Origin of the sequence: Pseudomonas brassicacearum (assembly GCF_918698105.1) — a bacterium.
GTDB classification, from domain to species: Bacteria; Pseudomonadota; Gammaproteobacteria; order Pseudomonadales; family Pseudomonadaceae; genus Aquipseudomonas; species Aquipseudomonas brassicacearum_F.
Map to the genome: position 1 here is coordinate 1 of NZ_CAKKMI010000045.1, position 54,907 is coordinate 54,907.

At 60.7% G+C, this 54,907-nt stretch carries 44 protein-coding genes, 1 tRNA gene and 1 pseudogene; 30 read left to right on the forward strand and 16 right to left on the reverse strand.

The window, feature by feature from the left end; all coding sequences use genetic code 11:
* Positions 1–21 precede the first annotated feature (21 nt).
* From LQ215_RS18050 to LQ215_RS18060, 3 genes are all read right to left on the reverse strand, one after another.
* Positions 22–630: a LysE family translocator gene (locus LQ215_RS18050; RefSeq protein ID WP_230151830.1), complete on the reverse strand. Its 609-nt coding sequence runs from the start codon at positions 628–630 to the stop codon at positions 22–24.
* An 80-nt stretch (positions 631–710) separates the two neighbouring features.
* Entirely contained in the window at positions 711–1,541 is an 831-nt protein-coding gene (locus tag LQ215_RS18055; protein WP_230151832.1) for an AraC family transcriptional regulator, read from the reverse strand.
* Between the two features lie 141 nt (positions 1,542–1,682).
* On the reverse strand, positions 1,683–2,009 hold the full coding sequence (locus tag LQ215_RS18060; protein WP_003204761.1) for an Arc family DNA-binding protein: 327 nt from the start codon (positions 2,007–2,009) through the stop codon (positions 1,683–1,685).
* A gap of 525 nt (positions 2,010–2,534) precedes the next feature.
* On the opposite strand from LQ215_RS18060, the gene LQ215_RS18065 reads away from it, so the two are divergent.
* The 14 genes and pseudogenes from LQ215_RS18065 (at position 2,535) to LQ215_RS18130 (ending at position 26,091) form a co-directional block, all read left to right on the forward strand.
* Positions 2,535–2,611 (forward strand) — tRNA-Arg (locus LQ215_RS18065).
* Between the two features lie 453 nt (positions 2,612–3,064).
* Positions 3,065–4,726: a ShlB/FhaC/HecB family hemolysin secretion/activation protein gene (locus LQ215_RS18070; protein WP_230151833.1), complete on the forward strand. Its 1,662-nt coding sequence runs from the start codon at positions 3,065–3,067 to the stop codon at positions 4,724–4,726.
* A gap of 9 nt (positions 4,727–4,735) precedes the next feature.
* Entirely contained in the window at positions 4,736–5,254 is a 519-nt protein-coding gene (locus LQ215_RS18075) for a toxin-activating lysine-acyltransferase (protein WP_230151834.1), read from the forward strand.
* A 45-nt stretch (positions 5,255–5,299) separates the two neighbouring features.
* Complete coding sequence (locus LQ215_RS18080; RefSeq protein ID WP_230151835.1) at positions 5,300–14,380, forward strand: two-partner secretion domain-containing protein; 9,081 nt, start codon at positions 5,300–5,302, stop codon at positions 14,378–14,380.
* On the forward strand, positions 14,377–15,276 hold the full coding sequence (locus tag LQ215_RS18085; RefSeq protein WP_230151836.1) for a PoNi-like cognate immunity protein: 900 nt from the start codon (positions 14,377–14,379) through the stop codon (positions 15,274–15,276). The genes LQ215_RS18080 and LQ215_RS18085 overlap by 4 nt, the downstream gene beginning before the upstream one ends.
* Positions 15,277–15,408: 132 nt before the next feature.
* Positions 15,409–17,397 (forward strand): annotated as a pseudogene (locus LQ215_RS18090) (hypothetical protein); the annotation flags it as partial.
* Positions 17,398–17,399: 2 nt separating this feature from the next.
* Complete coding sequence (locus tag LQ215_RS18095) at positions 17,400–18,020, forward strand: hypothetical protein (protein WP_230151837.1); 621 nt, start codon at positions 17,400–17,402, stop codon at positions 18,018–18,020.
* 172 nt (positions 18,021–18,192) lie between these two features.
* Positions 18,193–18,696: a GAD-like domain-containing protein gene (locus tag LQ215_RS18100; protein WP_230151839.1), complete on the forward strand. Its 504-nt coding sequence runs from the start codon at positions 18,193–18,195 to the stop codon at positions 18,694–18,696.
* Between the two features lie 52 nt (positions 18,697–18,748).
* Positions 18,749–19,618 (forward strand): hypothetical protein, encoded by an 870-nt coding sequence (locus tag LQ215_RS18105; RefSeq protein ID WP_230151841.1) that lies wholly within the window; start codon positions 18,749–18,751, stop codon positions 19,616–19,618.
* Positions 19,619–19,669: 51 nt separating this feature from the next.
* A complete protein-coding gene (locus LQ215_RS18110; RefSeq protein WP_230151843.1) occupies positions 19,670–20,266 on the forward strand; it encodes an imm11 family protein in 597 nt (198 codons plus the stop codon).
* A 511-nt stretch (positions 20,267–20,777) separates the two neighbouring features.
* Positions 20,778–22,385: a tetratricopeptide repeat-containing response regulator gene (locus LQ215_RS18115; protein WP_230151846.1), complete on the forward strand. Its 1,608-nt coding sequence runs from the start codon at positions 20,778–20,780 to the stop codon at positions 22,383–22,385.
* Complete coding sequence (locus LQ215_RS18120) at positions 22,378–23,070, forward strand: sensor histidine kinase (protein WP_230151849.1); 693 nt, start codon at positions 22,378–22,380, stop codon at positions 23,068–23,070. Before LQ215_RS18115 ends, LQ215_RS18120 begins: the two co-directional genes overlap by 8 nt.
* A gap of 335 nt (positions 23,071–23,405) precedes the next feature.
* Positions 23,406–24,647 carry a glutamine synthetase family protein gene (locus tag LQ215_RS18125; protein WP_230151897.1) on the forward strand — a complete coding sequence of 414 codons (1,242 nt, stop codon included), beginning with the start codon at positions 23,406–23,408 and terminating at the stop codon, positions 24,645–24,647.
* Between the two features lie 70 nt (positions 24,648–24,717).
* Complete coding sequence (locus LQ215_RS18130; RefSeq protein ID WP_230151851.1) at positions 24,718–26,091, forward strand: MFS transporter; 1,374 nt, start codon at positions 24,718–24,720, stop codon at positions 26,089–26,091.
* A 60-nt stretch (positions 26,092–26,151) separates the two neighbouring features.
* On the opposite strand, the gene LQ215_RS18135 is transcribed toward LQ215_RS18130, so the two are convergent.
* The 4 genes from LQ215_RS18135 to flgA form a co-directional block, all read right to left on the reverse strand.
* On the reverse strand, positions 26,152–26,898 hold the full coding sequence (locus LQ215_RS18135; RefSeq protein WP_058544888.1) for a flagellar brake protein: 747 nt from the start codon (positions 26,896–26,898) through the stop codon (positions 26,152–26,154).
* A gap of 92 nt (positions 26,899–26,990) precedes the next feature.
* Entirely contained in the window at positions 26,991–27,458 is a 468-nt protein-coding gene (locus tag LQ215_RS18140) for a flagella synthesis protein FlgN (RefSeq protein ID WP_230151854.1), read from the reverse strand.
* 47 nt (positions 27,459–27,505) lie between these two features.
* On the reverse strand, positions 27,506–27,823 hold the full coding sequence (gene flgM, locus LQ215_RS18145; RefSeq protein ID WP_230151856.1) for a flagellar biosynthesis anti-sigma factor FlgM: 318 nt from the start codon (positions 27,821–27,823) through the stop codon (positions 27,506–27,508).
* A 172-nt stretch (positions 27,824–27,995) separates the two neighbouring features.
* Positions 27,996–28,760, reverse strand: a complete 765-nt coding sequence (flgA, locus tag LQ215_RS18150; protein WP_063324729.1) for a flagellar basal body P-ring formation chaperone FlgA — start codon at positions 28,758–28,760, stop codon at positions 27,996–27,998.
* Positions 28,761–28,838: 78 nt separating this feature from the next.
* On the opposite strand from flgA, the gene LQ215_RS18155 reads away from it, so the two are divergent.
* From LQ215_RS18155 to flgE, 6 genes are all read left to right on the forward strand, one after another.
* A complete protein-coding gene (locus LQ215_RS18155; RefSeq protein WP_230151859.1) occupies positions 28,839–29,765 on the forward strand; it encodes a chemotaxis protein CheV in 927 nt (308 codons plus the stop codon).
* A gap of 54 nt (positions 29,766–29,819) precedes the next feature.
* Positions 29,820–30,647 (forward strand): CheR family methyltransferase, encoded by an 828-nt coding sequence (cheR, locus tag LQ215_RS18160; RefSeq protein WP_230151862.1) that lies wholly within the window; start codon positions 29,820–29,822, stop codon positions 30,645–30,647.
* 359 nt (positions 30,648–31,006) lie between these two features.
* On the forward strand, positions 31,007–31,414 hold the full coding sequence (flgB, locus tag LQ215_RS18165; protein WP_003204732.1) for a flagellar basal body rod protein FlgB: 408 nt from the start codon (positions 31,007–31,009) through the stop codon (positions 31,412–31,414).
* A gap of 3 nt (positions 31,415–31,417) precedes the next feature.
* A complete protein-coding gene (flgC, locus tag LQ215_RS18170; RefSeq protein WP_003204730.1) occupies positions 31,418–31,861 on the forward strand; it encodes a flagellar basal body rod protein FlgC in 444 nt (147 codons plus the stop codon).
* A gap of 15 nt (positions 31,862–31,876) precedes the next feature.
* Positions 31,877–32,599, forward strand: a complete 723-nt coding sequence (flgD, locus tag LQ215_RS18175) for a flagellar hook assembly protein FlgD (RefSeq protein WP_230151865.1) — start codon at positions 31,877–31,879, stop codon at positions 32,597–32,599.
* Between the two features lie 28 nt (positions 32,600–32,627).
* Positions 32,628–33,926 carry a flagellar hook protein FlgE gene (gene flgE, locus LQ215_RS18180; RefSeq protein WP_230151868.1) on the forward strand — a complete coding sequence of 433 codons (1,299 nt, stop codon included), beginning with the start codon at positions 32,628–32,630 and terminating at the stop codon, positions 33,924–33,926.
* A 265-nt stretch (positions 33,927–34,191) separates the two neighbouring features.
* Here the strand turns inward: flgE and LQ215_RS18185 are convergent, their stop codons facing one another.
* Entirely contained in the window at positions 34,192–37,083 is a 2,892-nt protein-coding gene (locus LQ215_RS18185) for a ribonucleoside-diphosphate reductase subunit alpha (protein ID WP_230151870.1), read from the reverse strand.
* An 861-nt stretch (positions 37,084–37,944) separates the two neighbouring features.
* On the opposite strand from LQ215_RS18185, the gene LQ215_RS18190 reads away from it, so the two are divergent.
* Positions 37,945–38,667, forward strand: a complete 723-nt coding sequence (locus tag LQ215_RS18190) for a response regulator (protein ID WP_230151873.1) — start codon at positions 37,945–37,947, stop codon at positions 38,665–38,667.
* Positions 38,664–40,274, forward strand: a complete 1,611-nt coding sequence (locus tag LQ215_RS18195; protein WP_230151875.1) for an ATP-binding protein — start codon at positions 38,664–38,666, stop codon at positions 40,272–40,274. The genes LQ215_RS18190 and LQ215_RS18195 overlap by 4 nt, the downstream gene beginning before the upstream one ends.
* A gap of 132 nt (positions 40,275–40,406) precedes the next feature.
* Here LQ215_RS18195 and LQ215_RS18200 read toward each other — a convergent pair whose 3' ends face one another.
* Both LQ215_RS18200 and LQ215_RS18205 read right to left on the reverse strand, forming a co-directional pair.
* Positions 40,407–41,132 carry a 4'-phosphopantetheinyl transferase family protein gene (locus LQ215_RS18200; protein ID WP_230151877.1) on the reverse strand — a complete coding sequence of 242 codons (726 nt, stop codon included), beginning with the start codon at positions 41,130–41,132 and terminating at the stop codon, positions 40,407–40,409.
* 199 nt (positions 41,133–41,331) lie between these two features.
* Complete coding sequence (locus tag LQ215_RS18205) at positions 41,332–42,126, reverse strand: dienelactone hydrolase family protein (protein WP_230151879.1); 795 nt, start codon at positions 42,124–42,126, stop codon at positions 41,332–41,334.
* A 144-nt stretch (positions 42,127–42,270) separates the two neighbouring features.
* On the opposite strand from LQ215_RS18205, the gene LQ215_RS18210 reads away from it, so the two are divergent.
* The 3 genes from LQ215_RS18210 to LQ215_RS18220 all read left to right on the forward strand — a co-directional run bounded on the left by LQ215_RS18210 (position 42,271) and on the right by LQ215_RS18220 (position 44,996).
* Positions 42,271–42,870, forward strand: a complete 600-nt coding sequence (locus LQ215_RS18210) for a porin family protein (RefSeq protein WP_230151881.1) — start codon at positions 42,271–42,273, stop codon at positions 42,868–42,870.
* Positions 42,871–42,975: 105 nt separating this feature from the next.
* Positions 42,976–43,653, forward strand: coding sequence for a response regulator (locus LQ215_RS18215; protein WP_058542557.1), 678 nt, complete (start codon positions 42,976–42,978; stop codon positions 43,651–43,653).
* Positions 43,650–44,996, forward strand: a complete 1,347-nt coding sequence (locus tag LQ215_RS18220) for an ATP-binding protein (RefSeq protein ID WP_230151883.1) — start codon at positions 43,650–43,652, stop codon at positions 44,994–44,996. Before LQ215_RS18215 ends, LQ215_RS18220 begins: the two co-directional genes overlap by 4 nt.
* A gap of 164 nt (positions 44,997–45,160) precedes the next feature.
* On the opposite strand, the gene LQ215_RS18225 is transcribed toward LQ215_RS18220, so the two are convergent.
* Positions 45,161–46,159 (reverse strand): AraC family transcriptional regulator, encoded by a 999-nt coding sequence (locus LQ215_RS18225; protein ID WP_230151884.1) that lies wholly within the window; start codon positions 46,157–46,159, stop codon positions 45,161–45,163.
* Between the two features lie 333 nt (positions 46,160–46,492).
* On the opposite strand from LQ215_RS18225, the gene LQ215_RS18230 reads away from it, so the two are divergent.
* The gene (locus tag LQ215_RS18230) at positions 46,493–47,845 is read left to right on the forward strand and encodes a dicarboxylate/amino acid:cation symporter (RefSeq protein WP_230151886.1); all 1,353 of its coding nucleotides are present in this window, start codon (positions 46,493–46,495) and stop codon (positions 47,843–47,845) included.
* Between the two features lie 339 nt (positions 47,846–48,184).
* Complete coding sequence (locus LQ215_RS18235) at positions 48,185–49,366, forward strand: CaiB/BaiF CoA transferase family protein (RefSeq protein WP_230151888.1); 1,182 nt, start codon at positions 48,185–48,187, stop codon at positions 49,364–49,366.
* A 119-nt stretch (positions 49,367–49,485) separates the two neighbouring features.
* Here LQ215_RS18235 and LQ215_RS18240 read toward each other — a convergent pair whose 3' ends face one another.
* Together LQ215_RS18240 and LQ215_RS18245 are read right to left on the reverse strand one after the other, a co-directional pair.
* On the reverse strand, positions 49,486–49,980 hold the full coding sequence (locus tag LQ215_RS18240) for a SprT family zinc-dependent metalloprotease (RefSeq protein ID WP_003204703.1): 495 nt from the start codon (positions 49,978–49,980) through the stop codon (positions 49,486–49,488).
* 172 nt (positions 49,981–50,152) lie between these two features.
* Complete coding sequence (locus LQ215_RS18245) at positions 50,153–50,755, reverse strand: Yip1 family protein (RefSeq protein WP_230151891.1); 603 nt, start codon at positions 50,753–50,755, stop codon at positions 50,153–50,155.
* 403 nt (positions 50,756–51,158) lie between these two features.
* Between LQ215_RS18245 and ttcA the strand changes: the two genes are divergently transcribed.
* Both ttcA and LQ215_RS18255 read left to right on the forward strand, forming a co-directional pair.
* The gene (ttcA, locus tag LQ215_RS18250; RefSeq protein ID WP_003204698.1) at positions 51,159–51,983 is read left to right on the forward strand and encodes a tRNA 2-thiocytidine(32) synthetase TtcA; all 825 of its coding nucleotides are present in this window, start codon (positions 51,159–51,161) and stop codon (positions 51,981–51,983) included.
* Between the two features lie 63 nt (positions 51,984–52,046).
* On the forward strand, positions 52,047–52,721 hold the full coding sequence (locus LQ215_RS18255; protein ID WP_230151892.1) for a DNA-3-methyladenine glycosylase I: 675 nt from the start codon (positions 52,047–52,049) through the stop codon (positions 52,719–52,721).
* 99 nt (positions 52,722–52,820) lie between these two features.
* On the opposite strand, the gene LQ215_RS18260 is transcribed toward LQ215_RS18255, so the two are convergent.
* The 3 genes from LQ215_RS18260 to arsC are packed head-to-tail and all read right to left on the reverse strand — an operon-like array spanning position 52,821 to position 54,194.
* Positions 52,821–53,246, reverse strand: coding sequence for a DUF2069 domain-containing protein (locus tag LQ215_RS18260; RefSeq protein ID WP_230151893.1), 426 nt, complete (start codon positions 53,244–53,246; stop codon positions 52,821–52,823).
* Positions 53,239–53,844 (reverse strand): NAD(P)H:quinone oxidoreductase, encoded by a 606-nt coding sequence (wrbA, locus tag LQ215_RS18265; RefSeq protein ID WP_014339762.1) that lies wholly within the window; start codon positions 53,842–53,844, stop codon positions 53,239–53,241. The genes LQ215_RS18260 and wrbA overlap by 8 nt, the downstream gene beginning before the upstream one ends.
* Positions 53,841–54,194: an arsenate reductase (glutaredoxin) gene (arsC, locus tag LQ215_RS18270; RefSeq protein WP_230151895.1), complete on the reverse strand. Its 354-nt coding sequence runs from the start codon at positions 54,192–54,194 to the stop codon at positions 53,841–53,843. Before arsC ends, wrbA begins: the two co-directional genes overlap by 4 nt.
* Positions 54,195–54,308: 114 nt before the next feature.
* On the opposite strand from arsC, the gene LQ215_RS18275 reads away from it, so the two are divergent.
* The gene (locus LQ215_RS18275) at positions 54,309–54,776 is read left to right on the forward strand and encodes a TlpA family protein disulfide reductase (protein ID WP_018610328.1); all 468 of its coding nucleotides are present in this window, start codon (positions 54,309–54,311) and stop codon (positions 54,774–54,776) included.
* The last annotated feature ends 131 nt before the right edge of the window (positions 54,777–54,907 follow it).

Genomic DNA, 54,907 nt, shown 5'->3' on the forward strand with positions numbered 1-54,907 from the left:
CGCAAAATCCCCCCCCGCGCATCACTGCATCAAAGCCAGTCGTACAGCCAGTAACACAAAGGCTGCCGAGAATAGCCGGCGCAACCACTGCAACACGGATGGACGCTCCAGAACATGGCGGCGCATCGATGCACAGAGCACGCCATAGATGACGAAGACGGCAAAGGTGATCGCCATGAAGACGAAGCTCAGTTGCAGCATGCGCCACATGGCATCCGTTGCTCCTGGCGCGAGAAATTGCGGTAGATAGGCCAGGAAAAAAATCGACAGCTTTGGATTCAGCAGGTTGAGCAAGATGCCCGAAAAAATCACCGCGCTGTTCGAGCGCGGGGTCTTGTGCGGATCAATATGCAATGCCCCGTGGCTCTGGAGCGTGCTCCATGCCATCCACAGCAGGTAAGCGACGCCCAAGTACTTGATGATCTCGAAGGCCAGTGGGCTGGCGTGCAGCAGGGCAGCGAGGCCCGTGATGGCTGCCAGCATGTGCGGCACGATCCCCAGGGTGCAACTTAATGCGGCTACCACGCTCGCGCGCCAACCCCGGGCCAGGCCGGCCGCCACCGTATAGACCACGCCAGTGCCAGGTGAAGCCGCCACGATCAGGGAGGTGACAAAAAATTCGAGGTTCATGCAACGCTGGCCTTAGGAGTTATGAAGTCTCCAGCCTGCCTGCAAATAAGGAAGAGCAGCTTGAACGAAATTGCAGGACGCTACCGATGTCCTTGCCGGGCGTACATGCCGGGTGAAAATCCAAAGCTGCGCACGAAGCATCGGGTCATATGGCTCTGATCGGCGAAACCGCTGGCCAGGGACGCATCGGCCAGCGGCATGCCTGCTGCAATCAGTTGTCGTGCCCGGTGGATACGTCGTTGCAGCAGATAGGCATGGGGTGTCAAACCGGTCAGGCGGGTGAAGGCGCGCACCAGTTGAAAGCGACTTAAATCGGCTTCCCTGGCGAGCAAGGCAAGCGACAGGGGCGACTGTGGATCGTCGTCGATCAAGGCTTTTGCACGGTTTGCCGCGACCTCGGGTAAAAACGATATCGACATGGAGCGATCCAGCAAATGCTCGAGCAAAAGCGTGAGCGTTTCTTCGATCTTCAGCCGATCGCCAAACTCCTCGGCTTGAGCGACGGCTTGGTACAAAGTGCGGAACAATGCTGCCGCGCGCGGGCTTTGCAGCACCGGATAAGCGAATTCCTCGGCGCAAATGCCCCCATCGTTCGCCATATCCTTGAAGGCCTGTTCAATCAGCGGCGGGTCGAAATACAGCATCTGCCAACGACGCGTTCCGTTTCCGATGGGGGCGCCGTCATGCACTTCGGCCGGATTGACCGATATAAGGTCGCCAGCCGTCGCTTCTACCAGGCCTCGGCCGCTGGCTGAACGTTGCGCCCCGCGCACAAGCAAGCCAATGCCAAAGTGTTCGTGCATATGCCGGATAAACGTTCGGTCTGAATCGGCCTCGACGATTTCCACGCCCAACCCTGGGATTCTTTGAATCTTGAATGCGTGACCTGTCATGCAGGCCTCCATGCCCATGCTTTTTCGCGGATCAATTTAGCATTACTGCCATGGGTCAGCAGTGGTGTTGGTTCGCTGATGAGTGCTTGAAAAGCGGGCCTGGGCCAAACGCCAGGCAAAAAAAAGCCAGCGCTTGGCTGGCTTGAGTATTTGGAGCGATCAGGTCGCGTCTGCGGCCATTTCTGCGTCATGGGCAATCAGCGAAACGAGGGCGTTCTGCTGGCGATGGGAGAGTTGTCGGAAGCGTTGAAGCAGTTCGCGCTCATGCAATGACAGCTCCGGGCTGTCCAAGCGCATGCTCAACTCTTCACCCAACGCGCCTTCCTGAATGAGGCTTTGCTCAAGGCGCGCGATGATTTCAGAGTTCATGCTGCGGTGGTGATTGCGAGCCACTTCGGCAATGCGTTCCCGCATTCCGTCTGGCAGACGTACGACGAACTTGTCAGCCGTGCGGCTGGAATAAATTGCCTGTTTCAATGGGCGCATATATTTAACCGGTTAGTTCAGGGGAGCGGTTCTCGGGATTGGCCGCAGGATGTCGATAGGACAAGCTCCATTGCCAAATGTTCAACCTGAATTGTTAAGAGGCCCGCATCATGCCTCAAAATTGCCAGATCATTGGCGCCAATTCTGTGACAAATTCTGATCCGGGTAAAGGCGTTCTGCCAGTACCCTTCATCAAAAAATGCGGACTGGTTGGTAAAAAACAACAGGTTCGCATCTGTGACCGTCGGATTGTGTCTATGTGCCATACCGTCTGGCGGATAACGGAAATGGACAAAAACGTGTGCCGTCCCTGTCTTGTACAGGATAGTGGCAAATGGCCGATTTACTAGGATAAGCGAGCCGGGGCAGATGAATGGCGGCCCGAGCTCGGCGTCCAGGATCTGTCAGCCTTAAAGCGAGTACTATTTGCCTACACTTAAAAAGCCATGGGCGACATGACAAACGCAGGGCAGGTCGTTAACATGCACGCCGTCCTGCGCACCGCGTCTCTCGTGGTCGACTCGTGTCTCAGTAGCTCAATTGGATAGAGCATCCCCCTCCTAAGGGGAAGGTTGGCAGTTCGAACCTGCCCTGGGACACCATTATAAACAATGGGTTAGCGAAATCTCCGCTGACTTTTCCTGCTTACATTCCCATCCCCGAACGATCAACTCCGGTCTGAGCGCGCCGTTCAGGCCTTGCACGGCCATTTCACCCCTCAATGCTGTGACCGGTTCCCCATTTCTAGCCATTTGTATCGAGGATATTTCGGTAATGCGAAACTTTCTTTCCCCTCGGCTATCTGACCGTCTCGGTACGTTGTAGGACTTTTCCTTCGTTTTCGATGGAATTCGTACCTCTTTTATCTATGTCAGCGCCAATGCCGCGTCCGGCGGGCGTGACCGTGTCTTTGATTCAGGCCACAAGGATGTGACATGCACCCAGCCGCACCCTGCCGAACGCGTAAACCGAGCAATACTCGCCGTTGTGTTGACGGAACCCGTTCATCTGCACAAAACGCCAAGTGTCTCGCGCTGCTGTTGATGACAGCGTGGATGACGGGTGCGTGGAGCGCTGCGCAGGCGGCTGGGCCTGAAGAAGAACTGCTGCGCCAGCAAGAGCGCGAACGGGTGTTGAGGGAGCAGTTGGAATCCCGGCCGGATGTGCGCCTGCAGGCGGCCCCTGTGGCTGAGGGTGTCGATCGCTTGCCCGCCAAGGAAAGTCCCTGCTTTGCCATCAATGACATCCGTCTGATTGGCGAGGCGTCGGAGAAATTCCAATGGGCGTTGCGCGCTGCCAACCCCAAGGATGACCCTGCCATCGGTCGTTGCCTCGGCGGTGGCGGGATCAATCTGACGATGAAGCGCATGCAGAACGCGATCATCGAGGCCGGCTACGTCACCACTCGTGTGCTCGCCGAAGCCCAGGACCTGAACAGCGGAGTGCTGGTCTTGACCCTGGTGCCGGGGCGCATTCGCGAGATTCGTTTCGAGGAGGGCACCAGCTCCCGCGCCAACGCCTGGAACGCGATGCCGGCCAATCCTGGCGATCTGCTCAACTTGCGCGACATCGAACAGGCGCTGGAAAACTTCAAGCGTGTGCCGACCGCCGAAGCCGATATCAAGATCGCGCCGGCCCGTGCCGCCGACGCCAAACCCGGTGAGAGCGACGTGGTGATTGCCTGGAGCCAACGGTTCCCCGCTCGGGTGAGCCTGTCGGTGGACAATTCGGGCAGCAAGAGCACCGGTAAATACCAGGGCAACGTGTCGCTGTCCCTGGACAACCTGCTGTCGCTCAACGATTTGTTCTACGCCAGCATCAACCATGACTTGGGCGGTGGCGAGTCCGGGCACCGCGGTTCCGATGGCAGTACGCTGCATTATTCGCTGCCGTTCGGTTACTGGCAGTTGGGGTTCACCAGCAGCGAATACAACTACGAACAGTCCGTCGCCGGCACCAACCAGACCTATCAGTACCGGGGCGAGAGTCGTAACAACGAGTTGCGTCTGTCGCGCCTGCTGTACCGCGACGCCGTTCGCAAGACCACCGCCTGGGGCAGCCTGTGGACGCGTTCGTCGGAGAACTTCATCGATGACACCGAAGTTGGCAACCAGAAACGCCGCATGGCCGGTTGGCAGTTGGGGTTGGACCATCGGGAGTTCATTGGCGCTTCGATTCTTGACCTGGGCGTCGCCTATCGTCGCGGCACCGGTGCCCACGACGCGCTCAGGGCACCCGAGGAAGATTTTGACGCCGGTACGTCACGCTCGCAGATCATCACCGCCGACGCCCAACTGCAGGTGCCATTTCAGCTTGGCGATCAGCGCCTGCGCTACATCGGCGGCTGGCGTGCGCAATGGAACCGGACGCCGCTGGTGCCCCAGGATCGTTTCTCAATTGGCGGGCGCTACAGCGTGCGGGGCTTCGATGGCGAAAACATTCTTTCCGCCGACCGTGGCTGGACCCTGCGCAACGAAATCGGCCTGTCCCTGGGGCAGACCGGCCAGGAGCTCTACACCGGCATCGACTATGGCGAAGTCAGCGGCCAATCCAGTGAGTTCCTGATCGGCCAACGCCTGGCGGGGGCCGTGGTGGGTGTACGCGGCGGGTACAAGGGCCTGTCCTATGACTGGTCGGTGGGCACGCCGTTGAAGAAACCCGATGGTTTCGAGACGGCCAACGTGACCAGCGCCTTCACCGTCATCTGGTCATTCTGAGGTGATCCCATGCTGTTCGAGACGCTAGACATTATCGCCCCCGGCCTCATCGACGAACCTTGGAGCGAAGCCGCGGTGTTCGGCTCCGCCACCTGGTTGTGGATGCATTCCAAGGCCCATCGCGATGCGCCGTTGCACACCTTGCCGACGTTGCTGTTGCCGGCGCTCAAGCATCGCCAGTTCGTGCTCGGCTCCGAGCACGGCAAGCCGGTGTTCTACCTGTCCTGGCTCAACCTCGACGAGGCGGCGGAGCAACGTTACCTGCAACAGTCGCCGCTGGCGTTGACGCAAGACGACTGGAACAGCGGCGAGCGCCTCTGGCTCAACGACTGGGTCGCTCCCTTTGGCCACACGGCGGCATTGAGCCGCTTGTTGCAACGTCATCTTTTCATCGATCGCTGCGCCCGTGCCCTCTATCACCGCGGCGATGAGCGCGGCCTGCGGGTCAAGACATTCCAAGGCATCGGGGTCATTCCCGAACAGGCCCAGGCCTGGTTCGCCGCCCACCCACTGGCAATCGAAGCGTAACTCCAACCACTGGTCGTGCGGGCTGGCTCCGCAAATGGAATTGCTATGAACAAGCATCTGTACCGAATCGTTTTCAACAAGGCCCGCGGACTGTTGATGGTCGTGGCCGAGAACGTCACCAGCCAGGTCAAGGCGCCGGGGACCCGCTCCGGGCCGACGACGAGCGCAGCGGCTTGCACGGCGACACTCGGGGCGTTGCGCTTTGCCGTGATGACAGCGATTGGCCTGGTGTCCTTGAGCGTGGCGCCGGCCTGGGCCGGCACCATTGTCGCCGACCCAGGCGCTCCGGCTGGCCAACGACCGATGGTGATACAAAGCGCCAACGGCACGCCGCAGGTGAATATCCGCGCGCCCAGCGCTGGCGGTGTCTCGCGCAACACCTACAACCAGTTCGACGTCGATAGCCGGGGGGTGATCCTCAACAACGGCACGGGCAACAGCCAGACCAAGCTGGGCGGTTGGATCGAAGGCAACCCGATGTTGGGCAATGGCAGCGCGCGGGTCATCCTCAACGAAGTCAATTCCAGTAATCCCAGCCAATTGCGCGGTTACGTCGAAGTCGCCGGCCAGCGCGCCGAAGTGGTGATCGCCAACCCGTCCGGCATCACCTGCAACGGTTGCGGCTTCATCAACGCCGACCGGGCCACCCTCAGCACCGGTCGGGCGCAGTTGGAGAACGGTCGCATCACGGGCTACACCGTGCAGGGCGGCGCGATCAACATCGAAGGCAAAGGCCTGGATGCCCGCGAGACCGACTACACGGACCTGATTGCCCGCTCGGTGCAGGTCAACGCCGGGGTGTGGGCCAACGACTTGAAGGTCACCGCCGGACGTAATCAGGTCAACGCCGACAACACCCAGGCCACGCCGCTGCCGGGCACCGAGGGAGAGAAACCCACCGTTGCCATCGACGTTGCCAAGCTCGGCGGCATGTATGCCGGGAAGATCATGCTGGTGGGCACCGAATCCGGCGTGGGTGTGCGCAACGCCGGGCAGATCGGCGCCATGGCTGGCGAGGTCGTGATCAGCGCCGACGGCAAATTGCAAAACCAGGGTGCGATCAGCAGCGCTACAGCGACCCGAATCAATGCCGCCAGTGTTGAAAACAGCGGCACACTCTACGCCAAGGGCGACCTGGGCCTCGACAGTACCGGTGACATCGACAACAGCGGCACCGTTGCCAGCCAGAACCACACGACACTGACCGCCAAGAACATTCGCAGCACCACGGCCTCGAGCCTGGCGGCGGGCGTCGGGGCGGACGGCAAGTTGGGCAGCAGCGGCAACCTCGCGTTACGGGCCACCACGGTCAAGGCGCAAGGCCAGAACCTTGCCGGCGGCGATGTCAGCGTCGAGGCCGCTGACCTGGACCTGAGCAGCAGCCAGACCCTGGGTCAAAACGTCACCCTGACGGCCAGCGGCGGCGATGCCAACCTCAGTGGCAGTCAAGTCGATGCGACCCAGGTGCTGACTGCCAAAGCGACCAATACCCTGCGCACCAATGGGGCCAAGGTCACCGCTGGCAACCTGCAATTGGGCGCGCGGGATGTTGCCAATGTCGGCGGTGAGCTGGTGCAGACCGGCACCGCGGACGCGTCGATCAAAGCCACTGCCACGCTCGACAACAGCGGTGGCCGTATTGCCTCCAACGCCAACAACCTGAAACTTGGCGCCAATCGTCTCGACAACAGCAAGGGCAAGGTCGAGCACGCCGGCAAAGGCACCCTGGACATCCAGGCCACCCAGTTGGCCGGCAGCAAAGGCACCCTGGCGAGCAATGGCACATTGAGCGTCAAGGCCAACGAGGTGGTGGTCGATGATGGCCTGACCCAAGGCCAGCAGATCACGCTCGACACCACGACCCTGTCCAACCAGCGCGGACGCATTCTCCAGACCGGCGCGCAACCGCTACAGGTCACCGCCCGTGAACGCTTCGACAATCAGGCCGGGCAAGTCAGCAGTCCCGGCGCGGTGAACGTGAAGGTCGGCACGTTGAACAACCAGGACGGCAAAGTCCTCGCCACCGATAACGGTGCGTTGACCGTCACGGCCGACGAAGAGGTCAACAACGGCGGTGGGACGCTGGCCGCCAGCGGTACGACAAAGGTCAGCGGCAAGGCGCTGGATAACGCCCAAGGCACCGTGAGTGCTGGCGGTGAGCTGTACGCGACGTTCGACCGCTTGAACAATATCGGCGGCACGCTCGCCGCCACCCAGCGCATGGAAATCATCGCCGGGCAGTTGAACAACACCAACGGCGTGCTGGGCTCGGTGAAGTCCGGCTTGCTGGTCAGCGTCTCGGCCGATGCATTGAACAACAGCGGCGGGCGTCTTGAAGCGCTGGGCGATATCGATCTGTCGGCCCAGGGCCTGAATAACCAGGGCGGGGTGATCAGTGGCCAGGCCCTGGACCTGAACAGCCACGGCCTGCTGATGGACAACAGCCAAGGCACGTTGAATGCCGGTGCGACCCTCGATCTGCGAAGCGGTGAACTGCGCAACGCGGCGGGCCTGATCCAGGCCAAGGGCAAGCTGTTCATCGACACCGACAGCCAGGCGCTGAACAACCTTCAGTCCGGCACCACCCAAGGCATCAGCGGCCAGGGTGCGGTGGAAATCCACAGCGCCCATTTCAACAACAGTGGCGGCTTCCTCGGCGCCAAAGGCGCGCTGGTGCTCAAGGCCACCGACCTTACCAACGGCAGTGGTGGCCAGATCATTGGCGAAAAAACCGTACAGGTCGAAGGTGCCCGGGTGGATAACCGCGGCGGTCAATTGCAAGGCCTCGGCGATGTCCAGTTGGTGCTGGGGGATACGCTCAACAACCAGGGCGGACTGGTGCGCAGCGCGGGAACGCTGGGCGTGATTGCCGGCGTGCTCGACAACAGCGCCACCCAAGGTGCCAACCAGGGCCTTGAAGGGCGTGCCATGAGCCTGGCGCTCGACACCTTCGGCAACCAGGCCGGTGCCGTGCGCGTCGACCAAGGATTGTCCATCGGCGTCAGCCAAACGCTGGATAACCAGGGCGGCCTGATTTCCGCGGGAGCCGGCCTGACCATCACTGATCGCGATCCGGCGCAGCGTCGCCAGGCAGTGCACAACCTCGACGGGACCTTGCTCGCTGGCAGCCTGTTGTCCCTTAACGCGGCCTATTACGCAGGCACCGGTCGAGCCCTGAGCCTGGGCGACCTGACGTTCAGCCTGCAAAGTGGCCTGGACCTGAGTGGACAGATCCAGGCCAATAACAAGATCGACCTGAGCACCGAGGGCGCTTTCAACAACAGCGGAAAACTGTTGGCAGGCAATCTCCTGTTGGTGCGCTCGCAGACGCTGGACAACGCCGCCAGCGGGGAGATCAGCGCCGGCCAGGTTCGCCTGAGCATAAACGACAGCCTGACCAACCGTGGCCTGATCGACGGCCAGCAAGTGCGTGTGCAAGCGCTATCGCTCAACAACCTGGGCACCGGACGTCTGTACGGTGATCGACTGGCGATCGCCACTTCGGCGCTGAGCAACCGTGATGAGAACGGCAGCGCCGCGACCATCGCCGCCCGTGAGTCGCTGGACATTGGTACCGGCACCCTGGACAACCGCGAGCAGGCGCTGATCTTCAGTGCCGGGGACCTCGCCATCGGTGGGGCGCTGAGTGCGACTGACAAGGCCCAGGACCGGGCCCAGCTGCTGACCAACGCCAGTGCGACCATCGAAGCCCTCGGCAACCTGTCGCTCGATGTGCAAAGCGTGCGCAACACCAACGAACATTTCAGCACCCAGCAAGTGGAAGTCAGCCGCACCGCCTTGCAGGAATTCCAGCTCAGCGGTTCGCCGAACCGCTACCAGGGCGACCAGATCTCCGTGAGCAACGACGAGGTCCTTCATCTGACCACCCCAGAGGGTCGCAAAGACAACTGGAACCGCTACGACTACACCCGCGTGGTGCAGGAAACCCAGATCGCCACTTCGGCGCCAGCGCAGATCCTGTCTGGTGGGACGATGCAGATCAACGCAGGGGATGTGCTCAACGACAAGAGCCGCATCATTGCCGGTGGGTTGTTGCAGGCCAACATTACCAGCCTGACCAACACCGAACTGACCGGCCAGCGCACCACTACCGACAGCGGCACCGTCAGCAATTTCTATCGCATCCAGCGCAAGGGCCGGGACCGTCAGGGAACGGCCGTCACGGCCTACACGCCAGCCCCCTTGATCCAGGACATCACCCTGCAGCCGACCGTGTTCGCCCAGAACGCCGCCGGCAATGGTACCGGCACCCAGATCAGCGCCCGCGCCACACAGGGCGTCGGCGAGCAGATAGCCGCCACGGGCACGGTCAGCGCCCCGGTCGGCAGAACCTATCAAGTGGCGCCTATCGTTCAGGTCGCGGCCCAGACCACCCTCAACAACAAGGGCGTGGCCGAGCAGATTCGCAGTGGCGGGCCTTCCCTGGCCTTGCCGAACAATAGCCTGTTCAGCACCAATCCGCAGAACACCAGCAGCTACCTGATCGAAACCGACCCGCGTTTTGCCAGTTACCGCACCTGGCTGTCGTCGGACTATATGTTGCAGCGCTTGCAAGTCGACCCGGCCCTGACGCAACAACGTCTGGGCGACGGCTTCTACGAACAGAAATTGATTCGTGAACAGATCGCGCAACTCACCGGCCGACGTTTCCTCAACGGCTACGCCAATGACGAAGCGCAATATCGTGCCCTGATCGACAACGCCGTGACCGTCGCCAGCCAATGGCAACTGGTGCCCGGCGTGGCCCTGACCTCCGAGCAGATGGCCCAGTTGACCAGTGACATCGTCTGGCTGGTGCAGAAGCAAGTCACCCTCGCCAACGGTGACACCCGCAACGTGCTGGTGCCGCAGGTGTACGTACGGGTCCAGGAAGGCGACCTCAACGGCTCCGGTGCCCTGATTGCCGGGCAGCAGTTGAACCTGAACATCGCTGGCGACCTGGTCAACAGTGGCAGCCTGGCCGGGCGCAGTGTCATGGCGATCACCGCGCAGAACATCGAGAACCTCGGTGGGCGCATCCAGGCCGACAAGGTATCGCTCGCCGCGCGGGAAAACCTCAACAACCTCGGCGGCCTGATCGGTGCCGTGGACAGCCTGTCGGTCAAGGCCGGGCAGGACATCAACGTCATCTCCAGCAGCCGGGACAGCAGCAGCGCCCAAGGCACCCGCACCAACCTGTCGCGGGTGGCCGGGCTGTTCGTCAGCGGTGCCCAGGGCACGATGGGGGTGAGCGCCGGCAACGACCTCAACCTCACCGGGGCCCAGGTGGTCAATGCTGGCAAGGGCGGCAGTACGTTGCTGGAGGCGGGCAAGAACATCAACCTGGCCACCGTCGGCGAAGCGCACGAGCAAGCGCTGACCTGGAACAGCAGCAACTGGCGCAAGGACGCCAGCCAGACCGAAGTCGGCTCGCAGGTCCAAGGGCAGGGCGACGTGCGCTTGAGCGCCGGCCAGGACCTCAACGCCCGCGCCGCCCATGTCACCAGCGAGCAAGGCGCGGTATTTGCCGAGGCCAAGCGCGACGTCAACCTGACCGCCGGCCAGAACTACCAGTTCGCCGATGAAGCCCATAAGGTCAAGGGCAGCAACGGGATGTTCTCCAGCAAGACCACCACCACCCGCGACACCATCAGCCAGACCTCGGTCGAAGGCTCCACCCTGAGCGGCGAGCAGACCTATGTGCAGGCCGGTCGCGACATCAACCTCAAGGGCAGCAACGTGGTGTCCACGACCCAGACGGTGCTGGTGGCGGACAACAACGTCAACATCGAAGCCGACACCGCCAGCAGCAGCGAACGCCATGACAAGTCCGTGAAGAAAAGCGGCCTGTTCAGCGGCGGTGGCATCGCCGTCACCCTGGGCAGCCAGCAACAAAGCGTCAAGGACCTCACCACCGAGCACACCGCCGTGGCGAGTACCGTCGGCTCGACCGCTGGCGATGTGCTGATCGAAGCGGGCAAGGGCTACCGTCAGGTGGGCAGCCAGGTGTCGGCGCCACAAGGCAACATCGACGTCACGGCGCAGACCATCGATGTCGTCGAGGCGCGCAACACCCGCGAGCGCGAGCGTGAAACCCTGTTCAAGCAGACCGGGTTCACCCTCACCGTGACCAACCCGGTAATCAGTGCGATCCAGACGTCCCAGCAAATGAAACGGGCGTCGGAGAAAACCGACGACGGGCGCATGAAGGCCCTGGCCGCCGCCACCGCCGTCATGGCCGCCAACAATGCCGCCACTGCCGTGGCGATGGACCCGGGCGCGGCGGGCGGGATCAACATCAGCCTGTCGCTGGGCACCAAGAAGAACGAAAGCACCACCACCTACACCAGCGACAGCGCGGCCGGCTCGACCATGACCGCCGGCAACGACATTCGCCTGCGTGCCACGGGGGCGGGTGCCGCCAGCAACATCACCGTGCAAGGCAGCGATATCAAGGCCGGCCGCAACGCCAGCCTGCTGGCGGACGGTGACATCAACCTGCTCGCCGCCCGCAATATCGACAAGCAGAACACCGACAGCAAAGGCAGCAGCGCGAGCATCGGCATTGGCTTTTCCCTCGGTGCTCGCAACGGCTTCACCCTGGATCTGGGTGCCTCCGGCAGCCGTGGCCAGGCGGATGGCGATGGGCTCACCCACACCAATACCCATGTCCAGGCGGGCAATCAATTGCTGCTGTCCTCCGGCGGTGACACCAACCTCAAGGGCGCGGTGGCCAGCGGCAAGCGGGTCTTGGCCGATGTCGGCGGCGACCTGAACATCGAAAGCCTGCAAGACACCAACACCTACGTGGTCGATGAGAAGAGCCTGGGCGTTGGCATCAGCCTGTGCATTCCGCCGTTCTGCTACGGCATGAGTTCGGTCAACGGCGTCAGCGGCAGCTTCGGTGCCACCGATATCGACTCCAATTACGCCAGCGTGACCGAGCAATCGGGCATCAAGGCTGGGGATGATGGGTTCGACATTCGCGTGGGTGGCAACACCGACCTGGTCGGCGCTGTCATCGCCAGCAGCGACAAGGCCGTGCAGGACGGCAAGAATCGCCTGGTCACCGCCAGCCTCACCAGCCGCGACATCAAGAACAAGGCCGAGTACGACGCCAGCACCGTCAGCGTCGGTGGCGGCTATCGCGAAGTCGGCAAGGACCAGCAGGGCAACGCCACCAGCGGCGGCACGCAAACCCCTGGCACCGACCTGCCGAAGAACGACAACGACCTCAGCGCCACCATGCCGATCGCCATCAGTGCCAGCGACGATGCCAGCAGCGTCACCCGCAGCGGCATCAGTGGCGGCACCATCGTCATCAGCAACGACGCCGAGCAACAGAAGCGCACCGGCAAGAACGGCGAGCAAACTATCGCCAGCCTCAACCGCGATGTCTCCAGCGACCGCGACACCACCAACACGCTCAAGCCGATCTTCGACGAAGACGAAATCCGTGCCGGTTTCGAGATCGTCGGGGCCTTCGCCAACGAAGCCAGCACCTTGCTCGCCAACAAGGCCAAGGAAGTCGACCTCAAGCGCAAACAGGCCGAGAAAGCTCAGGCCGCGGCCCTGGACCCCAACGCCAAACTCACCGACACCGAACGCCTGGCGCTGCTCGGCAGCGCTCAGCGACTCAATGCCGAAGCCAGCGGCATCGCCGACAAGTGGGGCGCGGGCGGCACCTACCGGCAGATCACCACCGCCCTGGTGGGCGCGGCCAGCGGCAACATCAGCGGCGGCAACAGTGCGTTCGTTCAAGGGCTGGTGGTCAATTACGTGCAGCAGCAAGGTGCCGGCTACATCGGCGACCTGGTGGCGGACGGCAAACTCACCGAAGGCTCGCCGCTGCACGCCGCCCTGCACGGCATCGTCGCCTGCGCCGGTGCCGCCGCCAGCAGCCAGAGCTGTGGCAGCGGTGCCGCAGGCGCGGCGGCGTCGAGCCTGCTCACCGGCCTGTTCTCCGAAGCCAGCCCCGATGAAAGCGAATCCCAGCGCGAAGCCAAGCGCAACCTGATCGTCAGCCTCGTCACCGGGCTGGCAGCCACCAGTTCCTCGCTCGACCCGGCCACCGCCACCAGCGCGGCCGGTGCAGCGGTGGACAACAACTGGCTGGCGACTCAGCAACTTGTTCAGGCGGAGAAGGAATACGACGCAGCTGACGGCCTAGGGGCCAAGGCGCAAGTGATCGCCAAGTGGGCGTACATCAATCAGAAACAAGACGTCCTGACCCGCTTCGGCGTGGGCAAAGGCTTGGTGCAGGCGGGTTGGAGCGACGTCGAAGGCTTGGCGCAATTCCTCCTTCACCCGGTTGACGGAATCAACGGCCTCAAGGCCCTGATCAACGACCCCGAGGCTCGCAAGCAGTTTGGCGATGGCGTGGTCAACGAACTCAACGCCAAACTTGACCGCGTTAAAGACGCCCTGGAAAACGGTGGTGATGATCGCGCCGTGCAACTGGGGCAGGACATTGGCGAACTCGTCTGGCAGGTCGGCAGCATCGCCACCGGTGTTGGCGGGGCGGCCAAGGGTGGCGTGGCGTTGGCGAAAGCCGGGATCAAGGTGGGGGCGGAAGGGCTCGAGGCGATGGCCGGCCTGGCCAAGTTCGATAAGCTGGTGGCCCGTGGTGGGCAGTTCAACCCTAACGGCACCCCTCTGATGGATTTCCGGGCGCTGACCAACGCACAAAAGAGCATCGTGGGTGATGTCATGGGCGGTGAGCGGATCAAGTCACTGGTGCCGGGTGCCGAGAAAATTGGCCGGGCGCCGGATATTGGTCAAACCGGTATTGATGACTTATACAAGGTCGACAAGCCAGGTGTTGATTACCTGGTTGTGGAATACAAGTTTGGCTCGTCCAAGCTGAAGCCGACCAAAGACGGTTTGCAGATGAGTGATGATTGGTTGCAGGGAACCAACACTAACTACGACCGCATTCTGGAATCGGTCGGTGGCAACCAAAAAGCGGCTGACAGCATCAATAAAGCAATGGCGGCTGGTCGCGTCGAGAAGTGGTTGGTTCACACAGATCCATTCGGAAACGTTACCGTAGGTGTTCTGGAAAAAGGCGGGAAGTTTGTGGCTGATCCGGTTGCAACATCCAAGTTACTAGGGGGGATTAAATGATTCGGGCACCGCTGGGAGACTCCCGCTATTGGTCGGAATGGGTTGAGTATGGTGATGAGAGCATCGTCGAGGCGCTTGAAACTGCCGCCAAACCTGCCGGCGATCCCGATTATGCGCCGCAGTACGTTTTCATCATTGCGCAGAAACACTGGCACCAGATGCTGCGCCGGTATTCCGCTGGAGAACCGATAGCGGATCTGTCGCGATACTTTCCCGGGCTGCTCGATGCCTGGGAGGAGGCCGAGCGCCTTGGCGCGACGGTCTGGACCCAGGAGCAGCAATTCACTCGCCATAGCTGGCGCGTCAACTACGACCATTACATCACCTGCTTCTGGTTGTTGGGCTTGGGATTGGCGCTGGATATTCCAGATGACCAGTGGAAGCGGTTGTTGGCGTTGATCGGTAACGAGGGCGAGGACGTGCTACTCGATCGAATAATCGCGAGTCGCAGCCCTGAGCGCAAAATAGGTTCTGTGCTTCTTTACCCGAAACCCTACGCTCGGTTGCTGACGGCGGTAGACGCTCCGGCGGATTCGCAAGCATCTCTATTGAGTGCGTTCGTCAAGCATTGGTACGCGGAGGTGCGTACCGGTGCCAAGTCTGGCTCTGATCCTCAGGCTGTCAGTTATAGACATCCCTATTGGTACACCTATGGCGATGAAAACTTCGAGGGCGGCGCCTATTTCGGTCGTTGGTGCGTGGAGGCCGTGGCGGCGGTCAAGGCATTCGGTATGGACGACTCACAGTGCTTGGGTCTTGAGCATTACCCAGGGGACTTATTGAGACCCAATGGGCCGAGTACGCATCCGGCGAGACAGGAAGTTGAACCGCCTGCTGCGGTGGCTGTGGAGAATAAGGGAGGTTTTTGGGCGAGGTTGTTGGGGCGACGTGAGTAAACGCATTTCGTGTTGATCGGTCGAGGAGGGAAAGGGGACAGATTTATTTATTGGAAAGGGCGGGTTGTTTAATTTCTAGGTTTCCAAATAAATCCGTCCCCTTTTCTTCCTTTTCTTCGTCCCCTTTTCTTGATCGCCATCAGTGCCAGCGACGACGCCAGCAGCGTCACCCGCAGCGGCATCAGTGGCGGCACCATTGTCATCAGCAACGACGCCGAGCAACAGAAACGCACCGGCAAGAACGGCGAGCAAACTATCGCCAGCCTCAACCGCGATGTCTCCAGCGACCGCGACACCACCAACACGCTCAAGCCGATCTTCGACGAAGACGAAATCCGTGCCGGTTTCGAGATCGTCGGGGCGTTCGCCAACGAAGCCAGCACCTTGCTCGCCAACAAGGCCAAGGAAGTCGACCTCAAGCGCAAACAGGCCGAGGCGGCTCAGACAGCGGCTCTGGACCCCAACGCCAAACTCACCGACACCGAACGCCTGGCGCTGCTCGGCAGCGCTCAGCGCCTGAACGCCGAAGCCAGCGGCATCGCCGACAAGTGGGGCGCGGGCGGCACCTACCGGCAGATCACCACCGCCCTGGTGGGCGCGGCCAGCGGCAACATCAGCGGCGGCAACAGTGCGTTCGTTCAAGGGCTGGTGGTCAATTACGTGCAGCAGCAAGGTGCCGGCTACATCGGCGACCTGGTGGCGGACGGCAAACTCACCGAAGGCTCGCCGCTGCACGCCGCCCTGCACGGCATCGTCGCCTGCGCGGGCGCGGCGACCAGCAGCCAGAGCTGTGGCAGCGGTGCCGCGGGCGCGGCGGCGTCGAGCCTGCTCACCGGCCTGTTCTCCGAAGCCAGCCCCGATGAAAGCGAATCCCAGCGCGAAGCCAAGCGCAACCTGATCGTCAGCCTCGTCACCGGGCTGGCAGCCACCAGTTCCTCGCTCGACCCGGCCACCGCCACCAGCGCGGCCGGTGCAGCGGTGGACAACAACTGGCTGGCGACTCAGCAACTGGTCCAGGCCGAGAAGGAATACGACGCAGCTGACGGCCTAGGGGCCAAGGCGCAAGTGATCGCCAAGTGGGCGTACATCAATCAGAAACAAGACGTCCTGACCCGCTTCGGCGTGGACAAAGGCTTGGTGCAGGCGGGTTGGAGCGACGTCGAAGGCTTGGCGCAATTCCTCCTCCACCCGGTTGATGGAATCAACGGCCTCAAGGCCCTGATCAACGACCCCGAGGCTCGCAAGCAGTTTGGCGATGGCGTGGTCAACGAACTCAACGCCAAACTTGACCGCGTTAAAGACGCCCTGGAAAACGGTGGTGATGATCGCGCCGTGCAACTGGGCCAAGACATTGGCGAACTCGTCTGGCAGGTTGGCAGTATTGCTACGGGCGTCGGCACGGCGGCCAAGGGCGGCGTGGCGTTGGCGAAAACCGGAATCAAGGTGGGGGCGGAAGGGCTTGAAAAGATGGCCGATATGGCCAAAATTGCGAAAGCTGAAGTGTCGGCTGGTAAGCCGCTGCAGTGGAGCAGCGTGGAGGGGGCGTATAGCAAGAAACTTGAGGGGGGGTATGGCCCTGGCACGACGACGGTTAATGGGAAGGTTGTCGAGAACCCTGGGGAGTACAGTGTTGGAGCAAAAGCAACAGTAGATAAGCCCGTTCGTTCCTTGGAGCAGTTATTGCCTGATGGCAAGGTTCCGAGCGTCCGGGGAGGGGAGTTCAATCGTTGGTTCGATGGATTATCTTCGGCAGAATTGGACGTTTTGTGGCAAAACAAGGCAGCTCGTGACGCGATAGAAGCAAGGATAAGACAACCAGGTGGATTGCATGAGTGGTGTATGGTGTGTCGGGCTCCTGACTTCAAAAAATGGGGAGTGCCGATGGACGAGATCCAGAGGTTCAGAACCAAGACGACTGAATTGAAATGGATCAGTCCTATCGACGGTAAGCCTGGCGGTCATGGCGGTTACGCTTCTGGTACTTTTCATAATGAATTAAAAGCCGTTATCGATAACAGTAAATCTCTTGATGAGTTTAATTTGGGAATTCTTTCCCTTCAAAGTAGGTGGAAAATAGATCCTAATTTATTACCACCTCTACCAAAGGCTGGAGGGAAATAGGTATGAAGTCTTTATTGTCCGACTGGTGCGCCTTCTGTGAAGGCAGGGCAGTCTTCGATAAATCTCACTTTTTGGGATTGTTGAAAGCGCACAGTGGTTCCGAGGAGCTTCGACGTATATTCAGCTATTTTCCGTTTTCGGAAGAGCTGGTTGATAGAGCTGAGCGCGTTCTAGCCTCTGGAGATATGGAGAAGTCTCTGTATCTTTTGCCAAAACTTAAAGTTGGAGAGGGCGAATTAATTCAGCTAGGCCGGGAGTGGTTCAAGGAACAAGAAAGAGTATGCGGGGTGCTCGGTGACTCTGAAATTCTAAAGATTTGTGAGAATGCCCAGGTGCTTTTTGTTGATGGTCACGATATGGATCACTGGCTTCAGCAAGATATTCCTCATTACTGGTTGTTTGATGAGATTGGGGATGCAATCAGGGGGAGCAGAGTTTCTGATACTGAGCAGACTTATGCGCTGTTTGAGGCGCTCTATGGATTGGCTGCGGATTATTATCTTGCTTGGTACGTTGGGCGGCCATTGTTTGAATTTGATATTAATTTGGAGTCTTACTTTAGATTCTGGCGAGCCGGAGGACGGTGTGCTCTCACCGAGAGTGGGTTCTTAGTGGCTCGGTAAAGCAAAGTGGATAAGTCATAAATAATTTTACCATTGAGCTATCAACGGGAGATCACATGGAGGTGAGAGACGAGGATTTTGAGTGTTTCATTCGTGTAATGGGTGAAGCAACATCACATCGGCAGGTGCCTGGCTCCCATACTGCGAAATATCGGGGATACTACCGGACGCGTTGCTCACCTATTGGCAGAAAGAAGGTTGGTGTGGGTATGCCAATGGTCTTTGCTGGACGGTGGATCCAGACGATTACAAGTACCTGCTCGATATATGGTTATCCGGTACTGAATTTTCGCAGATAGATAATTACCACGTTATTGCCCGGAGTGCTTTTGGAACGCTGTATGCTTGGGGCGAGAAATACAATCAGAAAATTGTTGTTTCATGTCCGACGGGATCTATCGTCGCGTTGATGAATAAGCTGAAAGTACTTAATAAAGATCCGGATCTAGCCATCCAGACATTTTTCGCTATGTCTGATAAGGAACGTTATGATCTGGAGGATGGTCGAGGTGGTTTTTTATTTGATCGAGCGCTAGAGAAGTTGGGGGTACTTGACGAGAGTGAGGTCTACAGCTTTGAGCCGGCATTGTTTGTTGGAGGGACGGCTTCGCTGGATCAGTTGGTTAAGTGCAATTTGGAGGTTCACTTAACGAACCTTCGACAGATGCGTTCCTGAGTGAGCACGGTAAGCGGAACGACGTTGTACTGGCGTAAAGGAGCATGTCGAAATGGATGAAATCAACGTCCGGCTCCATCAGCACCGGCGCTGGCTGTCGCAGTCGGAAGGCCTGACGGCTCAAGAGCTTGACTATATCGATGAGGACCTTGCCAGCGACTCATTAAACGGATTGGACAATGTGGCTGACTCGCTGGGGATGCTGGCGACTTATTACGGTATTCGGGGTGAAGTCGCGATCAGTGACGGAGAGGCTTCTGGCTGGGAATACGTCTCGCGCTCGATGATGTACCGTTATTGGGCGCTGATGCTCAAGGCCAAGGCTTTCTCCAAAACGAGTTTTCTTCAAGGCATCCAAACCGTCCCCAACCTGACTAACCAGTTGAGCATTGCTGGGTGCTTGCTGGCCGGGTTGATAGCGGTTGATCGTCGTGATCTGGCTGCATCCGTGGCCGATGTGCTTGCCGGAATGTTGTCCGTCAAAGGCGCCGTCGATTCGAGCTATCTTGAACGGCGTCGATTTGAACCTTTCATGCTCTGGCTTTATTCAGTCTATTCGCAAGGTGCCGTGCTTCCAGGGATCAAGTCGATGGATCTGGGGGTTTATCAAAACGTGATAGACGAATGGACAAATGAGCAAGGGCTCGCTGATGCCCTGGCAGCGCTTTGTCGATATCACTTATCCCACGCTGAAGATAACGGTGGGGCCTGGGATCCTGAGTTCAAGCATGCGCCATTCGATCTGTTGCCTTTAGAGATCCACGCGATTTTCCAGGTCCGACAGCAACTAGGTTTGACTGCTCCATCTGTGTCGAGTCCTTTGTTGTCCGCAAAGACAGCTGCGCTAGAAGACCTGGTCATCATTTCTGATCAGCTTGCTGTTCGGGTGGAGACGGCCTACGAGCGTTTCTTCGGGCTTTAGACGCAGGCGCGACCCTTTTTTCAGTTGAGCAATGACATGCGGTGAGCTGAAATGAAGTATTACTTGTTGCGAGAAGACGTGCAGTTTCCTGAACGCCGGTATCTGGGCGATATCAAACACTGCAACAACTGGCTCTTCATCGATCCCCCTCTTGAGTACATGGAACCGTGTACCTACGCCCTTGAGGTTCGTGAGGTGGGTGTGAGTCTGGATTTTTCCTTGGCTGGATATGCCTCTGTGCCAGTCCTGAGCGAAAAAGCCAGGGAGGCATTGCTGGGCATTCCCGACGTTGATGAACCGTATACGAATGTTGTGCTTGAGCCTGTGACGGTTGCAGGGGAGCAAGCTCTTGATCGTCACTATGTAATGATTGTCGAGACCCAATTGGATTGCGTAGACGAATCACGGTCCGCTTTCAAAAAATATGAGGTCAATGACCCCGTACGACCAGATCGAGCTGGCGAATACAGTGTCTTTCTGAATCTCGTCATTGATCCTGCCAGGCTTCAGGGAAAACATATCTTTCGTGTCAAAAAGCACTTGGGTGCATTGATCGTTAGCGAGGCTGTGAAGCTTCGGCTGGAGCGAGCGGGGCTTACAGGGATGCTATTCGAGGGGGTAAATGGTGAAGGCAAAGTTATTTGCTGATTAGCGGGAGCCAGTCCGAACCCGGCGAGGCAAGAGGCTGAATCGCCTGCTACGGTGGTGAAGAATGAGATGGTTGTTGGTTGAAGTGTTGGAGCATCGTGAGTGAATCCAGCTTCGCACTGATGGGTTGAGGGATAAAGCCTGACATCACCCTTCATGGCGAGGGAGCTTGCTCCCGCTCGGTTGCGCAGCAGCCGCCAAAAAACAGGTCCGCTGCGCGGCCCAGCGGGAGCAAGCTCCCTCGCCACGGGTGTTCAGCCAGTCGTCTGCACTCCGTTTCTCCCACACCTTCCCCTTAACGGAACGCCATCTCCTGCCGATAACCCGATGAGCCCGGTTGTCTCCTGCGTTTCGGCTCGCGATGTGCGTCACGACACAGCCAGGCCAAGCGGTTGCTGAAATCCCTTGAACGTTGCTGGCTGGTGGCTATCATCTGCGCGCCTCGGGGTTGTGACACGGCGTTTCGTTGTTATGCCAATGGGTTATTTTCTTACTTGCCTGGACATCCTCGATGCTGGCGTACCACCAAAAAAGTTTTCTGATCGTCGATGATTTCTCGGATTTCCGCAGTTCGATCCGCTCCATGCTGCGTGAGCTGGGCGTCAAGGACGTGGACACCGCCGACACCGGTGAAGTGGCGCTGCGCATGTGCTCGCAGAAACGCTATGACTTCATCTTGCAGGATTATCACCTGGGCGATGGGCGCAAGAATGGCCAGCAGGTGCTTGAAGACCTGATGGTCGAAAAGCTGATCAGCCATGAAAGTGTCTTCCTCATGGTGACCGCCGAGACCAGCCAGGCCATGGTGCTCAGTGCCTTGGAGCATGAGCCCGATGCGTACCTGACCAAACCGTTCAACCGCTCCGGCCTGGCCCAGCGACTGGAGCGGCTCGAGCAGCGCAAGACCTTGCTCAAGCCGATCCTGCAAGCCCTCGATCGTGGCAAGCCGATGGAAGTGCTCAATGCCTGCATCGCCCTGTGCAAGCAGGACCCGCGCTACGGGCCGTTGTGCCTGCGTTATCGCGCCGATGCGTTGCGCGACCTGAATCAGAACGAAGCCCTTGAGCGGCTGTACAACTCCATCATCGCGGATCGCCCGTTGCCGTGGGCCTACGCGGGGCTGGGCAAGTTGATGTTCAAGCGCGGCCAGGTGGGGCAGGCCAAGGCTGTCTATGAAAAGGCCCTGAAAGTCTTTCCAATGATGCCGGCGTTGTACGACGGCATGGCCGAAGTGTTAATGGCCGAAGGTGACACCAAGCAGGCGCAGCACGTGCTGGAAGAGGCGGTGCGCCTGTCGCCGCTGGCCGTGCGCCGCCAATCGTTGTTGGGCAAGCTGGCGATGACCAACGAAGACTATGACACGGCTTCCCGAGCCTATCGCCAGGCGGTCGGGCAGGGCGCGCAGTCGCGCTTCAAGGACCCGGAAAGCAATCTGGGCCTGGCCCATGCGCTGATCAGCAAGGGCAGCGAAAAAGGCCTCGATACCCGGACCCGGCTGGAGATCAACACCACGCTCAGCGCCGTGGCGAAGGAGAACCTCAACGACCCCGGGCTGCAGGTCCGGGCGCGGCTGATGAAGGCCACCAGCCTGTTGCTAAACGATGCCGAAACCGCCGAAAAGCTCACCGAACAGGCCTTGCAGCGCCTCGATGGCATGGAGCAATTCATGAGCGCCGAGGCCGCGTTGCTGGTGGCCAAGCAGTTGCAAATGCTTGGCCAAACCAGCGCCGGCGAGTCGATGCTCAAGAACTGCGCGGAAATCTACGGTGATGACCCGACGGTGATGCAGGGCATCGCCAAGCTCACCGACGACCCGAACATTCTCAACCAGGGCAATGCCGCCGCCGAGCTGAACCGCGAAGGTGTGCGGGTCTACAAGACCGGCGCGTTGCCGCAGGCGCGGGAGCTGTTCCGCCGCGCCCTGAAGATGCAACCGAAGAACATCAGTATTGCCCTGAACATGGCGCAATCGCTGCTGCATGGCACCGACACCAGCGTGGAGTCGGAACTGCTGCAGGAGTGCCGCGCCTGCCTGAAACTGGTGGGCATGATGCCCGACACCGATGCGCGTTTTGCGCGTTATCAAAAACTGCGAAGCAAGGCATTTGGCGATGAATGACAGCGAACAGGCCCTCGATTTTTCCACGGTGATCGCGTCTACCGTGCACGACATGAAGAACTCCCTGACCTTGCTCATGCAGACGCATACGCAATGGCTCGAGCGCTTGCCCGAATCCGCGCGCCAGACCTCGGAGCAAGGCGTCATCGAGTTCGAATTCGCCCATCTCAATGGTTTGCTGGTGCAACTGCTGGGGCTGTACAAGCTCGGTGTCAACCAGTTGCCGCTGCACCCGGCCTACCATGAGCTGGATGACTTCATCGAGGCGCAACTGGCCGGCCATCAGGACGTGTTCCGCAGTCGCGGGATCATGGTCACCTATGAGGTCGATCCGCTCAGCCCCTTGGGCTTTTTCGACCGTGAACTGATTGCTTCGGTGCTCGACAACTGCATCAACAACGCCATTCGCCATGCGCGCCAGGCGCTGCTGATCAGTGTCAGCGACGAGGCCGGGCAACTGGTGCTGACCATCAACGACGACGGCGACGGTTACCCGCCAGAGATGATCGAGCGTCAGGCCGAGTATGTGCAGGGCATCAACCACAGCAGCGGCAGCACCGGGCTGGGCCTGTACTTCGCCGCGCGGATCGCCGGGCTGCACCAGCGCGGCGGCGTGAGCGGGCGCACCGAGATCGCCAATGGCGGTGTGTTGGGCGGTGGCGTGTTCCGGCTTTACTTGCCCTGAGCGTGCGCTTTATAAAAAACAGCACAAATCCTCTGTGGGAGCGAGCTTGCTCGCGATAGCGGCGTATCAGTCAGCTCAATATTGACTGAGCCGACGCCATCGCGAGCAAGCTCGCTCCCACACTCGTATTGCGTGAGATTTTAAATTGCCTCCGGGTGCTTGATATTCCGAACAGCCGAAGCCTATTTTGTACGGGTTGCCGTTCGCGGCTCGCACATAACAAGGATTGCGTCATGACGACCGATGGCCAGCGTTCACTCGCGCAGCGACTGACGGGCATTGATGAGATTGAATGTGTCACGCCGGATTTGAATGGCGTGCCGCGGGGCAAGGTGATGACCGCTGAGGGTTTCCTCGAAGGCCGGCGGTTGCAGTTGGCGCGGGGCGTGCTGCTGCAATGCATCATGGGCGGTTATCCGCCAGCGCGTTTCTACGGCAGCGATGACGGCGACCTGGCGCTGGTGGCCGATCCAAAACAGATCCATCGCCTGCCCTGGAGCCAACAGCCCCGGGCCCTGGCGATCTGCGATGCCGACGAGTTGACCGGTGAAAGCTCCCGGCTCTCGACGCGCGGCCAGCTCAAGGCCGTTGTCGCTCGCTATGCAGCCCTGGGCCTGGCGCCGGTGGTGGCGACCGAATTGGAATTTTTCGTGTTTGCCCCAAACCCGGACCCGACCCAGCCGTTCCAGCCGCCGATGGGCCTGGATGGGCGTCGCGAAGACGGCCACTCGGCGTTCAGCGTCAGTTCCAACAATGGCCTGCGCCCGTTCTTCAGTGAAGTCTATGAATGCATGGCGGCGCTGGGCCTGCCTCGCGACACCTTCATGCATGAAATGGGCGTGAGCCAGTTCGAGATCAATTTGCTCCACGGCGACCCGCTGTTGCTGGCCGACCAGACGTTCCTGTTCAAGCACCTGCTCAAGGAAGTGGCGCTCAAGCACGGCCTGACTGTGGTCTGCATGGCCAAGCCCCTGGCCCACACGCCGGGCAGTTCGATGCACATCCATCAGAGCGTCGTCGAGGCAGACAGCGGTCGCAACGTTTTCAGTGACGAAGCGGGCGAAGCGACGGCGACTTTCCGGCATTTCATCGGTGGGCAACAGGCGTGCCTGGCGGATTTCACCGCGTTGTTCGCGCCGAACGTGAACTCCTACCAGCGCCTGTGCCACCCGTTCGCCTCGCCGAACAATGCTTGTTGGTCCCACGACAACCGTTCGGCCGGGTTGCGGATTCCCGCCAGTTCGCCAGTGGCCCGGCGGGTCGAGAACCGCTTGCCGGGGGCCGATGCCAACCCCTACCTGGCGATTGCCGCCAGCCTGGCCGCCGGGCTGTATGGGATTGAACATCGGCTGGAGCCGAGCGCGGCGATCCAGGGCGAATTCGAAGTGCCGGATAATCTGTCGTTGCCATGTACCTTGCATGCCGCCCTGGAGCGTCTGAAGCGTAGTCATCTGGCGAAGGAACTGTTCGGTACGGAGTTCATCGAAGGCTACATCGCCTCCAAGACCCTGGAGCTGACCAGCTTCTTCGATGAAATCACGCCCTGGGAGCGGCGTGTCCTCGCGGCCCAGGCCTAACGAACCGTCGCATTCGGGCTATCTTCAACAGGTAGCCCTTACTCACCTCAAGGAGCCGCTCGGAACGCCGATGCGCCAAATCTGGAAACCTTTTCGAGCGCTTTATTTCGCCTCGCTGATGATGTTGATCGGCTCGGGCCTCTTGAGTACTTACCTGGCCTTGCGCCTGGCCGCCGACCATGTGGACAGCCTCTGGGTCGGTGCGCTGATGGCCGCCAACTATTTCGGCCTGGTGCTGGGTGGCAAGATCGGCCACCGGCTGATCGCCCGCGTCGGCCACATCCGCGCCTATTCGGCCTGCGCCGGGATTGTCGGGGCGGCAGTGCTGGGTCATGGCCTGGTGGACTGGCTGCCGGCCTGGATCGTGCTGCGGATGATTGTCGGCCTCGGCATGATGTGCCAGTACATGGTCATCGAGAGCTGGCTCAACGAACAGGCCGACGCCAAGCAGCGCGGGGTGGTGTTCAGCGGCTACATGATCGCCTCGTACCTGGGCCTGGTGCTGGGCCAGTTGATTCTGGTCATGCACCCGGCCCTGGGGCCTGAGCTGTTGATGCTGGTGGCGCTGTGCTTCGCCTTGTGCCTGGTGCCGGTGACACTGACCCGGCGAATTCACCCGGCGGCGCTGCATCCGGCGCCCATGGAGCCGCGCTTCTTCATCAAGCGTGTGCCGCAGTCCTTGAGTACGGTGCTGGGCTCCGGATTGATCGTCGGCTCGTTCTATGGCTTGGCGCCCTTGTATGCCTCTCAGCAGGGCCTGTCGACCGAGCAGGTCGGTCTGTTCATGGGTAGCTGCATCTTCGCCGGACTGCTGGTGCAGTGGCCCCTGGGCTGGCTATCCGATCGATATGACCGGGCGCTGCTGATCCGCTGCTTTGCGCTGGTCCTGACGATCTGTGCGCTGCCGTTGGCGATTCTCCCGACGGTGCCGCTGGAAGTGCTGTTCGTCGCGGGGTTCTTTTGTTCGCTGGTGCAGTTCTGCCTGTATCCGCTGGCGGTAGCGTTCTCCAACGACCACGTCGAAGCTGATCGACGGGTGTCCCTGACCGCGATGCTGCTGGTGACCTACGGCGTGGGGGCCAGTATCGGGCCGCTGGTGGCTGGCGTGCTGATGAAGATGTTCGGCAGCCAGATGCTCTACGGCTTCTTCGCCTTCTTTGCCTTGGTGCTGGTGTGGCGGATCCGGCCGAAAGCGGTGACCAACCTGCATCAGGTCGATGACGCACCGCTGCAGCACGTTGCAATGCCGGACAGCATGTCGAGTTCGCCGTTGGTGGCGTGCCTTGATCCGCGGGTGGATGAGCAGGTGGTGCAGGAGCAAATGCAGGCGCCGGCCAATCCGGACGTGGAGCCTGAGCCGGGCACTGAGACCGCGGCCGAGGCTGAAACCGAAACCGAAACCGAGGATCCTGAGACACCGAGTTTTACCCAGGCCAGGCCTTGAAGCAGGCATAAAAAAACGGGCAGTCGCCGCAAGGGACTGCCCGTTTTTCAGGCTTGAAAATCAAAGGTCGTCTTTATCGAAGCGCCGGGCTTCTCGTTGGAGCTGGTAGACGAACCGCTCGACCTGCCGTTGCACCAGGCCACTGATGTTGTGGAAGCGTACACCGGCGAACGTGGTGTTGATCCTTTCTTCGAAATGCAGGTAACGCAGTTCGACGGGCGCGGTCATGTTGCCAAAAGGCAGGGCCGCGATGAAGCGCTCGTACACCTGGCCCAATTGCAGTCGCTGCGTGATGTCGCCCTCGAAGCGCAACTTGCAACCGGTGGCGGAGATGTCCAGCAGCTTGCCGTCCACCGGGGACTTGAGCTTGTCGCCACCCAGTTCAACGTTCACCAGTTGTGCCAGTTTCAGGGCCGCGCGGAAGGCGTTGCGACGTTGGTGGTAGACCACTTCGTCGGGCAGGGCGCCGCGATAGCAGCGACCGTCGCTGGATTCATCGATAGTCAGTGGGCCCTTGCCATCCCATGCGATACGCACACCGTCATGGAAACCCTCGACACGAAAAGGCTCGCCCGCCAGCAGGAAACGCTCGCCGTCGCGGGGAATCATTTCATCCAGGGCGATGGAGTTGGTCTCGCGATCAACATTGACCAGGTAGCTCTGGAAGCGCTGGCTACGTTCGTGGAAGGTAATGATCAGTGGGTCATGGCTCTCTTGCAGCATCCGCAGGTTGCCGGAGATTTCCAGGGGCGTGGTGAGGACCTTGGGGGGCTGCGGAGCATCATCCGCGTTTGAGGCATTGAACACGGTGAGTCAATCTCCAGGCAAAATACGACTACGAATGGCCGGCATTTTGCCAGCATGTATCGCGCGTTGATAGAGCGAAGGCATTGTTCGTTTCATGCCTGGCTGAGCGGGCGGTGCTTGACCATTCTGGCCGTCGAACCGCTGGCGTCATACAGCGTCGGGATCTCGCCACCGTTGAGGATGCGCAACTGGTTGGCGGTGGCGGCTTGCTGCATCAGGATCGACTGGCCGTTGCGAGCGTTGGTTGCCTGGCATTGGGCGAGCAGGTCGTTGAGTACTTTGCTCTGGGAGCGCAACTGGTCGCCGATGGTCGACTGGGTGGCCAGCTGCTCAAGGCCGTCATGACTGGCGGGCAGGTTGAGGCTGGCGAGGATCTCGCTGCGCTTGCGGCCATGCTGGTCGAGCAAGATGATCAGTGCCTGTTTCTGCGCCAGGATAGTTTCCAGCAAAGGCATGTCACGACCGTGCAGGGCCACGGATTCGGCCTGCAATAACTCCAGCAATTGTTGCGCTGGAACGAAGTCGTCGATGATCAGTTGCAATAAATGAGTGTCGTGCATGGCTGGCCTTGGGTCTTAGCGTCCAAAAGCCTGGCGCAGGCGATGGCCTAGCGCTGGGCTTCGAAGTTGAGCAGTTTGCTGGCTACGCGGTTGCTGTCGACTTTGTAGCTGCCATCGGCGATGGCTGCTTTCAACTCGGCCACGCGGGCGTTGTCGACGACAGGTTGATCGCGCAGCTTGTCAGTGACCTTCTGCAACTGCTGAGCCTCATTGCTGAGGTGTACCGACTCCCCGTTGCTGACCTGTTCGGCGGGTGTAGACAGCGGCGCGGATTTGCCGGCTTCGGCGGTTTCCTTGGTGGCGCTGGTACGCGTAGTGCCTGTCAGCGGCGAAGAGCTGTTTAAACGATTGAAATCGATGACCATGGTAAAAAACCTCTGGGTATTTGGACGCTTGCCATGTTTTCGGCCATCCCCAAAAAAACTTTAGGCTCATTTATACAATGAACGTGCGCACGTCTGCGCTTGCCTTTGCGTAAGGCACAGTCTAGGGAACACCGGGATCAAGCGCCAGCTTTCTACCTCCTCTACCTGACCACTACATCGCCACTTCCACTTGGCCCGGGGCCATCACTTGTGCCTTGATGACGCGCTGGGAATTGAGGTTTTTTACCCGTATCTGTTCACGCATGCCGCCGTTGGACAGAGCCTCGCCGGGCATCCGCACGGCCAGGGAGCCGCTGCGGGCGGTGATTACCACCTGGTCGCCCTTGCGGACCACCTCGGCTTGCTCCAGATGCACCAGCGTCACGACCTGATCGGCGACCATTGGTCGGACAAGTTTCTGCCCGATGGCCTGGTCGACGGAGGTCAGGAAGCCCTGGGTGATCTGGCTGATGTCCCGTTCACGCAACATCACGTCCTGGGGCTCGACGATCCCGGCCCGCTTGAGCGGACGCGTGGTGGTGACAATTTCCCGAAACAGGCGCACTTGAGCGGGCACGAACACCGTCCAGGGCGCGGCGCTGTCGCAACGAACCTTCACCGTGACGCGGCCCAGGGGCCGGGCCGGGCTCTCCAGCGACGCAGTCAATTCCTTGTCGCACATTGGCATGCGCAGGCGCGGGTCGAGTTGGTTGACTTCGATTTCGTAGCGACCTTCGGTTTGACTGGTAGCCAGATAGTCTTCTACGGTGAATTCAAGAAAGCCCTGAGTGACGCCGATAAGGAGATCAGGCAAGGTAACCGGAACAGCAGCAAGGGCAGGACCGCCCGAAGTGAACAGGCAGACAGCCAACAGTGCACCGAGCCAGTGGCGGCAGTGAGTGGTCAGGCGTCGAGAAAATGTCGTTTGTGCGTTCATGCCGGTTCAATAGCAAGCCCCGTGCCGTTTAGTGATGAATGCGCGTCGGACACATTAGCGTTAGGTAGGAGTCAGGGCATGGCGGGAGTAATGGATTCGGTAAACCAGCGCACTCAGCTGGTCGGTCAGAATCGCCTGGAGCTGTTGTTGTTCCGTCTCGACGGCCAACAAATGTATGGGATCAACGTATTCAAGGTCCGCGAGGTGCTGCAATGCCCCAAACTGACCCTGATGCCCAAGTCCAGCCCCGTCGTGTGCGGTGTGGCCAATATCCGGGGTGCGACCATCCCGATTCTCGACCTGGCGATGGCGACCGGTTCCGGCCGGCTGCTGGACCAGAGCAATCCGTTTGTGATCATCACCGAGTATAACACCAAGACCCAGGGGTTCCTGGTGCGCTCGGTGGAGCGCATCGTCAACATGAACTGGGAAGAGATCCATCCACCGCCCAAGGGTACCGGCCGCGATCACTACCTCACGGCGGTGACCCGGGTCGATAACCAGCTGGTGGAAATCATCGACGTGGAGAAGATCCTCGCCGAAGTGGCGCCCACGCCGGAAGCGATCTCTGTGGGTGTGGTGGATGCCGAAACCCAGCACAAGGCGATTTCGCTGCGGGTGTTGACCGTCGATGACTCGTCGGTGGCCCGCAAGCAGGTGACCCGTTGCCTGCAAACGGTCGGTGTCGAGGTGGTGGCGTTGAATGACGGGCGACAGGCGCTGGATTACCTGCGCAAGCTGGTCGAGGAGGGCAAGAAGCCTGAGGAAGAGTTTCTGATGATGATCTCCGACATTGAAATGCCGGAGATGGATGGGTACACCCTGACGTCGGAAATCCGCAGCGACCCGCGCATGCAAAAGCTGCACATCATCTTGCATACTTCGTTGTCCGGGGTTTTCAACCAGGCGATGGTCAAGAAGGTCGGTGCCGACGATTTCCTGGCGAAATTCCGTCCCGATGACCTGGCTTCCCGGGTCGTCGAGCGGATCAAGGCAGCAGAATAAAAGGTCGGGTGCGTTGTGCGCCCGGCAAGTCAACACGATGAAAGAGGCGGTATTTTGTCTACGGGTAATTTGGATTTCGAACAGTTCCGGGTCTTCCTGGAAAAAGCCTGTGGCATCTTGCTTGGTGAAAACAAGCAGTACCTGGTGTCGAGCCGTCTCAATAAATTGATGGAACAACAGGGCCTCAAGTCATTGGGCGAACTGGTGCAGCGTATCCAGACCCAGCCGCGCAGTGGCTTGCGCGAGATGGTGGTGGACGCGATGACCACCAACGAAACCCTGTGGTTTCGCGACACCTATCCGTTCGAGGTGCTGAAGAACAAAGTGCTGCCGGCGGCCATCAAGGCCAGCCCGGGCCAGCGCCTGCGGATCTGGTCGGCAGCCTGTTCGTCGGGGCAGGAACCCTATTCGTTGTCGATGTCCATCGATGAGTTCGAACGGTCCAACCTCGGCCAGTTGAAAGGTGGCGTGCAGATCGTCGCCACCGACCTGTCCGGAACCATGCTCAATAACTGCAAGACCGGCGAGTACGACAGCCTGGCCATCGGCCGGGGCCTGTCGCCGGATCGCCTGCAACGGTACTTCGACCCGAAGGGGCCGGGTAAATGGGGGGTCAAGGCGCCGATCAAGAGCCGGGTGGAGTTCCGCTCGTTCAACCTGCTGGACAGCTATGCCAGCCTGGGCAAGTTCGACATCGTGTTTTGCCGCAACGTACTGATCTATTTCTCCGCCGAAGTGAAGAAAGACATCCTGCTGCGCATCCACAGCACGCTCAAGCCGGGCGGCTACCTGTTCCTCGGCGCCTCCGAGGCGTTGAACGGTTTGCCGGATCATTACCAGATGGTCCAGTGCAGCCCGGGGATCATCTACCAGGCGAAGTGATTGGCTTGAACTGTCAAAAAACGGGAGTCCCTTGGGGCTCCCGTTTTTTATGCCCGTCAATTTCCTTCCCGTCAAAATTATCCCTGTGGGAGCGAGCTTGCTCGCGATAGCGGTATTGCAGACGACATTAATGTTGACTGATACACCGTTATCGCGAGCAAGCTCGCTCCCACATTTTTGACCTCCTTTGCCTGATGAAAGCGGCAGAAAAGCGGCAGCCAGCGGAAGTCGATTGCCGCTTTTCTGGCATTGCCGCTTTGCCGCCGCCCGCAAAGCCCCGGTTTATGGGCTTTTTCAAAGTGGCACGGCGCTTGCTAAGTTCATCGTACGTACATTCTGGTCACCCAAAGGTTTCCGACATGAGCATCAGCTTCGATAAAGCGCTCGGTATCCACGAACAGGCCCTGAGCTTCCGCGCCCAGCGTGCCGAAGTCCTGGCCAACAACATCGCCAACGCCGACACCCCGAACTACAAGGCTCGGGACCTGGACTTCTCCAAAGTGCTCGCCGAGCAGAACGAGAAGACCAAGAACGGCCACTTCGCCTTGAACATGACCAACAGCCGGCATATCGAAGCCGAAGGCCTGGGCAATGGCGACGAATCGCTGATGTATCGCACGCCGATGCAACCTTCGATCGACCAGAACACCGTGGACGCTCAACTGGAACAGTCCAACTACGCGGAAAACTCCGTGAACTTCCAAGCCAGCTTCACCCTGCTCAACAGCAAGTTCAAAGGGCTGGTATCGGCCCTGCGCGGAGAGTAATCCATGTCGATCGCTAGCGTATTCAACATTGCCGGCAGTGCCATGAGTGCCCAGACCACTCGCCTGAACACCGTCGCCAGTAACATCGCCAACGCCGAGACCGTTTCGTCGAGCATCGACCAGACCTACCGCGCCCGCCATCCGGTATTCGCCACCATGTTCCAGGGCGGCCAGTCCGGCGGCAGCGACTCGCTGTTCCAGGAACAGGACGCGGCCGGGCAGGGCGTACAGGTGCTTGGCGTGGTCGAAGACCAGAGCAACCTCGAAGCACGTTATGAGCCAAACCATCCGGCGGCCGATGCCAAGGGTTATGTCTACTACCCGAACGTCAACGTCGTCGAAGAAATGGCCGACATGATTTCCGCCAGTCGTTCGTTCCAGACCAACGCCGAAATGATGAACACTGCCAAAACCATGATGCAGAAGGTCCTGACCCTCGGTCAGTGATAAGGGGCGATTCACATGAGCGTCACCAACACTACCAGCGGTTTGAGTCTCAACGAGATTCTGGCCAACTCCTCGGTCAAGACCAACACCACGACCGATGGCCTGGGCGCGGCGACCAGTGCGGCGACCGGCAAGAAGGAATTGGGCAAGGATGCATTCTTGCAGTTGCTGGTCACCCAGCTGAAGAACCAGAACCCGCTGGAGCCACAGGATAACGGCGAGTTCGTTGCCCAACTGGCGCAGTTCAGCAGCCTGGAAGGCATCACCACCCTCAACCAGACCGTGAGCGGCATCGCCGGCAACTACAACTCGTCCCAGGCGCTGCAAGCTTCGTCGCTGGTCGGTCGTTCGGTCATCGCCCCGGGCGACAAGGCCGTGGTCGATACCTCCAAGAGCCTCAACGGCACGGTGGTGGTACCGACATCGGTGTCTTCCGTGGCGGTCAAGATCGTGGACAAGGACGGCAAGACTGTTCGCACCATCGACTTGGGCAGTCAGAACGCCGGCAATTCCGCGTTCATCTGGGACGGCAAGAACGATGCGGGCACGGTCGTTGAATCGGGCACTTACACCTTCGCGGCCTCGACCACCATCGACGGCAAGGCCACGTCGCTGATCACCAACCTGCCGGCCACGGTCAGCAGCGTGACCATCAGCCAGACGGGCGGTGAGCTGATGCTCAACCTGGCCGGACTGGGCAGCATTGCCCTGTCCAAAGTACAAACTATTGGTATGTAGAGCCGACTAACCGGCAAAAGGAGTCAACATGTCTTTCAACATCGGCCTTAGCGGTCTCTATGCAGCCAACAAACAGCTGGACGTGACCGGCAACAACATCGCCAACGTCGCGACCACCGGTTTCAAATCGTCCCGCGCGGAATTCGAAGACGTCTACTCGGCCACCAAGCTGGGTTCGGGCAGCAAGACCGTCGGCAACGGCGTGCGCCTGGCCAACGTTTCCCAGCAGTTCGGCCAGGGTGACGTGAACAACACCGGCAACGTGCTGGACATGGGCATCCAGGGCCAGGGCTTCTTTGTCCTGAGCAACGACGGTTCGCTGAGCTACACCCGTGCCGGTACCTTCAAGACCGACAAGGAAGGCTTCATCACCAACAGCGATGGCACTTCGCGTCTGCAAGGCTATGGTGTGGATGCCAACGGCAAGATCCAGAACGGCATCTTGACCGACCTGCGCATCGACACCTCGAACCTGCCGCCGAGTGCCACCAGCCTGGTTTCCTCGACGATCAACCTGAACTCGACGGCAACTGCGATCACTGCCGCGTTCAATCCAAGCGACACCGCCACGTTCACCAAGCAATTCACCACCCCGGTCTACGACACCCAGGGTAACCAGCATTCCATGGACCAGTACATGGTCAAGACTGCCGGCAACACCTGGAATGTCTATACCTTGATCGATGGTCGTAACCTCAACGGCACCGCGCCGACCACGACCGGTGCGAACGCGCCGATTCCTTCGACCATGAACTTCGATTCGAGCGGCAAGTTGACCACGGTCACCACTCCGCCAGCGACGGTCAATAGCGATCTGGTACTGACCGGTTGGGTCCCTGGCACCGTGACCAACGGTGTATGGGCCGCCAACGGCGCGGCGAGTGCGCCAACCATCACGATTTCCATGGGCAACACCACCCAGTTCAACGCCGACACCGCTCGTTCGATTCCCGCCCAGAACGGCTACGCCACCGGCCAGATCACCAACCTGACCATCGACGGCAGCGGTGTTTTGCTGGCCAACTTCAGCAACAACCAGACCAAGCCGATCGGCCAGCTCGCGCTCGCCAGCTTCACCAACGAGCAAGGTTTGCAGCCGGTAGGCGGCACCAGCTGGAAAGAAACCTTCGCCTCGGGCATCCCGGGCTACGATGCCCCGGAAACTGGCACTTTGGGTTCGATCGTCTCCAACTCCCTGGAAGAGTCCAACGTCAACCTGACCAACGAACTGGTCGAGCTGATCAAGGCCCAGAGCAACTACCAGGCGAACGCCAAGACCATCTCCACCCAGAGCACCATCATGCAGACCATTATTCAGATGGCTTGATGTCGATGGTGGCTTGAAGGCTGTACAAGAAGCCCCTCGAGAGAGGGGCTTTTTCATGGGCTATGGTTTTGTATTGTTTGGGCCGGCCTCATCGCGAGCAGGCTCGCTCCCACATTGGAATGCGTACGACTGTGGGAGCGAGCCTGCTCGCGATGGGGTCTGGCCAGACGCCGACTGTTCTCCAGGCAAAAGAAAACCCCCGATAAACCAGCGGTCTATCGGGGGCTTCTTTCAGCAGGCGCCTTTACGCGCCCACTCGCTCAGCTTATTGGCAAGCTTCGCAATCCGGCTCGTCGATCGCGCAGGCCTTAGGCACTGGCGCGGGGCCGGCTGGAGCAGCCAGGACCGAATCGTCACCGTGGTTGCCGCCGCTGGAAACAGCGTTCAGCTTGCCGGTGTTGATGGTCGACTTCTCGGTGCTGGTGGCGGCCAGGGCACGGAGGTAGTAAGTGGTTTTCAGGCCACGGTACCAAGCCATGCGATAGGTCACGTCGAGCTTCTTGCCCGAGGCGCCGGCGATGTACAGGTTCAGCGACTGAGCCTGGTCGATCCACTTCTGGCGACGGCTGGCGGCGTCGACGATCCACTTGGTGTCCACTTCGAACGCAGTGGCGTAGAGCGCTTTGAGCTCTTGCGGGATGCGTTCGATCTGTTGCACCGAGCCATCGTAGTACTTCAGGTCGTTGATCATGACCGAGTCCCACAGGCCGCGAGCCTTGAGGTCGCGAACCAGGTACGGGTTGATCACGGTGAATTCGCCCGACAGGTTCGATTTCACATACAGGTTCTGGTAGGTCGGTTCGATCGACTGCGACACGCCGGTGATGTTGGCGATGGTGGCGGTCGGTGCGATGGCCATGATGTTGGAGTTACGGATGCCTTTCTGCACACGGGCGCGAACCGGTGCCCAGTCCAGGGATTCGTTCAGGTCGACGTCGATGTACTTCTGGCCGCGCTGGGCGATCAGGATCTGTTGCGAGTCCAGCGGCAGGATGCCCTGGGACCACAGCGAACCCTGGAACGTCTCGTAGGCGCCACGCTCGTCGGCCAGGTCGCAGGAAGCCTGGATCGCGTAGTAGCTGACCGCTTCCATGGACTTGTCGGCGAACTCGACCGCGGCATCGGAACCGTACGGGATGTGCTGCAGGTACAAGGCGTCCTGGAAGCCCATGATGCCCAGGCCGACCGGACGGTGCTTGAAGTTGGAGTTCTTCGCTTGCGGCACCGAGTAGTAGTTGATGTCGATCACGTTGTCGAGCATGCGCACGGCGGTGTTCACGGTGCGTTGCAGCTTGGCGGTGTCCAGCTTGCCGTCGACGATGTGGTTCGGCAGGTTGATCGAGCCCAGGTTGCAGACCGCGATCTCATCCTTGTTGGTGTTCAGGGTGATCTCGGTGCACAGGTTCGAGCTGTGGACCACGCCCACGTGCTGCTGCGGGCTGCGCAGGTTGCACGGGTCCTTGAAGGTCAGCCATGGGTGGCCGGTTTCGAACAGCATCGACAGCATCTTGCGCCACAGGTCTTTGGCCTGGACGACTTTGAACAGCTTGATCTTGTTGTACTCGGTCAGGGCTTCGTAGTACTCGTAGCGCTCTTCGAAAGCCTTGCCGGTCAGGTCGTGCAGGTCCGGCACTTCGGACGGCGAGAACAGGGTCCACTTGCCGTCATCGAAGACGCGCTTCATGAACAGGTCGGGGATCCAGTTGGCGGTGTTCATGTCGTGGGTACGACGACGGTCATCACCGGTGTTCTTGCGCAGCTCGATGAACTCTTCGATGTCCATGTGCCAGGTTTCCAGGTAGGCACAGACCGCGCCCTTGCGCTTGCCGCCCTGGTTGACCGCGACCGCGGTGTCGTTGACCACTTTGAGGAACGGCACGACGCCCTGGGATTTGCCGTTGGTGCCCTTGATGTACGAGCCCAATGCGCGAACCGGGGTCCAGTCGTTGCCCAGGCCACCGGCGAATTTCGACAGCATGGCGTTGTCGTGGATGGCGCCGTAGATGCCCGACAAGTCGTCCGGCACGGTGGTCAGGTAGCAGCTCGACAGTTGTGGACGCAGGGTACCGGCGTTGAACAGGGTCGGGGTCGAGGCCATGTAGTCGAAGGACGACAACAGGTTGTAGAACTCGATCGCACGGTCTTCGCGCTGCTTCTCTTCGATTGCCAGGCCCATGGCCACGCGCATGAAGAAGATCTGCGGCAGTTCGAAACGCACGCCATCCTTGTGGATGAAGTAACGGTCGTACAGGGTTTGCAGGCCCAGGTAGGTGAACTGCTGGTCGCGCTCGTGGTTGATCGCCTTGCCGAGTTTTTCCAGGTCGAATTCGGCCAGGACCGGGTTCAGCAATTCGAACTCGATGCCCTTGGCAACATAAGCGGGCAACGCCTTGGCGTACAGGTCGACCATTTCGTGGTGGGTCGCGCTCTCGGCGACTTCCAGGAAGCTCAGGCCTTCGGCACGCAGGGTGTCCATCAGCAGGCGGGCGGTCACGAAGGAGTAGTTCGGCTCGCGTTCCACCAGGGTTCGCGCGGTCATCACCAACGCGGTGTTGACGTCCTTGAGCGCAACGCCGTCATAGAGGTTCTTCAGGGTTTCGCGCTGGATCAGGTCGCCATCGACTTCTTCCAGGCCTTCGCAGGCTTCGGTGACGATGGTGTTCAGGCGGCCCATGTCCAGCGGCGCCAGGCTGCCGTCGGCGCGGGCGATGCGGATCGAAGGGTGGGCCTGGACCGGAGCGTCGGCCGGGGAACGGGTGGCACGTTCCTTGGCGCGGGAGTCACGGTAGATCACGTAGTCGCGGGCCACTTTCTGCTCGCCGGCACGCATCAGGGCCAGTTCGACCTGGTCCTGGATTTCTTCGATGTGGATGGTGCCGCCCGAAGGCATGCGACGCTTGAAGGTCGCGGTGACCTGTTCGGTCAGGCGGGCCACGGTGTCATGGATTCGCGACGAAGCGGCAGCGGTGCCACCTTCAACTGCGAGAAACGCTTTGGTGATGGCGACGGTAATCTTGTCATCGGTGTAAGGAACGACAGTGCCGTTACGCTTGATCACACGCAGTTGGCCCGGCGCGGTGGCGGACAGATCCGGGGTCGAATCGGCGGCCAGCGGCGCGGTGCCCTGCGGGTTCTCGCGAGTTGTGTCGGTGTGCATGGGTGTCTCCACGTTCTCTATGTTTGTTTGGGCACCATCACGGTGCCCACCGTTCCGTCCTGAAGCACTACAACCGACTGGCGCCGGGCATAACAACTTCGGGACAGTAGGAAGCAGGCGTTTAATGCCGCTTCCATCCGAAGTTCTCAGGTTGCGAGCGGGGCTCGAAACCGGGTTGCCGGGGTGGCAGCAATTGACTGCAACACCCGTACCGTTTCGGTCGTTTTCGACCTGGAAACAGTTGCCATCCGCAGGGGCGGTCTGGGCTTGGGGAAATACGGTGTTTCAGCTGGACAGAAGCAAGAAAAGCGCTTGAATTCTCTGTCCGACTTGTGTTTGGTTTTTGGCCTGAAACCCTACATGTAGGGTTTTTTGCGCGGCGGGCTACAAGATAATGCGTTTTTGGGGGGTATGCAACGTACTACCTGTGGATAAGCCTGTGCGTAATTTGTGTGCGAAACGTGGAACGGCTCTGTAGGCCGCGACCTAGCTGGAGTGGACCTTTTTTCATCGGTTTCGACGATCCGAAAAGCGCCCGGTGATTTTTGCGGGCGCGGACGTTACCACATAAAACCCAGCCGATCGAAACGCATTTGTCCGCTTGTTTTCTGCGCAGGCGACGTTTATACAATCGGCCCATGCGTGGGTGTGTTTATCCTCCTTTAACATGACAAAAAGATGGGCGGAGCTGTTTCCGAATAGTTGAAGCGGGCACTTTGTGGCGAGGGAGCTTGCTCCCGCTCGAGTGCGCAGCGCTCGCAAGTTTTTTGGGGCCGCTTCGCAGCCCAGCGGGAGCAAGCTCCCTCGCCACAGGGGCCGTGTTGATCCTTCCTTTTATATTCGCAGCAAGACGAGGCCCCAGTGGAACAAGAAGCCTGGCAGGTATTGATCGTCGAGGATGACCAGCGTCTGGCCGAGCTGACCCGGGAATACCTCGAAAGCAACGGGTTGCGTGTCGCCATCGAAGGCGACGGCGCGGTGGCGGCGGCGCGGATCATTGCCGAACAGCCGGACCTGGTGGTCCTCGATCTGATGCTGCCCGGCGAAGACGGCCTGAGCATCTGTCGCAAGGTGCGTGGGCATTATGACGGGCCGATCCTGATGCTCACCGCCCGCACCGACGACACCGATCAGATCCAGGGCCTGGACCTGGGCGCCGATGATTACGTCTGCAAGCCGGTTCGCCCGCGTTTGCTCTTGGCGCGTATCCAGGCCCTGCTGCGGCGCAGCGAACCGGAGCCGAGCGTGGCGCAGAAGCAGCGCCGCCTGCAATTCGGCCCGCTGGTGGTCGACGACGCCTTGCGCGAAGCCTGGTTGCAGGGCAACGGTATCGAGCTGACCAGCGCCGAGTTCGACCTGCTGTGGCTGCTGGTGTCCAATGCCGGGCGCGTCCTGTCCCGGGAAGAAATCTTCACCGCCCTGCGCGGCATCGGTTATGACGGCCAGGACCGTTCAATCGACGTGCGCATTTCACGCATCCGCCCCAAGATCGGCGACGACCCGGACCATCCACGGCTGATCAAGACCATTCGCAGCAAGGGCTACCTGTTCGTTCCTGAAGCCTGCGTAGACCTGGCGCCGTGAATTCGATCTTCCTGCGTATCTACGGCGGCATGTGCGCCGCACTGGTGCTGGTGGCGGTTCTCGGCGTACTTGCCCTGCACCTGCTCAACCAGACCCGCAGCGAGCAATACCGCGAGCGCCTGGCCCACGGCACGTTTTCGCTGATGGCCGACAACCTGCGGCCGATGAACGATACCGAGCGTCGCCGGGCATTGGTGGTGTGGGAGCGCCTGCTGGGTATTCCCCTGGCCTTGCAGACGTTTCCCCAGACTGACCTCGACCTCGGCCAGCGCACCCGCGTGCTGCGCGGCCAGGCATTGGTGGAGCAAACCGGGCCGCATGCGGCAAAAGTCTATCGGCTGATCAATGATGCCGAGCAATTGATGTTGGTCGGGGAGGTTCAGCAGATCAGCGAGCAACTGGCCCGCGCAACCATTTACCTGTTGGCCGACGAGCTGGTGCGTTACCCCGTGGCCGAACAACCCAAGCGGCTGGCGCAACTGGCGCAGGAAAAAGGTTTTGGTTTCGATCTGCGACTCATGACCGCCGAGCAGGCGGACATGGACGACGACCAGCGCCGTCGTGTGTCCGAGGGCGATACGGTGATGGCCTTGGGCAAGGGCGGCGACTCCATCCGGGTCTTCGCCGGCATGGTCGGCACGCCGTGGGTGTTGGAGATCGGTCCGCTGTACCAGATGAACCCTTATCCGCCGCAATGGCTGGTGCTGATTGCGGCGCTCGGCTTGAGCCTGATCGGCTTGATCGTCTACCTGCTGGTGCGCCAGCTGGAGCGGCGCTTGCGTGGCCTGGAGTCGGCCGCCACCCAAATCGCCCAGGGCAGCCTGGAAACCCGGGTGCCGGCCCGAGGCGCCGACTCGGTCGGGCGATTGGCCGCTGCGTTCAATGGCATGGCCGAGCACCTGCAGCAACTGCTGGCGATCCAGCGTGAGCTGGTGCGGGCGGTATCCCACGAATTGCGTACCCCGGTGGCGCGCCTGCGCTTCGGCCTGGAAATGCTCGGCAGCGCCACTACACCCCAGGCCCGGGACAAATACCTGGCGGGCATGGACCACGACATTGAAGACCTGGATCGGCTGGTGGACGAAATGCTCACCTACGCGCGGCTGGAGCAGGGTTCGCCGGCCCTGAATTTCCAGCGGGTGGACCTGGATGCGCTGGTCAATCAAGTGATCGATGAACTGGGGCCGTTGCGGGCGGGGGTCACGGTTGAGCGCGGTCTATGCCTGTCGGCCGCTGATTGCGACGGCGCCTGGGTCGAGGCCGAGCCACGTTTTCTGCATCGCGCCTTGCAGAACCTGGTAGGTAACGCCATGCGCCACGCCCATTCCAAGGTCACGGTCAGTTACCAGGTAGGCCAGTTGCGCTGCCGGGTGGATGTGGAGGATGACGGGCCGGGCGTGCCGGAAGCGGCGTGGGAGCGGATTTTCAAACCTTTCCTGCGCCTGGACGACAGCCGCGCCCGGGCGTCGGGCGGCCATGGGCTGGGGCTGTCGATCGTGCGGCGGATCATCCACTGGCATGACGGTCGGGCGCTGATCGGCAAGAGCAAGAGCCTGGGCGGGGCGTGCTTCAGTTTGAGCTGGCCGAGGCATCAGGACAGGTCTTGATGGATGGGGTGCCTGATCGACCGCCATCGCGGGCAAGCCTTGCTCCCACAGCAAACAGCACTTGAATGAAGGAGCACTGACCTGTGGGAGCAAGGCTTGCCCGCGATGAGGCCCTGAAAAGCAGCACAGCTCTCAGGCCTTGATCCCCACCAGACTCAACAACTGCCCATCCTTCACCCCAAACTGCGCCTGCAACTCACTGCCATGGCGCCACTCGTTCGACAGGTCCGTCAGCAAGCGCAGGCGCACCTGTCCATCGTGTGTCCAATCCAGCACCTCGGCATGCTCGAAATAAAAGCGCTGCCTGACGATCGGGTACAGCGCCTTGAACAGGCTTTCCTTCACGGAAAAGGTCAGGGTCACCAGCAAGGCCCGGTCATCGCGCGCGAGTTGGGTCATGCGCTGCAACTCTGGCGAGGTGAGGATTTCACCGGCCAGGCGCTCGGCGCGCTCGGGGTCGAGCAGGTTTTCGACGTCCATGCCCAGCCCTTGCCAGTGATCTTTTTTCGCGACGATAGCCGCCGCCCGACCCGTGCTGTGGGTGATCGAGCCGCTGACATGGGCCGGCCACACCGGGGCGCGGTCTTCGCCGATGGCCGGCACGCAGGCCTGGCCGTCGAGCCGCTGCAATGCCGCCCGGGCGCAGATCCGCCCGGCCAGGAATTCTGCCTGGCGCTTGGCCACCGAGCGCTGGATGCTCGCTGGTGGTTCGATGGCACTGTTGGGAAAGTCGGCGCCCACCAGCAACAACGGGTCGAAGCGCGTGCTCAGCAGCACCGTGTCGGGCAGGGCGTCGGGCAATAGCCAGTGTTCATCCAAAGGCGAGCAGCAGGCGGGCAGGGTGGGGAGTGTGTTCATGCCGGGCATTTTGCCGGGTTGGTTGGAGGCTGGATAGTGGGGGGCGTGTGTATGGGGCAGAGGCCGGCTTTTGTGGCGAGGGAGCTTGCTCCCGCTGGGCTGCGAAGCGGCCCCGATAATCTGTGAGCGCTACGCACTCAAGCGGGAGCAAGCTCCCTCGCCACAAAAGCGTCATCTGTTTCAGCTGAAAGAATCGATTTCAGCCAAAGATTTTCTTGAAGAACTTCTGCATGTCCGCCCACGACTTCTCATCGGCTTCCTTGTTGTAGCCAATGTCCGGCCCGCCATGTTCGCCGTGGCTCAAGCGGTCGGCATCGGGGTTGCTGAAGCCGTGCTTGGCGCCTTTGAGGCTGACAAATTTATAGTCGGCGCCGGCCTTGTCCATCTCGCTCTTGAACGCGGTGACGTTGTCTTGGGTAACCATGCTGTCCTGGGCGCCATGCTCGACCAGCACCTTGGCCTTGACGCTGCCAGGCGTTGCCGGGGTGTTGGTCACCAGTGCACCGTGGAAACTCACCACACCGGCCAGCGGCACACCCTGGCGCGCCGCGTCGAGCACCACTTTGCCGCCGAAGCAGTAGCCGATGGCGGCGAGTTTGTGCGGATCGGTCTGGGGTTGTTTCTTCAGCAGGTCGAGACCGGCCTGGAAGCGGGCACTGGCCGCCGCCGCGCCGTCCTTGAGCGCCGCCTGCATGAAGGCCATGGCGTCCTTGGGGTGCTCGGTGTTCTTGCCGTCACCGTACATGTCGATAGCCAGGGCGCTGTAGCCCAGGCCCGCGAGGTCACGGGCACGGCGCTTGGCGTAGTCGTTCAGCCCCCACCATTCATGCACCACCACCACGCCCGGGCGCGGGCCCTTGACGGCGTCGTCATACGCGTAATAGCCGATCAGCTGGGTGCCGTCGGCACTGGTGTAGGGGAGCTCCTGGGTCTGGATAGCGGCGTGGCTCACGCCGCTCATGGCCAGAAGTACAACAGCAAGCAGCCTGCGCATGACGGATCTCCTTATGAAAGTGGTCCGCACAGATTAGCCGATTCATTCAGCGCAGGTTCAGAGAACGTTCAAGGGGTGTTCAGGGGGCGCTGGTTAAGGTGACGGCGACTTCACAGTTCACCCACGCTGCAAAGGAACTTGACCATGACTGCTATGAAAAAACTGCTGTTGGCTTTCACCGTACTGGGCGCCAGCGCCCTGGCCCACGCCGATGACAACTTCGCCAGCCTGACCCTCGGCCAGACCAGCGACAAGGTGAAGAAATCCAACGCCCTGGACAGTGCCCTGAACAACCCGAACGCCGACGGCGTCATCGGTAAGGACGCCACCTATGGCATCCGATTGGGCAAGCAAAACGACCAGGGCCGCTACTACGCCACCTACGACAACGTCTCGGGCACCCACAACGGCATCAAGCTGCGCCAGGAAAACCTGTTGGGCAGCTACGATGTGTTCTATCCGGTCACCAGCAGCACCAAGCTGTTCGGTGGCGGCACGGCAGGCCTGACCAAGCTGACCCAGGATTCTCCCGGCTTCAGCCGCGACAGCGACATCGGCTATGCCGTGGGCCTGCAAGGGGGCGTGCTGCAACAAATTTCGCAAAACACCTCGGTTGAACTGGGTTACCGTTACCTGCGCAGCAATGCCAGCACCGAGATGAGCCCGCACGGTAGCGACAAGGTTGGCTCGCTGGACCTGACCAGCAGCGCCCAGACGTACCTGTCCGCCAACTACACGTTCTAAGCGGTTGATGGTGAGCGTATCCCGCCGGATCGGTCGAAGACGATCCGGCGCCTTTCGTTGAGGTACGCGGCACTAGATTGTTTGATTTGCCTGGGGAGAGGCTCCGTGAAATTACTGGTCGTCGAAGACGAAGCGCTGTTGCGTCACCACCTGCAAACTCGTCTCACCGACAGCGGCCATGTGGTGCAGGCCGTGGCCAATGCCGAAGAGGCCTTGTACCAGGTCCGGGAATTCAACCATGACCTGGCGGTGATCGACCTGGGGCTGCCGGGCATCAGCGGGCTGGAACTGATCCGTCGGCTGCGCTCGCAGGACAAGACGTTTCCGATCCTGATCCTCACCGCCCGCGGCAATTGGCAGGACAAGGTCGAAGGCCTGGCCGCCGGTGCCGACGACTACGTGGTCAAGCCGTTTCAGTTCGAAGAGCTGGAGGCCCGCTTGAACGCCCTGTTGCGCCGCTCCAGTGGTTTTACCCAATCGACCATCGTCGCCGGCCCGTTGCTGCTGGACCTCAATCGCAAGCAGGCGTCCCTGGATGAACAACCGCTGGCGTTGACCGCCTATGAGTACCGCATTCTTGAATACCTCATGCGCCATCACCAGCAAGTGGTGGCCAAGGACCGCTTGATGGAGCAGCTTTACCCCGATGACGACGAGCGTGATCCCAATGTCATCGAAGTGCTGGTCGGGCGCCTGCGCCGTAAGCTGGAAGCCCCGGCCGGCTTCAAGCCGATCGACACCGTGCGTGGCCTGGGTTACCTGTTCAACGAGCGCTGCCAGTGATTCGTTCGCTTCGCCTGCGCTTGATGCTGGCTGCCATGACCCTGGCGGTGCTGTTCATGCTGGCCTTGTTGCCGGCCATGCAAGGCGCGTTCAGCCTGGCGTTGCAGGAATCCATCGAGCAACGCCTGGCCTCGGATGTGACCACGCTGATTTCCGCCGCCCGCGTGGAGAACAATCGCTTGAAGATGCCGGCGCAGTTGCCCGATGAGCGTTTCAACCTCGCCGATGCCCGACTGCTGGGCTACATCTATGATCGCGAGGGGCGGTTGGTCTGGCGCTCGAAGGCCACCCGGGAAGAAAACATCAACTACACGCCACGCTATGACGGCCAGGGCAATCAGTTCGCGCGCATTCGCGAGAACGACGGCCAGGAGTTTTTTGTCTACGACGTCGAGATCAAGTTGCTCGGCGGCCAGAGCGCTGCGTTCAGCATCGTCACTCTGCAACCGGTGCGCGACTACGAGGTGACCTTGCAGGGGCTGCGGGACAATCTCTACCTGGGCTTTGGTGCGGCCCTGGCGGTGTTGCTGGCCTTGTTGTGGATCGGCCTGACCTGGGGCTTGCGGGCGTTGCGGCGCCTGAGCCAGGAGCTGGACGAAATCGAAAGCGGGGCCCGGGAAAGCCTCAGTACCGAGCATCCCCGGGAGCTGTTACGCCTGACCGGCTCCCTCAACCGTCTGTTGTACAGCGAGCGGGAGCAGCGCAGCCGTTATCGCGATTCCCTCGATGACCTGGCCCATAGCTTGAAGACCCCGTTGGCGGTGTTGCAGGGCGTCAGCGAGGACATGGCCCGGCGCCCCGAAGACCGTGGCCAGGCTTGGGTGCTGCAATCCCAGATCGAGCGCATGAGCCAGCAGATCGGCTACCAACTGCAACGCGCCAGCCTGCGCAAAAGCGGGCTGGTGCGCCATCAGGTGCGCTTGCGCCCGGTGCTGCAAAGCCTGTGTGACACTCTGGACAAGGTCTATCGTGACAAACGCGTCAATGTCCGTTTCGATCTGCCAGAGCACTGCCAGGTGCCGATCGAACAGGGCGCCTTGCTGGAGATGCTCGGCAACCTGCTGGAAAACGCCTATCGGCTGTGCCTGGGCGAGGTGCGCGTCAGCGTGCACCAGACCCTCGGCGGCACGGAGTTGAGCGTCGAGGACGACGGGCCGGGCGTGCCGCCGGATCAACGTGCGCGGATTCTCCAGCGCGGCGAGCGACTGGATCGCCAGCATCCGGGGCAGGGTATTGGCCTGGCGGTGGTCAAGGACATCATCGAGAGCTACGGCGCCAAGTTGACCCTGGGGGATTCAGAGTTGGGCGGGGCGGCGTTCCGGATTCACTTTCCGGTGGTTTGACAGAAGTGTTTTCTGTGTGTGTGCGGGCCCCTGTGGCGAGGGAGCTTGCTCCCGCTCGAGTGCGTAGCGCTCGCAAGTTTTTGGGGCCGCTTCGCAGCCCAGCGGGAGCAAGCTCCCTCGCCACAGGAGACGGTGGATACACCACAGAAGTTGGATGTCACCACTCAACTCTCCAACTCCCGATAAGCCCCCGGCGTGACCCCCGTCCATTTCTTGAACGCCCGGTGAAACGCCGACGGCTCCGAGAACCCCAACTGCTCGGCGATCTGCTGCAACGACAAATCCGCACGCCCCAAGTGGTAGATGGCGATATCCCGCCGCAGCTGATCCTTGAGTTCCTGGAAGCTGGTGCCTTCCTCACGCAAATGCCGGCGCAAGGTCTGCGGGCTGATGTGCAGATGGCTGGCGACGGTGTCCAGGTCGGGCCAGCGGGCGCTGTCGCGGCTGAGCAAGCGGCGTAGCTGGCTGCTCAGGCTGTGGCCATCGTCCGGGCGCGACAGCAGGTCGGCGGGGGAGCGTTCGAGGAAATACTTGAGGGTGCGTTCGTCCTGCAGCAGCGGCATGTCCAGGTAGCGGCTGTGGAACAACAGGCTGCTGCTGTGTGCGTCGAATACCAGCGGACAGGGAAACAGTAAGTCGTATTCGGCACCGTGGGCGGGTTTGGTGTAGCCGAAGGTCGCCTGTTCCAGGCCGATCCGCTGGCCGATCAGCCAACTGGCCAGGCGATGCCAGACCACCAGCAAGCTTTCAGTCAGGAAGTGATCCGGGTCCCACAGCGTCGAATCGTCCAGCACCAGTCGCACTCGCTCGCCTTCGGCTTCCAGCGTCAGGCTCGGCGCGTCGGGGAACAGGCTGTAGAACAGCAAACCGCGCTGCAGGGCCTTGCCCAAGGTCCGACAGTGGATCAACGCGTGACACATCATGGCAAACGTCCCGGGTTTACTCGCAGCCCTGCCGAACCCCAGGTATTCGTCCCCCAATGCCAGCCACAGCGCCTGCAACAAGCGCGCGAACTGCTCGGGCGCAATCCGCGCGCGCGGTTCATCCAACAGCTCCGGGCTGATGCCCAGCTGTTGCAACAGAGGAAAATAGTCGAAGCCTTGCCGACGCGCGCCGCCCAGGGCTGCGCGGGCGAAGTGGCTGGCGATCGTGCGTTGGCGCATGGCTGAAGTCCGTCCGTTAAGCGGGCGATGGTAGCAGGGCACTGCGACTCGACAAGGCGGATATCCGCCAAATCCCGGAGTGAGAAACTTCCTGCGGGCGGAAATCCGCCACATTCAACACCCGTGTTTAATCCTTGAATAATTCCAGGACCCTTCTGCAATAACGCTTGTAGGGATTTTCTGAAAAATGGCACGAGCCTTGCGATAGAGCACATAGGTCTGCCGCGTGCAGCCGACAAAAAACAAATCCCTCCAGTGCAGGAGGGTTCGCAATTGAGGTGCCGTGGACGACAGGTGGAAGTCGTCAAACGGGACTCTTGAGGAAGGTTTGCCATGACGACTCGTCAGCCACTGTACAAATCCCTGTATTTCCAGGTGATCGTAGCCATTGCCATCGGTATTTTGCTCGGTCACTTCTACCCGCAGACCGGTGTTGCCCTCAAGCCATTTGGCGACGGGTTCATCAAACTGATCAAAATGGTCATCGCTCCCATCATCTTCTGCACCGTCGTGAGCGGCATCGCCGGCATGCAGAACATGAAGTCGGTGGGCAAGACCGGTGGCTTCGCGCTGCTGTACTTCGAAATTGTTTCCACCGTTGCCCTGCTGATCGGCCTGGTCGTGGTCAACGTCGTGCAACCGGGCGCCGGCATGCACATCGATGTGTCGACCCTGGACACCAGCAAGATCGCTGGCTTCATTTCGGCAGGTAAAGACCAGAGCATCATTGCCTTCATCCTCAACGTGATCCCGAACACCATCGTCGGCGCGTTCGCCAACGGCGACATCCTGCAAGTGCTGATGTTCTCGGTGATCTTCGGTTTTGCCCTGCACCGCCTGGGTGCCTACGGCAAGCCGGTGCTGGACTTCATCGATCGCTTCGCCCACGTGATGTTCATCATCATCAACATGATCATGAAGCTGGCCCCCCTCGGTGCCTTCGGTGCCATGGCCTTCACCATCGGTGCCTACGGTGTCGGTTCGCTGGTGCAACTGGGCCAGCTGATGATCTGCTTCTACATCACCTGCGTGGTGTTCGTGCTGGTCGTACTAGGCGCCATCTGCCGCGCCCACGGCTTCAGCGTCGTCAAGTTGATCCGCTACATCCGTGAAGAACTGCTGATCGTGCTGGGTACTTCCTCGTCGGAATCGGCCCTGCCACGCATGCTGATCAAGATGGAGCGCCTGGGTGCCAAGAAGTCGGTCGTAGGCCTGGTGATTCCGACTGGCTACTCGTTCAACCTCGACGGTACTTCGATCTACCTGACCATGGCTGCGGTGTTCATTGCCCAGGCCACTGACACCCAGATGGACCTGACTCACCAGATCACCCTGCTGCTGGTGCTACTGCTGTCGTCCAAGGGTGCGGCCGGCGTGACCGGTAGCGGCTTCATCGTGCTGGCGGCCACCCTGTCGGCCGTGGGCACCTTGCCGGTGGCCGGCCTGGCCCTGATCCTGGGTATCGACCGCTTCATGTCCGAAGCCCGCGCCCTGACCAACCTGGTGGGCAACGCCGTCGCCACGATCGTGGTTGCCAAGTGGGTCAAGGAACTGGACGAAGACCAGTTGCAGACCGAGCTGGCTTCCGGTGGTCGTGGTATCTCCGACGTCCGTGAAGATGACGAGCAGATCGCAGCGGCGCAGATTGTAGCGGCTGAAACCTCTGCTCCTGGCGCTGTGAGGTAATCTTCACGCCGCAATGAAAAACCCGCTTCGGCGGGTTTTTTATTGGTTCTCAATTTTGAAGCTGGCGCGCTTCTGTGGCGAGGGAGCTTGCTCCCGCTGGGCTGTGTAGGAGCTGTCGAGTGCAACGAGGCTGCGATCTTTCCGAAGGCGCTTGAATCTCAAGCGAAAGATCAAAAGATCGCAGCCTTCGGCAGCTCCTACAGAACCCAGCGGGAGCAAGCTCCCTCGCTACAATGGTCCTGGACTGAGCGGATTGGTCAGCTCAAACGACACCTGCGGTAATTGCCCCATCACTAGCCCCTGCCTAGTCTCTAACCATCACCCTCTCGGAGATCGTCCATGCAAGGCCCACTGGCATCGCTCAAGGTTCTGGACTTCTCGACCCTGCTGCCCGGCCCGTTCGCCTCGCTGTTGTTGGCGGACATGGGGGCCGAGGTGCTGCGCATCGAGTCGCCGACCCGCCAGGACCTGCTGCGAGTGTTGCCGCCCCATGACCAGGGGGTATCGGCCAGCCATGCCTACCTCAACCGCAACAAGCGCAGCCTGGCCCTGGACCTCAAGCAGCCGGAGGCGTTGGCGGTGGTCACGCAATTGCTCGGGGACCACGACATCCTCCTGGAACAATTCCGCCCCGGCGTGATGGAGCGACTGGGCCTGGGGTACGAGGCCTTGAAGGCGATCAATCCGCGGCTGATCTATGTGTCGATCACCGGCTACGGCCAGACCGGGCCCTACAAGGACCGCGCCGGTCACGACATCAATTACCTGGCCCTGGCGGGGCTGGCCAGCCACACCGGCCGTGCCGACAGCGGTCCGTTGCCGCTGGGGATCCAGGCGGCGGACATCGCCGGTGGTTCGTTGCACGGGGTGATCGGGCTGTTGGCGGCGGTCATCGCCCGTCAGCAAACCGGGCAGGGCCAGCACCTGGACGTGAGCATGACTGACTGCGTGTTCAGCCTTAACGCCATGGCTGGTGCCGGTTACCTGGCCTGCGGTGTCGAGCCGGGTTGGGAAAAGCAGATGCTCAACGGCGGCAGCTTCTATGACTATTACCGCACCCGCGATGGTCGCTGGATGTCGGTGGGCAGCCTGGAACCGGCGTTCATGCAGGCGTTGTGCGGGGCCTTGGGGCGGCCGGAACTGGCGGCCCAGGGGTTGTCGCCCAAGCCCGAACAACAACACGCCCTCAAGCAGGCGCTGCAAGCCGAGTTTGAAAAACACGATTTTGCCGAGCTGTGCAGCCTGTTTGCCGGAATCGATGCTTGCGTCGAGCCGGTGCTGGGCCTGGGGGAAGCTGTCCGGCATCCGCAGTTACAGGCTCGGGAGCTGGTGACACAGGTGCCTCGGGGCGATGGTTCGAGCCAGGCGCAGATGGCCTGTCCGTTGAAGTTTTCCGAAGGGTTGCCCGAGCCTCGGCATATTGGCGCGGCGCTGGGGGCGCATACGGATCAGGTGTTGGGGGAGTTGGGGTTTAGTGCGCAGCGGATCGAAGCGTTGCGTAAGCGCGGGGTGGTTTTGTAGCGTCTGTCAGGCCGCCATCGCGAGCAAGCTCGCTCCCACACTGGATTTGCGGCGCTCACAAAACCCCTGTGGGAGCGAGCTTGCTCGCGATGAGGCCAGCCCAGACACCACAAATCCTGCTATTCGACCCGGGTTTCTCCACTGAACACCAAGGTATTGCGGCAGCTACGGCACAAATACCGCCGTCCCTGGCGCACCAGGCTGTGGCGCTGGGCCGAGAACGGGAAGTCGCTGCCGTCGCATGGGCATTTGTAGATGTAGCGGGTCACGCTGCGGCGTTTGATTTCGTAGGTGTGGCAGCGGTTGGGCGGCAGTTCGTAGACCCCGCGCATGATCAGTTGCCATTCCTCGCCATGGGGCTGGATGCGTTCGCCAAACAGTTGATGGGCGATCAGGTGCGCGACTTCATGGGCGACGGTTTGCTTGAGGAAATCTTCGGCGTTTTCCCGATACAACTGTGGATTGAAGCGCAGCAGATTCTCATGCAGGTGCGCGACACCGGCCTTCTGGCCACGCAATTTGAAGCTGACGACGGGGCGTTTGAAAGGACGTTTGAAAAAGGATTCGGCTTGTTGGTAACACTCTTCGACGCGGGTATTGAGTTGCTCGAGCATGCTTTACGGGTCTCCAGAAGCCCGAGTATGCCGCAAGCGCCGGCCGTTGCGAATCGTCCAGGCGCCCAGTGGTCGTTTCGAGCGGCTCAAACACAGGAAGGCCGCCTTGCGGCGGCCTGTGTCGGCAGATCCTGTTTTTATTGGAGGGTACTATCGGGACCGTTTCAATCCTTCAATTGGTATAGACCGGGCCGACGCCGAGCCCCCAGACAATCACCGTGAACGCCATGATCGCCACCAGCACCACCAGGCCGACGGCGAGCACCGAACTGGAAAACAGAAAACCTTCGTCCTGGTGAATATTCATGAACGTCGGCAAGCCCACATACAGCAGGTAGACCGTGTAGCAGATCGCCGCTGTGCCGACGATCATCCCCAGCCACATGTGCGGGTAGAGCGCCGCCAGGCCGCCGATGAACAAAGGTGTCGCGGTGTAGGTGGCGAACGCGACGCAACGGGCCAGGCTCGGATTGGCGTCGTAGGTGCGGGCCATCCAGTGGATGAAGGCGCCCATCACTGCCACACCGCCCAACATGGCCAGGTATGACATGACAGTCATCCACAGCGCACTTTCCTGGGTAAGCATGACCGGTGCACGATTGCCGATGACCCATCCCACCTGCGTGGTGCCGATGAACGCCGATACCGCGGGAATGGCCGCCAGGATCAGCGTGTGGGTGAGGTACATGTGGCTGATGCTTTCCTCCTGATCGCCACGGATTTCTTTCCATTCTTGATCAGGGTGGGTAAAGAGCCCCACGACATGATGGATCATAGTCAGTCACTCCTTTGTTATTGCCATCGCCCCCCAACGGAGCGCCTACGGGCCAAATGGCCGGGTAAGTAAAGGTCTGTAAGTGTGTGCGACCTTATGTCGCAGTATAGAAAGGAGTCTGCGCAAGGGGGATGGGGGGCTTAGAGCAAATCGCGCTGTATGCCGTGGTGCTAATCGCCGATGGGTCTGTACACAACCCTGGCAAAGACATTCACCTTGTGGGAGCAAGGCTTGCCCGCGATGGAAGCGATGCGGTCTTTCAGAAACCGAGCCGTCTGTTTTCGCGAGCAAGCTTTGCTCCCACAATGGTCTCGCCACAAAAGTGCCTGTCATCAGCCTTCGCCGACGGCGGATTTTTTGCGTAAAATGCCGGCCTTTCGTCACACCTCACGGATTTCGCGTCATGGGCACTCTTACGGTCAACCAGAACAAACTGCAAAAGCGCCTGCGCCGCCAGGCCGGTGAGGCGGTCGCCGATTTCAACATGATCGAGGACGGCGACAAGGTCATGGTCTGCCTGTCCGGCGGCAAGGACAGCTACACCTTGCTCGATGTGTTGATGCATCTGCAGAAGGTTGCGCCGATCAAGTTCGACATCGTCGCGGTGAACATGGACCAGAAGCAGCCCGGGTTCCCCGAGCATGTGCTGCCGGCCTACCTCGAGTCGCTGGGCGTGGAATATCACATCGTCGAGAAAGACACCTATTCGGTGGTCAAGGAACTGATTCCCGAAGGCAAGACCACCTGTTCGCTGTGCTCACGCCTGCGGCGCGGCACGCTCTACACCTTCGCCGACGAGATCGGCGCAACCAAGATGGCCCTGGGGCACCATCGCGACGACATCGTCGAGACCTTCTTCCTGAACATGTTCTACAACGGCTCGCTCAAGGCCATGCCGCCCAAGCTGCGTGCCGATGACGGGCGCAACGTGGTGATCCGCCCGCTGGCCTATTGCAGCGAGAAAGACATCCAGGCCTATTCGGATTTCAAGCAATTCCCGATCATCCCCTGCAACCTGTGCGGCTCCCAGGAAAACCTGCAACGCCAGGTGGTCAAGGAGATGCTCCAGGAATGGGAACGCAAGACCCCGGGCCGTACCGAGAGCATTTTCCGCGGCTTGCAGAACGTCATTCCGTCGCAACTGGCGGACCGCAACCTGTTTGACTTCACCAACCTGCGCATCGACGAAAACGCCACGCCGCGGTTCGTCAATGTGGTGAACCTCTGACTCTACCGATAGTTATTACGGCGCTTTCAAGCGCCGTTTTCATTTTTAACCCCAGGAGAGGGCATGCGCGATTACAAGTGGCTGCACGAGTATTGTCTGAACCGCTTCGGTTCGGCGGCTGAACTGGAAGCCCGGCTGCCGGTGCCCAAGACCCCGGCGCAACTGCGCAAGATCAGCGACGACCGCTACCTCTCGACCCTGGCGCTGCGGGTCTTTCGCGCCGGGCTCAAGCACAGCCTGGTGGACGCCAAGTGGCCGGCGTTCGAGGAAGTGTTCTTCAAGTTCGACCCGGAAAAAGTCGTGCTGATGGGCGCCGAGCACCTGGAGCGATTGATGCAGGATACGCGGATCATCCGCCACCTGGGCAAGCTCAAGAGCGTGCCGCGCAACGCGCAATTGATCCTAGACGTGGCCCATGAAAAGGGCAGCTTCGGCGCGCTGGTCGCCGACTGGCCGGTGACCGACATCGTCGGCCTGTGGACCTACCTGAAAAAGCACGGCCATCAACTGGGTGGCCTGTCGGCACCGCGCTTCCTGCGAATGATGGGCAAGGACACCTTCACGCCCAGTTATGACGTAGTGGCGGCGCTCAATGCCCAAGAGATCATCGACAAAGTCCCCACCAGCCAGCGGGACCTGGCGACGGTGCAGAATGCCTTCAACCAATGGCATGAACAGAGTGGCGGACGGCCGATGTCGCAGATATCGATGATGCTGGCGTACACCGTCAATCATTGAAATCGCGTCGCGCCCATCGCGAGCAAGCTCGCTCCCACACTGGATCTTTGGCGTTCACAAAACCCCTGTGGGAGCGAGCTTGCTCGCGATGGCGGCCTATCAGGCGACGGAAGGCTCGCCTTCGCCAGCCAACCGCCGATTCAACTGAAACCGCCAACGCACATACAACAACGCCGAGCAGAACACCGCCACGCTCGCCGCCATTTCCAGCACACCGAACAGTTGCCGGTTCGGGTCGTAGGCCGCCAGTGCGCCCTTGATGAAGTACAAGTTCACCACGAAGCACATCCATGAGTGTCCGCGGGCGCTGCCGGTGAGCATGCCGGGGGCGAGGATCAGCAGCGGCATCAGTTCGATCAGCAGAATCACCCAGGGGCGCGCGCCGTGCAGGTCGGCGATCAGCAGGTAATAAGCGCTGAGCAACCCCACCAGGCCGAGAAAGCACAGCAGGCTGAGGGCGCGGGCGACGCGTACGCGCGGTTCCAGCCATTGGATCGAGGGCAGGATCTTCGGCTTCTTAGCCACGGCCGTTCTCCAGCAACAGGGCGGTCTTCGCCAGGCGCGAACCCAAGGCGCGGCACAGGGCCACTTCATGTTCGTTCAAGCCGCTTTTGCCGTCGGCCCCGGCGTGATGGCTCGGGCCATAGGGCGTGCCACCGCCCTGGGTGTCGATCAGGGCCGATTCGCTGTAGGGCAGGCCAGTGATCAGCATGCCGTGATGCAACAGCGGCAGCATCATCGACAGCAGGGTGGTTTCCTGGCCGCCGTGCAGGCTCGCGGTGGAGGTGAACACCCCGGCCGGTTTGCCCACCAGCGCGCCGGTCAGCCACAGGTTGCTGGTGCCGTCGAGAAAGTACTTGAGCGGCGCGGCCATGTTGCCGAAACGGGTCGGGCTGCCCAGGGCCAAGCCGGCGCAGTTCTTCAGGTCATCGAGGCTGGCGTAGAGCGGGCCTTGCTCAGGGATGTCCGGGGAAACCGCTTCGCACTCGGCAGAAATCGCCGGCACCGTACGCAACCTGGCTTCCAGCCCGGCTTGCTCGACACCGCGGGCGATCTGCCGGGCCATTTCGTTGGTGGAGCCGCTGCGGCTGTAATACAGCACCAGGATGTACGGCGTGGTCACGGCAGAATCTCCAGGATTTTCTCCGGCGGACGGCCGACCACGGCTTTTTCCCCGACTTCGAGAATCGGCCGTTCCATGAGTTTCGGGTGGGCGGCAATGGCGGCGATCAACTGGGCCTGGCTCAGGCTTTCGTCGGCCAGGTTCAGGGCTTTGTATTCGTCCTCGCCAGTGCGCAGCAATTGCCGGGCGCTGATGTCGAGCTTGCCCAGCAGGCGTTCCAGTTGCGCGGCGTCGAGCGGGGTTTCCAGGTAGCGGACCACGTTGGGCGTCAGGCCACGGGCCTCCAACAGTTCCAGCGCACCGCGGGATTTCGAGCAGCGCGGGTTGTGATAAAGCGTCAGATCGGTCATGAGCGGGTCGCATCTTGCGTAAGGTGGCGGCTATTCTACTGTGCCGCGAAGTCCCTAGCACCAGAGAGAGGCGACGGGTCGCAGCAGCGTTCACATTCAGACAAGGATCGGCACATGGCAAGGCGATTGACGGCGGCACTGACATTCATCGGCATTTTGTTGCTCGCCGGCTGCGGGAACGACTACGGCGTTGACCAGAACGGCCAGGCCATTGCCTCGCAGCGGCTGGACAAACAGTGGGTGGTGCTCAACTACTGGGCCGAATGGTGCGCGCCGTGCCGTACCGAAATCCCGGAATTCAATGCCTTGGCCGAACAGCTCAAGGGCCGCAACATCGGTGTGTTCGGGGTCAACTTCGACCAGGTGCAGGGCGAAGAACTCAAGAGTGCCAGCGACAAGATGGGAATTCGCTTCACGGTGCTGGCCCGGGACCCGGCCGAGATCTTCGACCTTCCTCGCAGTGAAGGGCTACCGGTGACGTACATCATCGATAACCAGGGCAAGGTGCGCGAGCAGTTGCTGGGGGAGCAGACGGCGGCGGGGGTGATGGCCAAGCTTGAGGCGTTGCAGGCGCTCAAATAACACCTGTTGTCGCAAGGGGCTTTTTGTGGCGAGGGAGCTTGCTCCCGCTGGGTTGCGCAGCGGCCCCCAAATGTATCTGTCACCGCGGGGGCATCAGACCGGACGCAGGGGCCTGCTGCGCAGTCCAGCGG

Coding starts and splice junctions, on each gene's coding strand:
- LQ215_RS18055 (WP_230151832.1), bottom strand. CDS start 1,541: ATGGGCATGGAGGCCTGCATGACAGGTCACGCATTCAAGATTCAAAGA.
- LQ215_RS18240 (WP_003204703.1), bottom strand. CDS start 49,980: ATGCTCGAGCAACTCAATACCCGCGTCGAAGAGTGTTACCAACAAGCC.
- LQ215_RS18050 (WP_230151830.1), bottom strand. CDS start 630: ATGAACCTCGAATTTTTTGTCACCTCCCTGATCGTGGCGGCTTCACCT.
- LQ215_RS18095 (WP_230151837.1), top strand. CDS start 17,400: ATGAAGTCTTTATTGTCCGACTGGTGCGCCTTCTGTGAAGGCAGGGCA.
- flgB (WP_003204732.1), top strand. CDS start 31,007: ATGAGCATCAGCTTCGATAAAGCGCTCGGTATCCACGAACAGGCCCTG.
- LQ215_RS18105 (WP_230151841.1), top strand. CDS start 18,749: ATGGATGAAATCAACGTCCGGCTCCATCAGCACCGGCGCTGGCTGTCG.
- LQ215_RS18185 (WP_230151870.1), bottom strand. CDS start 37,083: ATGCACACCGACACAACTCGCGAGAACCCGCAGGGCACCGCGCCGCTG.
- LQ215_RS18255 (WP_230151892.1), top strand. CDS start 52,047: ATGCGCGATTACAAGTGGCTGCACGAGTATTGTCTGAACCGCTTCGGT.
- LQ215_RS18080 (WP_230151835.1), top strand. CDS start 5,300: ATGAACAAGCATCTGTACCGAATCGTTTTCAACAAGGCCCGCGGACTG.
- LQ215_RS18230 (WP_230151886.1), top strand. CDS start 46,493: ATGACGACTCGTCAGCCACTGTACAAATCCCTGTATTTCCAGGTGATC.
- LQ215_RS18125 (WP_230151897.1), top strand. CDS start 23,406: ATGACCGCTGAGGGTTTCCTCGAAGGCCGGCGGTTGCAGTTGGCGCGG.
- flgM (WP_230151856.1), bottom strand. CDS start 27,823: ATGGTCATCGATTTCAATCGTTTAAACAGCTCTTCGCCGCTGACAGGC.
- LQ215_RS18075 (WP_230151834.1), top strand. CDS start 4,736: ATGCTGTTCGAGACGCTAGACATTATCGCCCCCGGCCTCATCGACGAA.
- flgC (WP_003204730.1), top strand. CDS start 31,418: ATGTCGATCGCTAGCGTATTCAACATTGCCGGCAGTGCCATGAGTGCC.
- LQ215_RS18085 (WP_230151836.1), top strand. CDS start 14,377: ATGATTCGGGCACCGCTGGGAGACTCCCGCTATTGGTCGGAATGGGTT.
- LQ215_RS18245 (WP_230151891.1), bottom strand. CDS start 50,755: ATGATCCATCATGTCGTGGGGCTCTTTACCCACCCTGATCAAGAATGG.
- LQ215_RS18115 (WP_230151846.1), top strand. CDS start 20,778: ATGCTGGCGTACCACCAAAAAAGTTTTCTGATCGTCGATGATTTCTCG.
- flgA (WP_063324729.1), bottom strand. CDS start 28,760: ATGAACGCACAAACGACATTTTCTCGACGCCTGACCACTCACTGCCGC.
- LQ215_RS18130 (WP_230151851.1), top strand. CDS start 24,718: ATGCGCCAAATCTGGAAACCTTTTCGAGCGCTTTATTTCGCCTCGCTG.
- LQ215_RS18200 (WP_230151877.1), bottom strand. CDS start 41,132: ATGAACACACTCCCCACCCTGCCCGCCTGCTGCTCGCCTTTGGATGAA.
- ttcA (WP_003204698.1), top strand. CDS start 51,159: ATGGGCACTCTTACGGTCAACCAGAACAAACTGCAAAAGCGCCTGCGC.
- arsC (WP_230151895.1), bottom strand. CDS start 54,194: ATGACCGATCTGACGCTTTATCACAACCCGCGCTGCTCGAAATCCCGC.
- LQ215_RS18235 (WP_230151888.1), top strand. CDS start 48,185: ATGCAAGGCCCACTGGCATCGCTCAAGGTTCTGGACTTCTCGACCCTG.
- flgE (WP_230151868.1), top strand. CDS start 32,628: ATGTCTTTCAACATCGGCCTTAGCGGTCTCTATGCAGCCAACAAACAG.
- LQ215_RS18140 (WP_230151854.1), bottom strand. CDS start 27,458: ATGCACGACACTCATTTATTGCAACTGATCATCGACGACTTCGTTCCA.
- LQ215_RS18110 (WP_230151843.1), top strand. CDS start 19,670: ATGAAGTATTACTTGTTGCGAGAAGACGTGCAGTTTCCTGAACGCCGG.
- LQ215_RS18070 (WP_230151833.1), top strand. CDS start 3,065: ATGACGGGTGCGTGGAGCGCTGCGCAGGCGGCTGGGCCTGAAGAAGAA.
- LQ215_RS18275 (WP_018610328.1), top strand. CDS start 54,309: ATGGCAAGGCGATTGACGGCGGCACTGACATTCATCGGCATTTTGTTG.
- LQ215_RS18205 (WP_230151879.1), bottom strand. CDS start 42,126: ATGCGCAGGCTGCTTGCTGTTGTACTTCTGGCCATGAGCGGCGTGAGC.
- LQ215_RS18155 (WP_230151859.1), top strand. CDS start 28,839: ATGGCGGGAGTAATGGATTCGGTAAACCAGCGCACTCAGCTGGTCGGT.
- LQ215_RS18225 (WP_230151884.1), bottom strand. CDS start 46,159: ATGCGCCAACGCACGATCGCCAGCCACTTCGCCCGCGCAGCCCTGGGC.
- LQ215_RS18060 (WP_003204761.1), bottom strand. CDS start 2,009: ATGCGCCCATTGAAACAGGCAATTTATTCCAGCCGCACGGCTGACAAG.
- flgD (WP_230151865.1), top strand. CDS start 31,877: ATGAGCGTCACCAACACTACCAGCGGTTTGAGTCTCAACGAGATTCTG.
- LQ215_RS18120 (WP_230151849.1), top strand. CDS start 22,378: ATGAATGACAGCGAACAGGCCCTCGATTTTTCCACGGTGATCGCGTCT.
- LQ215_RS18210 (WP_230151881.1), top strand. CDS start 42,271: ATGACTGCTATGAAAAAACTGCTGTTGGCTTTCACCGTACTGGGCGCC.